The organism is Kitasatospora phosalacinea (assembly GCF_000717185.1).
Lineage (GTDB): Bacteria > Actinomycetota > Actinomycetes > Streptomycetales > Streptomycetaceae > Kitasatospora > Kitasatospora phosalacinea_A.
Window position 1 is genome coordinate 1 of sequence record NZ_JNYE01000010.1, and the last position, 56,433, is coordinate 56,433.

51 protein-coding genes and 2 pseudogenes (1 of these 53 only partly in view) are annotated in these 56,433 nt (G+C 75.4%); 33 read left to right on the plus strand and 20 right to left on the minus strand.

All coding sequences use genetic code 11. The features are described 5' to 3' along the window. A partial coding sequence (locus OO57_RS06060; protein ID WP_033251305.1) for a glycosyltransferase family 4 protein occupies positions 1-575 on the minus strand: 575 nt, incomplete at its 3' end. 241 nt (positions 576-816) lie between these two features. On the opposite strand from OO57_RS06060, the gene OO57_RS39155 reads away from it, so the two are divergent. After that, the gene (locus OO57_RS39155) at positions 817-1,893 is read left to right on the plus strand and encodes a glycosyltransferase (protein ID WP_081973486.1); all 1,077 of its coding nucleotides are present in this window, start codon (positions 817-819) and stop codon (positions 1,891-1,893) included. A gap of 31 nt (positions 1,894-1,924) precedes the next feature. Here the strand turns inward: OO57_RS39155 and cutA are convergent, their stop codons facing one another. Beyond that, entirely contained in the window at positions 1,925-2,251 is a 327-nt protein-coding gene (cutA, locus tag OO57_RS06070) for a divalent-cation tolerance protein CutA (RefSeq protein ID WP_033251247.1), read from the minus strand. Positions 2,252-2,454: 203 nt separating this feature from the next. On the opposite strand from cutA, the gene OO57_RS39160 reads away from it, so the two are divergent. The 4 genes from OO57_RS39160 to OO57_RS06090 all read left to right on the plus strand — a co-directional run bounded on the left by OO57_RS39160 (position 2,455) and on the right by OO57_RS06090 (position 6,854). Further along, a complete protein-coding gene (locus tag OO57_RS39160; RefSeq protein ID WP_051776693.1) occupies positions 2,455-3,261 on the plus strand; it encodes a thiol:disulfide interchange protein DsbA/DsbL in 807 nt (268 codons plus the stop codon). A gap of 302 nt (positions 3,262-3,563) precedes the next feature. Next, positions 3,564-4,463, plus strand: a complete 900-nt coding sequence (locus OO57_RS06080; RefSeq protein WP_033251248.1) for an ABC transporter permease — start codon at positions 3,564-3,566, stop codon at positions 4,461-4,463. Then, a complete protein-coding gene (locus OO57_RS06085) occupies positions 4,453-5,652 on the plus strand; it encodes a polysaccharide ABC transporter ATP-binding protein (protein WP_033251249.1) in 1,200 nt (399 codons plus the stop codon). Before OO57_RS06080 ends, OO57_RS06085 begins: the two co-directional genes overlap by 11 nt. A 2-nt stretch (positions 5,653-5,654) precedes the next feature. Beyond that, positions 5,655-6,854, plus strand: a complete 1,200-nt coding sequence (locus OO57_RS06090; protein ID WP_033251250.1) for a glycosyltransferase — start codon at positions 5,655-5,657, stop codon at positions 6,852-6,854. A gap of 9 nt (positions 6,855-6,863) precedes the next feature. On the opposite strand, the gene OO57_RS06095 is transcribed toward OO57_RS06090, so the two are convergent. The 4 genes from OO57_RS06095 to OO57_RS06110 form a co-directional block, all read right to left on the minus strand. Beyond that, a complete protein-coding gene (locus OO57_RS06095) occupies positions 6,864-10,547 on the minus strand; it encodes a hypothetical protein (protein ID WP_033251251.1) in 3,684 nt (1,227 codons plus the stop codon). Between the two features lie 72 nt (positions 10,548-10,619). Next, positions 10,620-11,336 (minus strand): SAM-dependent methyltransferase, encoded by a 717-nt coding sequence (locus OO57_RS06100; RefSeq protein WP_033251252.1) that lies wholly within the window; start codon positions 11,334-11,336, stop codon positions 10,620-10,622. 29 nt (positions 11,337-11,365) lie between these two features. Beyond that, positions 11,366-12,529, minus strand: coding sequence for a glycosyltransferase (locus OO57_RS06105; protein ID WP_051776695.1), 1,164 nt, complete (start codon positions 12,527-12,529; stop codon positions 11,366-11,368). A 77-nt stretch (positions 12,530-12,606) separates the two neighbouring features. After that, positions 12,607-13,368, minus strand: coding sequence for a glutamate racemase (locus OO57_RS06110; protein ID WP_033251309.1), 762 nt, complete (start codon positions 13,366-13,368; stop codon positions 12,607-12,609). A 148-nt stretch (positions 13,369-13,516) separates the two neighbouring features. Between OO57_RS06110 and OO57_RS06115 the strand changes: the two genes are divergently transcribed. Continuing rightward, positions 13,517-14,740, plus strand: a complete 1,224-nt coding sequence (locus OO57_RS06115) for an MFS transporter (protein ID WP_051776696.1) — start codon at positions 13,517-13,519, stop codon at positions 14,738-14,740. 77 nt (positions 14,741-14,817) lie between these two features. On the opposite strand, the gene OO57_RS06120 is transcribed toward OO57_RS06115, so the two are convergent. After that, positions 14,818-15,651, minus strand: a complete 834-nt coding sequence (locus OO57_RS06120; protein ID WP_234337236.1) for a polysaccharide deacetylase family protein — start codon at positions 15,649-15,651, stop codon at positions 14,818-14,820. Positions 15,652-16,222: 571 nt separating this feature from the next. Here OO57_RS06120 and OO57_RS06125 point away from each other — a divergent pair. From OO57_RS06125 to OO57_RS06150, 6 genes are all read left to right on the plus strand, one after another. Beyond that, positions 16,223-16,483 (plus strand): hypothetical protein, encoded by a 261-nt coding sequence (locus OO57_RS06125; protein ID WP_033251254.1) that lies wholly within the window; start codon positions 16,223-16,225, stop codon positions 16,481-16,483. Positions 16,484-16,704: 221 nt separating this feature from the next. Beyond that, positions 16,705-17,532 carry a polysaccharide deacetylase family protein gene (locus OO57_RS06130; protein ID WP_033251255.1) on the plus strand — a complete coding sequence of 276 codons (828 nt, stop codon included), beginning with the start codon at positions 16,705-16,707 and terminating at the stop codon, positions 17,530-17,532. Beyond that, a complete protein-coding gene (locus OO57_RS06135; RefSeq protein ID WP_051776698.1) occupies positions 17,525-18,721 on the plus strand; it encodes a glycosyltransferase in 1,197 nt (398 codons plus the stop codon). The genes OO57_RS06130 and OO57_RS06135 overlap by 8 nt, the downstream gene beginning before the upstream one ends. Positions 18,722-18,836: 115 nt before the next feature. Then, positions 18,837-19,511, plus strand: a complete 675-nt coding sequence (locus OO57_RS06140; RefSeq protein WP_033251256.1) for a sugar transferase — start codon at positions 18,837-18,839, stop codon at positions 19,509-19,511. Positions 19,512-19,693: 182 nt separating this feature from the next. Beyond that, positions 19,694-20,293 (plus strand): NeuD/PglB/VioB family sugar acetyltransferase, encoded by a 600-nt coding sequence (locus OO57_RS06145; RefSeq protein ID WP_033251257.1) that lies wholly within the window; start codon positions 19,694-19,696, stop codon positions 20,291-20,293. Between the two features lie 162 nt (positions 20,294-20,455). Continuing rightward, a complete protein-coding gene (locus OO57_RS06150; RefSeq protein ID WP_033251258.1) occupies positions 20,456-20,938 on the plus strand; it encodes an NUDIX hydrolase in 483 nt (160 codons plus the stop codon). A 39-nt stretch (positions 20,939-20,977) separates the two neighbouring features. On the opposite strand, the gene OO57_RS06155 is transcribed toward OO57_RS06150, so the two are convergent. Both OO57_RS06155 and OO57_RS06160 read right to left on the minus strand, forming a co-directional pair. Beyond that, positions 20,978-21,907, minus strand: coding sequence for an NAD-dependent epimerase/dehydratase family protein (locus OO57_RS06155; RefSeq protein WP_033251259.1), 930 nt, complete (start codon positions 21,905-21,907; stop codon positions 20,978-20,980). A gap of 161 nt (positions 21,908-22,068) precedes the next feature. Continuing rightward, positions 22,069-22,611 (minus strand): PTS-dependent dihydroxyacetone kinase phosphotransferase subunit DhaM, encoded by a 543-nt coding sequence (locus OO57_RS06160; RefSeq protein WP_081973487.1) that lies wholly within the window; start codon positions 22,609-22,611, stop codon positions 22,069-22,071. A gap of 221 nt (positions 22,612-22,832) precedes the next feature. Here OO57_RS06160 and OO57_RS06165 point away from each other — a divergent pair, with 221 nt between their 5' ends. From OO57_RS06165 to OO57_RS06175, 4 genes are all read left to right on the plus strand, one after another. After that, positions 22,833-23,105 (plus strand): DUF397 domain-containing protein, encoded by a 273-nt coding sequence (locus OO57_RS06165; protein ID WP_051776700.1) that lies wholly within the window; start codon positions 22,833-22,835, stop codon positions 23,103-23,105. A gap of 711 nt (positions 23,106-23,816) precedes the next feature. Further along, complete coding sequence (locus OO57_RS06170) at positions 23,817-24,311, plus strand: hypothetical protein (RefSeq protein ID WP_033251260.1); 495 nt, start codon at positions 23,817-23,819, stop codon at positions 24,309-24,311. A 4-nt stretch (positions 24,312-24,315) separates the two neighbouring features. Continuing rightward, positions 24,316-24,396 (plus strand): putative leader peptide, encoded by an 81-nt coding sequence (locus OO57_RS47335; protein ID WP_352230377.1) that lies wholly within the window; start codon positions 24,316-24,318, stop codon positions 24,394-24,396. Positions 24,397-24,452: 56 nt separating this feature from the next. Next, positions 24,453-25,613 carry an acyl-CoA dehydrogenase family protein gene (locus OO57_RS06175; protein ID WP_051776702.1) on the plus strand — a complete coding sequence of 387 codons (1,161 nt, stop codon included), beginning with the start codon at positions 24,453-24,455 and terminating at the stop codon, positions 25,611-25,613. A gap of 3 nt (positions 25,614-25,616) precedes the next feature. Here OO57_RS06175 and OO57_RS06180 read toward each other — a convergent pair whose 3' ends face one another. Next, on the minus strand, positions 25,617-26,777 hold the full coding sequence (locus OO57_RS06180) for an aminoglycoside phosphotransferase family protein (RefSeq protein WP_051776704.1): 1,161 nt from the start codon (positions 26,775-26,777) through the stop codon (positions 25,617-25,619). A 445-nt stretch (positions 26,778-27,222) separates the two neighbouring features. On the opposite strand from OO57_RS06180, the gene OO57_RS06185 reads away from it, so the two are divergent. From OO57_RS06185 to OO57_RS44580, 5 genes and pseudogenes are all read left to right on the plus strand, one after another. Continuing rightward, a complete protein-coding gene (locus tag OO57_RS06185; RefSeq protein WP_033251261.1) occupies positions 27,223-28,707 on the plus strand; it encodes a hypothetical protein in 1,485 nt (494 codons plus the stop codon). A 305-nt stretch (positions 28,708-29,012) separates the two neighbouring features. After that, positions 29,013-30,440 (plus strand): hypothetical protein, encoded by a 1,428-nt coding sequence (locus OO57_RS06190; protein ID WP_033251262.1) that lies wholly within the window; start codon positions 29,013-29,015, stop codon positions 30,438-30,440. Between the two features lie 11 nt (positions 30,441-30,451). Beyond that, entirely contained in the window at positions 30,452-31,195 is a 744-nt protein-coding gene (locus OO57_RS06195; RefSeq protein WP_033251316.1) for a DUF1775 domain-containing protein, read from the plus strand. Between the two features lie 73 nt (positions 31,196-31,268). Then, positions 31,269-31,472, plus strand: a pseudogene (locus OO57_RS47340) (DUF1877 family protein); the annotation flags it as partial. A gap of 46 nt (positions 31,473-31,518) precedes the next feature. Further along, on the plus strand, positions 31,519-31,710 hold the full coding sequence (locus OO57_RS44580) for a hypothetical protein (RefSeq protein WP_033251264.1): 192 nt from the start codon (positions 31,519-31,521) through the stop codon (positions 31,708-31,710). 6 nt (positions 31,711-31,716) lie between these two features. Here OO57_RS44580 and OO57_RS44585 read toward each other — a convergent pair whose 3' ends face one another. Beyond that, on the minus strand, positions 31,717-33,069 hold the full coding sequence (locus tag OO57_RS44585; protein WP_033251265.1) for an MFS transporter: 1,353 nt from the start codon (positions 33,067-33,069) through the stop codon (positions 31,717-31,719). A gap of 83 nt (positions 33,070-33,152) precedes the next feature. On the opposite strand from OO57_RS44585, the gene OO57_RS06215 reads away from it, so the two are divergent. Further along, entirely contained in the window at positions 33,153-34,145 is a 993-nt protein-coding gene (locus OO57_RS06215) for an ArsR/SmtB family transcription factor (RefSeq protein WP_033251266.1), read from the plus strand. A 54-nt stretch (positions 34,146-34,199) separates the two neighbouring features. Here OO57_RS06215 and OO57_RS06220 read toward each other — a convergent pair whose 3' ends face one another. The 3 genes from OO57_RS06220 to OO57_RS06230 form a co-directional block, all read right to left on the minus strand. After that, positions 34,200-34,649, minus strand: coding sequence for a VOC family protein (locus tag OO57_RS06220; protein WP_033251267.1), 450 nt, complete (start codon positions 34,647-34,649; stop codon positions 34,200-34,202). A 138-nt stretch (positions 34,650-34,787) separates the two neighbouring features. Then, entirely contained in the window at positions 34,788-35,630 is an 843-nt protein-coding gene (locus OO57_RS06225) for an undecaprenyl-diphosphate phosphatase (RefSeq protein WP_033251317.1), read from the minus strand. A 178-nt stretch (positions 35,631-35,808) separates the two neighbouring features. Next, complete coding sequence (locus tag OO57_RS06230; RefSeq protein ID WP_033251268.1) at positions 35,809-36,393, minus strand: GNAT family N-acetyltransferase; 585 nt, start codon at positions 36,391-36,393, stop codon at positions 35,809-35,811. Between the two features lie 139 nt (positions 36,394-36,532). Here OO57_RS06230 and OO57_RS06235 point away from each other — a divergent pair, with 139 nt between their 5' ends. Further along, positions 36,533-37,426 (plus strand): EamA family transporter, encoded by an 894-nt coding sequence (locus OO57_RS06235; RefSeq protein WP_033251269.1) that lies wholly within the window; start codon positions 36,533-36,535, stop codon positions 37,424-37,426. Positions 37,427-37,453: 27 nt separating this feature from the next. Beyond that, positions 37,454-38,134, plus strand: coding sequence for a B3/4 domain-containing protein (locus OO57_RS06240; RefSeq protein ID WP_033251270.1), 681 nt, complete (start codon positions 37,454-37,456; stop codon positions 38,132-38,134). A gap of 259 nt (positions 38,135-38,393) precedes the next feature. Here OO57_RS06240 and OO57_RS06245 read toward each other — a convergent pair whose 3' ends face one another. The 3 genes and pseudogenes from OO57_RS06245 to OO57_RS47160 form a co-directional block, all read right to left on the minus strand. Next, positions 38,394-39,422, minus strand: coding sequence for a hypothetical protein (locus tag OO57_RS06245; protein ID WP_033251271.1), 1,029 nt, complete (start codon positions 39,420-39,422; stop codon positions 38,394-38,396). A 281-nt stretch (positions 39,423-39,703) separates the two neighbouring features. Continuing rightward, complete coding sequence (locus OO57_RS45185) at positions 39,704-40,468, minus strand: LamB/YcsF family protein (RefSeq protein WP_033251318.1); 765 nt, start codon at positions 40,466-40,468, stop codon at positions 39,704-39,706. Between the two features lie 456 nt (positions 40,469-40,924). Next, positions 40,925-41,269 (minus strand): annotated as a pseudogene (locus OO57_RS47160) (MarR family transcriptional regulator); the annotation flags it as partial. 38 nt (positions 41,270-41,307) lie between these two features. Between OO57_RS47160 and OO57_RS06255 the strand changes: the two are divergent. The 5 genes from OO57_RS06255 (at position 41,308) to OO57_RS06270 (ending at position 45,095) form a co-directional block, all read left to right on the plus strand. Further along, on the plus strand, positions 41,308-42,774 hold the full coding sequence (locus OO57_RS06255) for an MFS transporter (protein WP_081973489.1): 1,467 nt from the start codon (positions 41,308-41,310) through the stop codon (positions 42,772-42,774). A 152-nt stretch (positions 42,775-42,926) separates the two neighbouring features. Further along, positions 42,927-43,991, plus strand: coding sequence for a DUF2804 domain-containing protein (locus tag OO57_RS06260; RefSeq protein ID WP_033251272.1), 1,065 nt, complete (start codon positions 42,927-42,929; stop codon positions 43,989-43,991). Then, on the plus strand, positions 43,988-44,428 hold the full coding sequence (locus tag OO57_RS06265) for a hypothetical protein (RefSeq protein ID WP_033251273.1): 441 nt from the start codon (positions 43,988-43,990) through the stop codon (positions 44,426-44,428). Before OO57_RS06260 ends, OO57_RS06265 begins: the two co-directional genes overlap by 4 nt. Continuing rightward, a complete protein-coding gene (locus tag OO57_RS43595) occupies positions 44,425-44,580 on the plus strand; it encodes a hypothetical protein (protein ID WP_158715030.1) in 156 nt (51 codons plus the stop codon). Before OO57_RS06265 ends, OO57_RS43595 begins: the two co-directional genes overlap by 4 nt. Before the next feature lie 38 nt (positions 44,581-44,618). Continuing rightward, a complete protein-coding gene (locus tag OO57_RS06270; protein ID WP_033251274.1) occupies positions 44,619-45,095 on the plus strand; it encodes an SUKH-4 family immunity protein in 477 nt (158 codons plus the stop codon). A 5-nt stretch (positions 45,096-45,100) separates the two neighbouring features. On the opposite strand, the gene OO57_RS06275 is transcribed toward OO57_RS06270, so the two are convergent. Further along, positions 45,101-45,700 (minus strand): hypothetical protein, encoded by a 600-nt coding sequence (locus OO57_RS06275; protein WP_033251275.1) that lies wholly within the window; start codon positions 45,698-45,700, stop codon positions 45,101-45,103. 155 nt (positions 45,701-45,855) lie between these two features. On the opposite strand from OO57_RS06275, the gene OO57_RS06280 reads away from it, so the two are divergent. Genes OO57_RS06280 through OO57_RS06290 form a run of 4 tightly spaced genes read left to right on the plus strand, consistent with a single transcriptional unit; the run spans position 45,856 to position 53,007 of the window. Beyond that, positions 45,856-47,406, plus strand: a complete 1,551-nt coding sequence (locus OO57_RS06280; RefSeq protein ID WP_033251276.1) for a membrane protein — start codon at positions 45,856-45,858, stop codon at positions 47,404-47,406. Further along, positions 47,403-47,540: a hypothetical protein gene (locus OO57_RS43600; RefSeq protein WP_158715031.1), complete on the plus strand. Its 138-nt coding sequence runs from the start codon at positions 47,403-47,405 to the stop codon at positions 47,538-47,540. The genes OO57_RS06280 and OO57_RS43600 overlap by 4 nt, the downstream gene beginning before the upstream one ends. Continuing rightward, a complete protein-coding gene (locus OO57_RS06285; RefSeq protein ID WP_033251277.1) occupies positions 47,537-48,424 on the plus strand; it encodes a hypothetical protein in 888 nt (295 codons plus the stop codon). Before OO57_RS43600 ends, OO57_RS06285 begins: the two co-directional genes overlap by 4 nt. A gap of 35 nt (positions 48,425-48,459) precedes the next feature. Then, complete coding sequence (locus OO57_RS06290; protein WP_033251278.1) at positions 48,460-53,007, plus strand: hypothetical protein; 4,548 nt, start codon at positions 48,460-48,462, stop codon at positions 53,005-53,007. A 102-nt stretch (positions 53,008-53,109) separates the two neighbouring features. On the opposite strand, the gene OO57_RS06295 is transcribed toward OO57_RS06290, so the two are convergent. Next, positions 53,110-55,962 (minus strand): SGNH hydrolase domain-containing protein, encoded by a 2,853-nt coding sequence (locus OO57_RS06295; RefSeq protein WP_033251279.1) that lies wholly within the window; start codon positions 55,960-55,962, stop codon positions 53,110-53,112. Positions 55,963-55,977: 15 nt separating this feature from the next. After that, on the minus strand, positions 55,978-56,433 hold the final stretch of the coding sequence (locus tag OO57_RS06300; RefSeq protein WP_033251280.1) for a glycosyltransferase family 2 protein. It continues 1,227 nt past the right edge of the window; the window shows 456 of its 1,683 coding nt (coding positions 1,228-1,683); the start codon falls outside the window, past its right edge — the gene reads right to left on this strand; its stop codon occupies positions 55,978-55,980.

The following is a 56,433-nucleotide window of genomic DNA, read 5'->3' on the forward strand; positions in this document are numbered from 1 at the left end:
GCCCGGGCCCGCCGCTCCGCCCCCACCCGCCCCAGCGCCAGCGGGTCCCGCCCCCGCGGCACCACGTCGATCCGCCCCCGCGCCACCCGCAACCGCGCCGCCATCGCCCCCGCCACGTGCTCCGTCAGCGCGTGGAACCGCCGCACTCCCTGCGCCGTCACCGCGTCCACCGCCTGCGCCGCCCGCACCTTCCACGGGCTCAACCCCCGCGCGTGCACGTGCTCCGGCCCGTACGCCGAGTTCACCAGGCTCGACACCACCGGCACCCGCGCCGCGAACGCCGCCGACCGGCCCAGCACGTCCGACTCGTACAGCGTCGTGTGCACCAGGTCCGGCCGCAGCCGCCGGAACTCCGCCCGCAGCGCCGACACCCGCGCCCGCCGCGACCCCCGCAGCACCGGGTGCACCCCCGCACCCGCCGCCCGCAACTCCTCCTGGAAACCGCCCGGCGACTCCTTCAGGAACGCCACGTGCAACTCCACGCCCGCCCGCACCAGCAGCGGAGCCATCGCCACCAGCCCCTGCTCCGCGCCGCCCACCCGGCTCACACTGTCGATCACGTACACCACGCGCACCGCGCCCACCCCCTCGCCCGGGCCACCCCCTGACCGCGCATCAGCATCCCAGCCGGACCCGCCCCCCGTCCGCCGAAAGCGAAATCAGGGGCCCGGCGAGACGCGCAACCAGGGGCCCGGGGAACGGCGGGCACGGGTCTGCTGCGGGTGCACCGCCGGTGCGCGCATCGGCTCCGGGTCCCGTTCCCCGGCCGTCCGGTTCCGCCCCCCGCCCCGCCCCGGCCCCGCTACGCTCGGCGCCATGGCCGACCCGCGGGTGCTCCACGTCATCACCGACCCCAGGGCCCGCGGCGCCCAGCGCCTCGCCCGCGACCTGCACCGGGAGCTGCTGCGCCGCGGACAGCCCTCCGAACTCGCCGCCCTGCACCCGCACCCCGACGCCGCCCCCGACGCGCCCGTCCCCGTCCTCGGCCCCTCCCGGCACCACCCCGCGACCCTGCGCGCGCTGCGCCGCGCCGCGGCCCGCGCCGACGTGGTCGTCGCGCACGGCTCCTCCACCCTGATGGCCTGCGCGCTGGGCCTGTTCGCCGCCCGCACGCCCTTCGTGTACGTCAACATCGGCGACCCCCGGCACTGGACCGCCGACCCGCTGCGCCGACTGCGGGTGGGCGCCCTCCTGCACCGGGCCGCCGCCGTCGCCGCGATCTCCCCGCACGCCGCGGACGTCCTGCGCACCCGCTTCCGGCTGCCCGCCCGCCGCCTGCACACCCTCCCCAACGCCCGCCCCGCCGACCGCTTCCCGCCCGCCGCGGACCGCGCCGCGAAGACCGCCGCCCGCGCCGAGCTCGGCCTGCCCGCCGACGCCCCGCTGATCGCCTGGGTCGGGGCGCTCAGCCCCGAGAAGCGCCCCGACCTGGCCCTGGCCGCGCACGCCCTGCTCCCGGAGTCCGCGGGCGTCCACCTCGCGCTGGCCGGCGAGGGCCCGCTGCGCCCCGCCCTCGCCCCCGGCCCGCGCACCCACCTGCTGGGTCCGCTGGCCGACCCGGCCCCGCTCTACCGGGCCGCCGACCTGCTGCTGCTCACCAGCGACTCGGAGGGCGTCCCCGGCGTCCTGATCGAGGCCGCCCTGGCCGGCCTCCCCGCCGTCGCCACCGACGTCGGCTGGGTCTCGGACGTGGTCCGCCCCGGCGAGGGCGGCCTGCTCGTCCCGCCCGGCGACCCGGCCGCCCTCGCCACGGCCCTGCGCACCCTGCTCGCCGCCGACCGCACCCCGTACGCGGCCGCGGCCCGCTCCCACGCCCTCGCCCACTTCGACCTCGCCGCCGTCACCACCGCCTGGCAGCGCCTGCTGCGCGCGGTCGCCCGCCCGAGGCCCTAACGGTCCGCGGTCCGCGCTCGGCGGGCCGTGCTCAGCGGTCCGCGGTCTCGGCCGCGACCCAGTCCAGGTAGGCGGCCGAGCCGGCGGCCACCGGCACCCCGACCACCTCCGGGGTGTCGTACGAGTGCTGCGCGACCAGGAACGCGGTCAGGCGCTCCGCCAGCGCGGCCCGGGTCTTGAGGTCGACGCGCCACTCGGCGCCGTCCCGCACCTCGCCGTCCCACCAGTACACCGACCGCACCGGGTACACCTGCGCGCAGGCCGCCAGCCGCTCGCGCACCGCCGCCGCGGCCAGCTCGCGGGCCCGGGCCTCGTCGTCGTGCGTGGTGGTCACCACCAGGAACTCGCCGTTCGTCATGGCCGCCACCGTAGTCGGCCCACCGGTGGCCGGACGCCGACGGACCGGCGAACACCCTTTGCGTACAACGGAACAGACGGGACGTCGAACGCCCGACGCACGTTCGACCCGCGCCGCCGCCGCACTGCTCCGATCCGGCGAATTCCGCCGACCGCGGCCCGCCCGCCTGGAACGCCGCGCACCGCGCCTGCCAGGCTGCCCGGGTGAATCCGCTGCTCAGAACCACTGTCCTGCTCGTCGTGGCCGGAGGCCTGCTGACCACCCCGGCCGTCGCCGAGGCCGCACCCGGCCTCCCCAAGCTGCCGCTCGGCCCGAACGGCCAGCACCTGCCGACCCCCGGCCACCCGCTCACCGCCCTCCAGCCGTCCGGGCCCACCCAGCAGCACGCGCCGCTGCCCGCCACCCGCCCGCTGGAGCCCGCCGCACCGTCCTCCGCCGCACCGGCCTCCTCCGCACCGTCCGTGTCCGGGCCGTCCGTGTCCGGGCCGAAGGTCCAACGGGCCCACGAGGCCGTCGAGTTCTTCTGGTACGACTGCTCGCACTCCGCCCTGCTGGAGCAGCCGCTCACCCGCTGGGCCGCCAAGCACCAGGCGGACGTGACGCTGCGCCGCGTCCCGGCGATCTGGACCGGCAGCCCCGACGAGGCCGAACAGCGGGCCCACGCACGGCTGTTCTACGCCCTGGAGCAGCTCGGCGAGGTCGACCGGCTGCAGGCCGCGGTGTTCCGGGCCGTCCGCGAGCAGCACGCGGGCCTGACCACCGAGCAGACGGCCGCCGACTGGGTGGCCGGGCAGGGCGTCGACGCCGCGAAGTTCCGTGCCGCGTACCGCTCCGCGGAGGTGGACCGGGCGGTGGAGGAGGCGCCGAAGCTGTTCGCGCAGAACCAGGTCACCGAACTGCCCACCGTGGTCGTGGACGGCAGCGGCCGCACCTCGCCCACCCGGGCCGGCGGTGTGGACGGCATGCCCGCCGCCCTCGACCAGTTGGTCGCCGACCAGCCCACCCCCTGATCCCCTCCCCGCCGAACTCCCTGGCCGGAAAGGGCGGTTCGGTCCGGAACCGTCCCGTACCGGGCTGAGCTGCCGCAATCTTCACCGAACCCGCCCCCGGCCCGCACACTCTGTGTCATTGTGGTCCGCGGGTCGGCCGGGCAGCACCGGCGGCCCGGCCCCGACGGCAGCGGTGCGCCCGGTTCCCCCGGCCCGCCCGCACCCGGGGCCGGGGGGAGGCCGTCCGGGCTCGGAACCGGCGGCGGCAGACAGACGGCACAGGCACCAGGGGCGACCACCGCCTCCGGGGAGGGCGGGAGTCCGTGGGGGGACAGCGCGCGCAGGTCATCGACGAGCAGCAGGACCGGGCCGCCCCGCCGGGTGCCCCGGTCCCGGCCGGGCCGCCGCCCGAACTGGTCTTCAAACGACGGCTGCGCCCCCTCCAGGTCGCCCACGAGCTGTGGGCTGCACGGGAGTTGGTGCGCGCCCTGGCCGAGCGCGACCTGCGCGCCCGGTACAAGCAGGCGGTGCTCGGCTTCGCCTGGGCGGTGCTGACCCCGCTGGCGCTGTGCGCGATCTTCACCCTGGTGTTCCACCGCGCGGTCAAGATCGAGACCGGCGCGGCCCCGTACACGCTGTTCGCCTACGTGGGCCTGATCGTCTGGCAGTTCTTCTCCAACACGATGAACCAGGGCGCGCTCAGCCTGGCCAACAACCTGAGCCTGCTGAACAAGGTGTACTGCCCGCGCGAGGTGTTCCCGCTCGCCACCATGCTGGTCGCCACCGTCGACATGGTGATCGGCATCGGCGTGCTGGGCCTGATGTTCCTGGTGTTCTGGACGGCCCCCGCCGCGACCTTCCTGTGGGCGCTGCCGCTGCTGGCCATCCAGTTCGCCTTCACCTACGGCATCGCGCTGATCCTCTCGGTCGCCGTGGTCTACCTGCGCGACGTCCGCCACCTGCTGCCGATCATCACGCAGATGGGCGTCTTCGCCACCCCCGTCGCCTACCCGCTGGCCAAGATCCCGCAGCGCCTGCAGGAGATCTACGTCGGCATCAACCCGCTCGGCGCCGTCATCGAGGGCTACCGCAAGGCGCTGCTGTACGGCGACGCCCCCGACGCCCGGATGACGCTGATCGCCGCGGCCAGTTCGCTGGTCTTCCTGGTCGGCGGGTACCTGGTCTTCAAGAAGCTGGAAACGGGGATCGCCGATGTCGCGTGACTACCCTCTCGGCACCATCCGCACCGAGCAGGTCTGGAAACGCTTCCGCGCCGACCAGCAGCGGATGCTGCTGCGCGACCGGGTCGACCAGATGGCCCGCCGCCTGCGCGGCGACCGCGGCGAGGACTGGCGCTGGGCCCTGCGCGACATCAACCTGCACATCGAACCGGGCGAGTCGGTCGGCCTGATCGGCTCCAACGGCTCCGGCAAGTCGACGCTGCTGAAGATGCTCACCCGGGTCATGTACCCGTACGCGGGCGTCATCGACGTGCGCGGCCGGATCGGCGCCCTGATCGAGATCCGGGCCGGCATCCACCCCGACCTGACCGGCCGGGAGAACATCTACCTGTTCGGCGCGCTGCTCGGCCTCAAGCGCCGCGAGGTCGCCGGACGCTTCGACGACATCGTCGAGTTCGCCCGCCTCGGCGGCGCGATCGACCGGCAGGTCAAGTTCTACTCCTCCGGCATGCAGATGCGCCTGGGCTTCGCCGTCGCCGCCTACCTGGAGCCGCACGTCCTGCTGGTCGACGAGGTCCTCGCGGTCGGCGACGCCGTCTTCCAGCAGCGCTGCCTGGACCGGATGCGCGAGGTCGCCGAACAGGGCACCACCATCGTCTTCGTCTCGCACGACCTGCCCGCCGTGCAGTCCATCTGCCGCCGCGGCGTCTGGCTCGAACAGGGCACCGTCCGGGTCGACGCCGGGATCAAGGACGCCCTGGCGGGCTACCGCGACTCCATCGAGGCCCAGTCCGAGGCGAGCGCCCGGGTCGGCGAACCCCTGCAACTGCTCAAGTACGAGGTCCGCGGCGAGGACGGCGACGCCACCACCCTGCACACCGACGAGCCCGTCACCGTCGAACTCACCCTCGGCGGCGACTACCGCGGCGACGCCACCCTGCACCTGGGCGTCAGCGAGGGCACCTCCAGCCCGATCTTCCAGATCAGCCACGAGATCCGGATGACCGGCGGCGACCACCGCGTCGCCTGCGTCATCCCGCGGCTCCCCCTTCCCCGCGGCCGCTACACCCTGTGGACGGGCGTCTACTCGATCGGCAGGACCGACGGCGGGACGCTGATGAGCTGGCACTCCGCCGGGCAGTTCGACGTCTTCGGCCCGATGCTCGACACCCCGCCGCGCGCCGTCGTGATGGCCGCCCCCGTCTTCGTCCCGCACCAGTGGGAGGACTGAGCATGCGTTCCGTCCGGGTCCTGGTCCACCTCAACAACCTCGCCCTCGGCGGCGCCCAGCTCAACGCCGTCGACATCGCCCGCACCCTGCGCGACCGCGGCCACCAGCCGGTGCTCTTCGCCCAGGGCGTCGACGGACCCGCCCCGCTGGTCGACCTCGCCGCCGAGCACGGCCTCGACCTCGTCGTCGCGGGCGACCCCGGCACCCCGCACGCCGTCGTCCGCGCCCGGCTCTCCAGGCTCGCCGCCGAGCACGGCTCCCAGGTCGTCCACGCCTGGGAGGTCCGCGCCGCCCGCAACGCCTACTTCGGCCCCGGCCGCCAGGGCCGGATCCCGATCGTCACCACCTTCTACGGCATCCGGATGCTCCGCGGCATGCCCCGCTACCAGCCCCTGGTCCTCGGCCTCGGCGCCCTCGTGCCCGACGGCCGGGCCTTCGGCCACCGCGACGTGCGCCTGATCGAACCCCCCGTCGACACCGACTCCGACGCCCCCGGCGCGGTCTCCGGCGCCGCCTTCCGCGCCGAGGTCGGCGCCTCGGACGGCCGGCTCCTGCTCTGCATCGTCACCCGCCTGGTCTCCGGCCTGGAGAAGGACGCGGGCGTCTCCCGCACCATCGCCGCCCTCCGCCTCCTCGACGACCCGGACCTCGTCCTCGCCGTCGTCGGCGGCGGCCCCAGCGAACAGCACCTGCGCGCCGAGGCCGCCGCCGTCAACGAGGAGCTCGGCCGCGAAGCGATCGTCCTCACCGGCCAGCGCCCCGACCCCCGCCCCGCCTACCAGGCCGCCGACATCGTCCTCGGCATGGGCGGATCGGCGCTGCGCGGCCTCGCCTTCGCCAAACCCGTCATCGTCCACGGCGCGAGCGGCTACACCGCCGTCCACGAACCCGGCCCCCTGGTCGAACCCCACGCCTCCCGCTGCATGTACGGCCACGGCGACCACCCCGCCGACGCCAAGGCCCTCGCCGCCCAGATCCGCACCCTCGCCGACGCCCCCGACCGCCGCGCGGAGCTGGGCAGTTGGGGCCGCGACTGGGTCGTCGGCCGCTTCTCCCTCGGCCACGTCTCCACCGCCTTCGAGGAGATCTACCGCGAACTCCTCCGCCAGCCCCCCGGCCGCACCGCCTGGCTCCGCGACCTCGAACAGATGACCCGCTACGAGTTCGTGAAGCCCACCGCCCGCCGCCTGCTCGGCCGCTGACCCGCTCCGTCACCCCTCCGCGAGCGGAACGAACGGGATCGCCTCACGGATCAGGGCCACCGGGTCGGGCGCGTCGTGACCGAGGACGCGCAGCCACTCGGCGACCCGGGGGAGCGGGGCCTTCAGCTCCACAGCAGCCATGAGTGGCACGTGCGGGGAGTGGCGGACGGTATGGGCTGCCATCCCCCAGAGGCGGCTGGCCGTGTGCTGGGGCAGGTCGAACGGGAGCTCGACGCAGGACGTGGGGAGGCCTTGGGCGTTGAGACGCGCCGCGAGATCGGCCGGACCGATCCCCAAGTCACGTGCCGCCGAGAGCAGAGCAGCGAACGGAACGCTGTCCGTGACGAGTTCGTTGCTCATGCCCAGGTCGCGGAAGAGATGCATCAACGCACCGTCGGCAGTGCTGCCCTCCGGAAAGGTGCTCGACTCGGCGCTGCGCCGGGCGATCCACTGCGCGATCGCCAGGAACAACGGGCTGCTCATGTCCAGAGTGTGCCGGATCGGGAGACGGCCGCCCTCCGGTGGGAAGAAGCGGCTGACCAGGGGCAGGAATTCGGTGACCGGAAGGTCCCCCAGGGGCGGGCAGCTGTAGCCAAGGTCCTCGAACGTACGGACCGTCTCGGCGAGGGACCGCCCGCTGAGGACGGCGGATCTCAGGAGGTGGTTGGGTGTGACGGACTGGTCGACCCACGGTGCCGCGTTGTCGAAATCCCTGCTCAGCAGAACTGCCGTGGGGCTCGTAATGTGGTCGGGGATTCCGGCCGGGTCGATCGACAGTCCCAGATCGACGAGTTGCCGTGCCATCTCGACCATGGAGTGCCCGGCCGCTCTGCTCATCGCAGCGAGGTAGCCCAGGGGCACCGGTGCACCGGGCTCCAAGGTGCCGTTGCTTCCCCGGTCGAAGATGTACCCGTCGACGCTCAGGGCCGGAATCCGCTGGTAGGCGGCGGCGATCGCGGTGACCTCGTCGGTCACCGTGAGATCGAGTGCGCGCATCAGTTGCACACCGTCGGAGACGGCACCGCGCATGGCCCGCAACTCGGAGACCGACACAGGAAGCGAATCCCACCAGTCGCGGATCCTCAGCTCCCTGAGCCGTTGGGCGACCACGGAGAGCGGTTTGGGTAGGAGCGGCTGCATCTTGAAGACGTAGGTGAGCGCGCTGCCCCGGTTCACCACGTGTCCGGGCGCCGGGGCCGTGGAATTGTCGAGAAGATGATCCAGAACGAGCTGGTCGGAGGGAAGGGCGGGGAGTAGGCAGCCGATTCGGTCCAGCTCGGGGACGGCGTCGGTCAGGGCGGCCGACCAAGGATTGGGACGGTGGGCCAGGAGGCGCCACAGCAGCCACGGCCAAGGCAGACTGTTCATCTCGGTCGGCAGCGGTGGGAAGCGCTGGGAGTGGTCGGATCGTGGAACGAATTTGCGATCAGTGCCGTAGAAACCGCCGCGGCTGACGAGTTCCAGGAAAGAACTGGGCGGAGCGGTGCTCACCACCTGACGCACCGTGGAAGTGAGGAGATCGGCGAGCCACGGGTCCTCGTCGGATACTGCGCTCAACCAACTGTCGGTCAGGAGCCCGTGGTCGTCCTCCACCAGGGCGCGGGCCGCCGGGCGCAGCAACGCGTGCAAGGTTTCCGATACGTCGTCGAGGATCGTCGTCCGGTCGACCGACAGGTTCTTCGGAGAGTACGGGCCGGTGAGGTTCACGACGACACCGGACACGTCGATGGTCGGCTGAGCCTCGGTGTCGCTTCGGGAAGCGACGGAGGAGATGTACAGGCCGTCGACGAGCAGATCACCGCCGCGTTCGCACCAGATGACCTGGGCGCCGGGAGGAGCACCTTCCCAGGGCACCAGCTTTCCCGCGGCAGAGACCCCGCCTCTTCGGTCCACGTGATCCGCCCGCTGGCGCAGCTGCCGGGGCTCCCAGCGTACGACGTGCTCGCCGTGCGTGGCCACCGTCTCGAACTCGGCGATGCCCAGGAGTCGTTCGAGCACGTTCACCGCCGACCAGTCCTCCGGCAGCACCTCCTGGTCGAGGTACAGCCGGATCGTGGTGCCCGGCACGGTCCGTGCGGCACCCGTCGGCTTGATCGGGAACAGGTGGCCCGGGCCGTAGATGGACGCTTCCAGTTCCGGGCCGCACCTGTTCTCGGGGTCCATCCGGCACGTGGTGACCGTCATCCGCTCGCCGAGCATGAAGTAGCTGAGGACACCGATGCCGAAACGGCTGTTGGGGTACAGCTCGACCGGCGGGGGGGCGGGCCGCCCCTTCTCCCGTTCCTGCCTCAACTCCTGCTGCTCGGCGAAGCGTTCGCCCGCCTTGGAGAAGACGCCGCGCAGTTCGGCCTCGCCCATGCCGACGCCGTTGTCCCGGCACTGCAGGTACGGCCGGCCCTGTGCGTCGATTCCCTGTTCGAAAGTGATCTCCCCCCGGTACCCGGAGTCCTCGACGCCGAGGCGGTCGCGCGCCAGGAAGTCGGCGCGGGCCCTGCGGTAGCGGCAGGCGTCCAGCGCGTTCTGGTACAGCTCGCGCACCGCCAGGTCCCGGTCGCGGTAGAGCTGGACGCCCATCAGCAGGGCCTGCATCCGCCGCTCGTCCAGGCGGAACCGGGCCGTCTCCTTGAACGCGCCGGGGACGGGCGCGACGTTCGCGGCGGACAGCCGCAGCGGCAGGCCGGTCACCTCCGGGTCGAGCGTGCGCTGGACGGCGTGCAGCAATTCGTCGGCGTGGTCGATGTACTCGCGCAGGGCCTCGACCACCGCCTGGTGGTGGCACTCGGCCTTCAATACGGGCAGTTCGCGGGAGCCGCCCCAGGACGAGGCCCGCAGGGTGGCGTGGAGCTGGGACAGGACGACGGGGTCCTCGATGCCGAGGTGGTCGGCGACGATCTCCGGGAGCGCGGTGTTCTCGAGGGCGAGGGCGTGGGCGAGCGCGGTCAGCAGGGTCAGCCGCTTCGGCCGGACGTACTGCTCCTCGTCGCAGTCGATCCGCTCCCGGTCCCGGAGCTCCTGCAGGAACTCCGGGTTCGCCACCCCGATGCCGCGCCGCAGCCCGTCCAGTGCGGGGAGGACCACCGCGGGCAGGAGCGCCGCCCGCACCTCGGGGCCGGTCACGGCCGCGCGCAGCCCGGTGACGGCCGCGGGGTCGGCGAGGCCCGCCTGGCGCGCGAGGTGGCGGTGCCACAGCCAGCCGGCCAGGTCGGGGTCGGTGCGGGCGCGGTCGGCGAGTCGCCGGTGGTCCTCGCCGTAGCCGTCGGTCGGCCGTTCGCCGCAGGCGAGTTGCATGGTGCGCAGCCGGTACAGCATCGGCAGCAACACCAGCACGGCGGCCTCCGCCGGGTACAGCAGCCCGTCGGCCGAGGTGCCGGGCAGTCGGCCGACGGCGCGCACGAAGCGTCGCACCACGTCCGGGTCCTGCCAGGGGTCGTCGGCCAGCGGCGGAGCCAACCGGTCGCGCACGCGGGCGAGTTCCTCCGCCGCGCGAACGGTCTGCCACTTCCACGCCTCGGTGTCGCCCCCGGGACGCAGCTGGGACCAGACGGCGGACTTGAAGACCAATTCGGCCCACTCCTCCGTGGGCGGACCCGGCTCCACGGGGGCGGCGTGGACGTGCACAGTACCGATGCGCGCTGCCTGGACGAGGTTGTTCACCGCGCTGCCGCTGACCGTGTTGCTGTTCTGCTGCTCCACCCGCGCCTGGCTCCCCTCCGGACTGGGACGACGAGCGTACCGGCCCGCGAGGGGACATGACGAACAGTCAGCCTATGCGCTCCGGCGCAGCACCAGGGTCACGAAGCCGAGCGCCTCCCGCTGCCCGCCCAGCCACTGCTCGCGGTCGTCGGCCGCCGCCCGGAGGGCCCGGTCGCGGTCGGGGCCGGGCGGTCGGTCGAGGGCCCAGTCGGTGAGGGAGCCGGTGCGGGCCCAGGCGTAGGCGTCGAGTTCGGTGCGGCTGGAGGTGTGTCCGGCGACGGGCAGCCAGCCGGCGTCCCGGATCGCGGCGACCGTCCCGGCCAGGTCGCGGGCGGCGGGCGCGGGTTCGCGTTCCCGGTAGGGCTCGCCGAGCAGCACCGCGCCGCCCGGGGCGAGCAGCGGGCCGATCGCGGCGAGGGCCGGGGCGGGACCGCCGAAGGTGCGGGTCGCGCCGATGCACAGGACGGCGTCGAAGGGCTCGGCGGTGGTGAACTCCCGTGCGTCGCGGTGGTGCAGGCCGAGCCGCCGGTCGACGCCGAGCTGCTGCGCGGTGCGCAGGGCGGTGCGCAGCGCCCCCGGGTCGGTGTCCACGCCGACCGCCCGCAGGGCGGGGTGCGCGGCCAACGCCCGTACCAGCCAAGGGCCTTCGCCGCAGCCGAGGTCGAGCAGCCGCCCGTCCTCGCGGCCGCGCAGCAGCCGCGCCAGCAGGTGGTGCACCGCCCCGTCGGAGAGGGGTGCGGCGATCGGGTGGTCGTGGTGCGCGATCCGCGAGACCTCGTGACGCTCCATCGTGGGATCCTGCCCGCCCCGGCCGGGGGCTACTCGGCGCGCTGCGGCTGCGGGTAGGTGCGCCCCTTCCAGGCGGCGCCGCGGCCGCGCCAGTGCTGGACGGCGGAGTCGACGGTCATCAGCAGGTACAGCAGCGCGGTGAACGGCAGCAGCGGCGCGGCGGCCGCGGGCTGCCCGTAGTAGCGGAGCATCGGCAGGTACGTCCCGGCCATGACGGCCCACCCGGCCAGTCCCGCCCCGGCGGTCCACCACGCCCCGGCCGCGGCCCCGGCCAGCGCGGCCACCGGCGGCACCAGGTAGACCAGCGCGAGGCCCGCCACCGTCCCGGCCAGCAGCAGCGGCGAGTAACGGAGTTGGGCGTACGCGCTGCGCGAGACCATCCGCCACAGCGGGCCCAGGCCGGGGTACGGGCGGACGGAGTCGACCAGGTCCGCGAGGCCGAGCCACGTCCGGCCGCCGGTGCGCTTGACCGCGCGGGCCAGCGACACGTCGTCGATGACGGCGCCGCGGATCGCCGCGACCCCGCCCGCCCGCTCCAGCGCGGAGCGCCGCACCAGCGAGCAGCCGCCGGCCGCGGCGGCCGTCCGGGAACGGGGGCGGTTGGAGCGGCGGAAGGGGTACAGCTGGGCGAAGAAGTACACGAACGCGGGGACGACCAGCCGCTCCCAGCGGGTGGCGACCCGCAGCCGGGCCATCTGCGAGACCAGGTCGAGGCCGCCTCCCTCGCCCGCCGCGACCAGGGCCCGCAGCGAGCCCGGACGGTGCGCGATGTCGGCGTCGGTCAGCAGCAGCCACTCGGCCTCCGGGGCCTGCTCGACGCCGTGCCGCAGCGCCCACAGCTTGCCGGTCCAGCCCTCGGGCAGCGGCGGGGGAGTGGTGACCGCCAGCTCCAGCCCGCCGGTGCGCCGCGCCAGCTCCCGGGCGAGCCCGCCGGTGCCGTCGGTGCTGTGGTCGTCGACCAGCACCACCCGGGCCCGCCCCGGGTACTCCTGGGCGAGCAGGCTCGGCAGCGACACCGGCAGCACCCCCGCCTCGTCCCGCGCCGGGACCAGCACCACCACCGACGGCCAGGACACGGGCTCGCCGCCCCCGCGCGGCAACCGCTGATCGGTCCGCCAGAACCCCCCGTGGCACAGCGCCAACCACACCCACACCAGCAACGACACCACCGAGACCCACCACAGGACCGTCACCCGGGCAGTCTGCCCGATCCGCCCCGACCCACCCCCGAGGCACGACGGGAGCCCGCGGCGGTTCGGAGTTCCGCGGGTCAGACCCGGGCGGGGGCCGTCAGCAGTGCGCCCTGCGGGTACGCGAGCGCTTCGGGCCGGAGGGCGGACGGGCGTCCGGAGTGCAGGACGGTGAGGGTGCCGTTGCCGGGGCGGGTCTCGGGGCCGAGGCGGCGGAGGGTCTGGGCGGCGATCGCGTCCGCGGAGCCGTGCAGCCGGGCGGGGCCGGTGAGGGCGGCGGCGATCCGGTCGTCGATCAGTTCGTAGTGGGTGCAGCCCAGGACCACGTCGGTGGTCGCGGCGGGGGTGCGGGCGGCGGCGGAGGCGACGGCGGCGGCGATCGCGTCCTCGTCGGCCCGTTCCACGGCTTCGGCCAGTCCGGGGCAGGCCACTTCGTGGACCTCCGCGCCGCCGCCGAACTCGCTGATCAGCCCCTGCTGGTACGCGCTGCCGGTGGTCCGCGAGGTCGCCCAGATCGCCACCACCCCGCCGGCCGCGGCGGCGGGCTTGATCGCGGGCACCGTCCCGATCACGGGCAGTCCGGGTTCGAACTCGGTCCGCAGCCGGGCCAGCGCGTGCACCGTGGCGGTGTTGCACGCCACCACCAGCGCCTCCGGCCGGTGCTCGGCCGCGGCCCGGGCGCACGCGAGGGCGTGCGCGGTGATGTCCTCGGGCGTCCGCGGGCCCCAGGGCATGCCGTCGGGGTCGCAGGAGACGACCAGGTCCGCGTCGGGCCGGGCCCGGCGGATCGCGGCGGCGGCGGCGAGCAGTCCGATTCCGGAGTCCACGAGGGCGATCTTCACGAGCACCGACTCTACCCCGTGCCCTCCGGGCGGGATCCGGGCGGGAGCTGTCGCCGGGGCCCCGGCCTGCTCCGTTTGACTGACAGTACGACCGCCGTACGGGCGCGTTCCCGGACCCCCGCGGCGCGCCCGCCCAGGGTTGGGTCTCATGGGACAGCTGACAGCATCGAACGAGCAGGTGCCGACCGACGACAAGGTGTCGGGGACGGCCTACACCAACCTGGTGGTCGCCACCGTCGGCTTCGCGCTGACCTTCTGGGCCTGGAACCTGATCGCCCCGCTGGCGGGCGAGTTCGACAAGACACTGCACATGTCGTCCTTCGCCCAGTCCTTCCTGGTCGCGGTGCCGGTGATCGTCGGCTCGCTGGGCCGCGTCCCGGTCGGTGCGCTGACCGACCGCTTCGGGGCGAAGCTGATGTTCCCGCTGATGTCGGCGCTGACCATCGTCCCGGTGCTGCTGCTGATCCCGGCCCGCAGCTCGTACGGGGCGCTGCTGGCGGTCGGGTTCTTCCTCGGGCTCGGCGGCACCACCTTCGCGATCGGCGTGCCGCTGGTGAACTCCTGGTTCCCGCCGAGCAAGCGCGGCCTGGGCATCGGCGTGTTCGGGATGGGCATGGGCGGCGTCGCGCTGTCCGGGTACTTCACGCCGCGGCTGTGGAAGCACGGCCACGACCTGCCGTTCTGGGTGATGGCGATCGCCCTGGCCGTGTACACCGTGGTCTCCTTCTTCCTGCTGCGCGACCGCCCCGACCGGGTGATCCCCACCGCCTCGCTGGCCTCCCGGCTGGGCCGGGCCGGGAAGCTGCGGGTGACGTGGGAGCTGTCGGCGCTGTACGCGATCGGGTTCGGCGGCATCGTCGCGTTCGGCGTCTACCTGCCGACGTACCTGAAGACCTGGTACGAGCTGTCGGCGACCGACGCGGGCACCAAGGCCGCCGGGTTCGCGCTGGTCACGGTCATCTTCCGGCCGTTCGGCGGCTGGCTGTCGGACCGCGTCCACCCGGCCGTGGTGACCTGCTGGGCGCTGGCGGTCACCGCGCTGTTCGCGATCGTCCAGGCGTTCGACCCGGACCTCAGCCCGATCGGCACGATCGCCTTCCTGGTGATGGCGGCCGGTCTCGGCACCACCAGCGGATCGGTGTTCGCGCTGGTCGCCCAGGTCACGCCGGTCGCCCAGGTCGGGTCGGTGACCGGCATCGTCGGCGCGATCGGCGGCCTGGGCGGGTTCGTCCCGCCGCTGGTGATGGGCGCGATCTACAGCGCCAAGGGCAGCTACTCGATCGGGTTCATGCTGCTCTCCGACCTGGCCCTGGCCGGTGCCGTCTACGCGATCGGCCGGATGCGCTCCATCCGCCCCACCGCCACCACCTGACCGCGCCGTCCCCGTACGGCACGGGCCCGCATCCCCGGAACACGGGGGTGCGGGCCCTTTGCCGTTCCGGAGCGGCGCTACGCCTGCGCGCCGAGCAGCCGCTGCACCGCCGGTTCCAGGCCGGACAGGATGGTGTCGAAGCGGCGCGTCGAGGTGGTCGAGTCGACCTGCAGGCGGCTGATCCGCAGCGGGTGCGCGGGCAGCCGCGGGCCCAGCCGGTGGTCGGAGAGGAAGCCGAGCCGGTAGCCGAGGCGGCGCAGCACCGCGTCCGCCCGCTCGTCGAAGCCGCCGTCCGGGTAGGCGAACGCGGACGGGGCCTCGCCCAGCCAGCGGGTCAGCGCCCGGTGCGCGCCGCTGATCTCCGCGTGCACGGTCGCCTCGTCGCAGCGCCGCAGCGACGGGTGCCCCAGGGTGTGGTTGCCGACCGCGACGTCCGCGTCCCGCAGCGTGCACAGGTCCTCGGGGCGCAGCTGCTCCTGGGCCGGGGGGCGGCGGTGCGCGGAGACCCGCAGCTCGGCCAGGCTGCGCCGGCGGTCCGGGTCGGGCATGGCCTTGAGCAGGGCCAGCACCCGGCCGGGGTCGGCGCCGCCGGGCAGCATCCGGGCCCGGCCGCCGTGCCGGGCCAGGAACGCGGCCTCGTGCCACCAGAACGGCTTCTCGGTGCCGACCAGCTCGGCGATCACGAACGCGGCCGCCGGGATCCGCCGGGCCACCAGCTCCGGCAGGGCGTGCCGCAGCACGGTGCGGTCCGGGTCGTCGAAGGTCACCAGCACCGAGCGCGGCGGCAGCGGCCGCCCCTCGGCCAGCGCACGCTCCACGTCCTGCACCGACACCGGGGTGGCCAGCCGCCGCAGCCGGTCCAGCTGGGCGCCGAACGAGGCCGGGTCGGTGATCCCGTGGTACGCCAGCACGGCCAGGCACTGCGCGGCGCGCGCCCGGAACAGCGGCTGGGCGGGGCTGAAGCGCAGCCAGCTGCCCCGGTCCCGCTCCCGGGACCGGCGCGGGGCGGCCGCGGTGGACGACGGGCTGGGGCGGGGCGCAGACGGCAGCGGCGGTGGTGGCGTACGACACGGTTCCCCCCTCGGTCGCCGGCAAGCGGCGTGGCGGTACCGTCGGCAGGCGGAGCCCGGCCTCCGACCCCGGGCGCGGCGGCTCCGCACCCGAGTGATCTAGCCCGCGGCGGACACTCCCGATTCCGCTCGTCGGACGGCTCCTGGATCGCTCAATGTAGTGGAGACCCACGACGTCCCGGGATGGTTGTACGCCGGACGGCGAGATTTCGCGGACGGTCCGGAAACGGTCCGAAAGGGACGCGGAAGGCGCCCGGAAGCCCTTGCACGCGGACCGCCGCGGGACGGCCGCGGGACGGCCGCGGGACGGTCGCGCACGCCTCCGCGGGACGGCCGCGGGACGGCCGGGCCGGGCCGCGCAAGGGCCGGAGGACTGTGGCCCGCTTCCCCGCACCGGGTTACCGTGGAAGGCATGGCAGACACCCGAAGTGACCGCGCCGCTACCCGCTGGTCCGCGCTGTTCGGCGGCTGCGCGCTGCGCCGCCACCAGCCGCTGCTGGCCCTGGTCGGCCTGCTCTGCGTCGGGATGGGCATCGCGGTGGCGGTGCTGGTCCCGGAGACCGACGGTCCGGCCTGGGTGATGGCGGTGGCGGGCTGCCTGGCCGCCGGGGTGCTGCTGCTGGTCCGGATCGGCCTCGGCCTGCTCCGCCCGGGCGGCGGCGCCACCCCCTGAAGCGGCGGGCGGACCGCCCGGACGACCCCCCGCCGACCGGAAAACGTCCACCAATGGGACAGGACCGGTCGGACCGGCTGATTTTCGGCCTACCTACGCACTTCTTTCACGTTTCAGGGGCACCAGCCCCACACTTCCCCCTACTGTGATGCGCATCGCCCGCGGCAGCCGCGGGCCGGGGGAGTCACAGGTCCGGTGCGGGGGCACCGCGAGGGGGATCCATGGCGAGCACCGCCGCCCAGGCCGGGGGCATCCGGTCGAAGGTCAAGCAGCAGCTGGCCCGCGCGGCAGGACGGGTACCGGGCGAGGGCGCCACCGTCCTCATCTACCACCGGGTCGGCGGCGGCACCGCCGACGAGCTCGACCTCGCCACCGCCGACTTCACCGCCCAGGCCGACCTGCTCGCCGAGCTCCCGCCCGGCCGGGTCGTCCCGCTGGACACCGCCGCCGACCGCCTCGGCGCGGGCCTGCGCACCCCCAGCACCGTCCTCACCTTCGACGACGGCTTCGCCGACACCTACGAGACGGCCTGGCCGCTGCTGAAGGAACGCGGCCTGCCGTTCACCGTCTACCTGGCCAGCGGCCTGGTCGGCGGCCCGATGCGCTGGGAGGGCTCCACCGCCAAGGGCGCCCCCGCCACCGGCCTCAGCTGGGAGCAGCTGCGCGAGATGACCGCCTCCGGGCTGTGCACCGTCGCCAACCACACCCGCAGCCACGCCCGCCCCGAACTGCTCACCACCGCCGAGCTCGACGCCTGCGGCGACGACGTCGAGGAGCACCTCGGCACCCGCCCCAAGCACTTCGCCTACACCTGGGGCCGCCCCGTCCCGCACATGGACGCCGCGCTGCGCGCCCGCTTCCGCACCTCCGCCACCGGCCAGGTCGGCCGGAACCTGCCCGGCTACGACCCGGTCCGCTTCCACCGCGTCCCCGTCCGGCGCACCGACCCGATCGACTTCTTCCGGGCCAAGCTGTACGGCCGCCTCCTCCCGGAGCGCGCCTACGCCCGGATCGTCGCCACCGCGAAGGCGGTGGGCGCCGGTGCCTGAACAGCAGCCCGCCCTGCCCCTGCGGCTGCGCGGCGAGGGCGGCCGCCCGCTGCGGGTCGCCCACCTCACCACCGTCGACATGTCGCTGCACCTGCTGCTCGCCACCGAACTGACCGTCGACGTCGAGCACGGCCTGCGCACCCACGGCATCAGCGCCCCCGGCCCCTACCTGGAACGGATCGAGCAGATCGGCGTCCGGCACCGGCCGCTGCCCTCGCTCACCCGCGCCTGGCAGCCGCGCGCCGACCTCGCCGCCGCCCGCGAACTGCTCGCGGCGCTGCGCGAGATCCAGCCCGACGTGCTGCACACCCACAACCCGAAGACCGGCGTGATGGGACGCGTCCTGGGCCGGCTCGCCCGCGTCCCCGTGGTCGTCAACACCTGCCACGGCCTGTGGGCGCAGGCCCACGACCCGCTCGCCAAACGGCTCGCCGTGCTCGGCGCCGAGGCGGTCGCCGCCCGCTTCTCGCACGCCGAGCTCTACCAGAACGCCGAGGACCGCGCCACGCTCGCCAAGTGGGGCGTCCCCGCCGGGCGTTCGCGCGTCGTCGGCAACGGCGTCGACCTCGACCGCTTCCCCGCCCCCGGCCCGGCCCGGGACGCCCTGCGCGCCCGGCTGCGCACCGAACTCGGCCTCGCCGAAGACGAGTTGCTGGTCGGCGGAGTCGGCCGCCGGGTCGCCGAGAAGGGCATCCGCGAGTACGCCGAGGCCGCCCGCGCGCTGGCCGGCAAGGCCCGTTTCGTGTGGATCGGCCCCGACGACCCCGACAAGCCCGACGCCCTGCGCGCCGCCGAGGCGGGCCTCGAGTTCCTCGGTCCGCGCGACGACATGCCCGCCGTGTACGCCGCCCTCGACGTCTTCGTCCTCCCCTCCTACCGGGAGGGCTTCTCCCGCTCCGGCATGGAGGCCGCCGCCAGCGGCCTGCCCCTGCTGCTCAGCGACATCCGCGGCTGCCGCGAGATCGGCACCCACGACCAGCACCTGCTGCTCGCCCCGGCGGCCGACGCCGCCGCCCTGACCACCGCGCTCGACCGGCTCCTCACCGACCCCGAGCTGCGGATACGCCTGGGCGCGGCGGCCCGCCGCCGCGCCCTCGACCAGTTCGACCAGCGCGCGGTCGCCCGGGTCTCGCTGGAGACCTACGCCGCCGTCGCCCGCCGCCGCGGGCTGCGCTGGACCACCGACTGAGCACCGACCGAGCACCTGCCGAGTACTGCACCGCCGCGAGCCGAGCAGCTGAGGCGCGCCCACAACACCACAACCGCCCACAACACCACAACGCACCAACCCAGTTGGGGGAGAAATGAAGCGAGGGGGGGACCTCGCGGTCACCGCGCTGGCCGGGATCATCGCCGTCCCGCTCGGCCTGCTGATCGCCCTCCTGATCCGTGCCACCATGGGCGGACCGGTGATCTTCCGACAGACCCGCTCCGGCCGGCACGGCCAGGAGTTCCGCATCCTCAAGTTCCGCACCATGCGCGACAAGCGCCACGAGGACGAGCCCGACGCCCCGCGCATCACCCGCCTCGGCGCGCTGCTGCGCAAGACCAGCCTGGACGAACTCCCGCAGCTGTGGAACGTCGTCCGCGGCGACATGGGCGTCATCGGCCCCCGTCCAACCCTGCCCGAGCAGGTCGCCCACTACTCCGACCGCCAGCGCGGCCGCCTCGCCCTGCGCCCCGGCCTCACCGGCTGGGCCCAGGTCCGCGGCCGCAACTCCATCACCTGGCCCGAACGCATCGAACTCGACCTCTGGTACATCGAGCACCAGAGCCTCGCCCTCGACCTGCGCATCCTCGCCCTCACCGCGAAGATGCTGCTCCGCCCCACCGGCATCACCGCCGCCGGCGGCGTCAACCCCGGCTTCCCGGTCCCGACCCACGCCGAGGCGCCCGCCCCGGCCACCGCCCGGATCGTGCTGCCCCGACAGGCCACCGCCACCGCCCCCCGGCTCGCCCGGGAGGAGCTGCGCGGCTGAACCAGGCGTAACGATTCGCCGCGATTCCTCGCGATTCCTCGCGGTTCCTCGCGATCCGGCCGGGCAGCAGCGGGCGACCGCAGCCGCCCGGCCGAGTACGTTGCCGGTGGACGGACCACCGGGACGCTCATGAAGGCCCACCGAAGGCCCACTGAAGGCCCACGAAGGACGGAGAACGGCGCATGGTGTGGATCGCGGGCGCGGGCGGGGTCGGCCGGGAGGCGCTGGACGTGGCGCTCGCCGCGGGCGTGGCGGTCTCCGGCTTCCTGGACGACCGGCTGGCCGGGGGAGAGGTGCGCGGCCTGCCCGTCCGCAAGCCCATCGAACTACCGGACGGCGCACCGTACTTGATCGGCATCGCGGACCCGGCGGTACGGGCCCGGCTGGCCGGACTGCTGGACGCGGCGGGCGGACACCCCGTCACCCTGGTCCACCCCCGGGCGATCGTCGCCCCCGAGACCGAACTCGCCCCCGGCTGCCTGGTGATGGGCGGCGCGCACGTCTCCAGCAGCGTCCGGCTCGGCCCGCACAGCCAGGTGCACTACAACGCCACCGTCGGCCACGACACCCGGCTCGGCGCCCGCGTCACCGTCTACCCCGGCGCGAACGTCTCCGGCGCCGTCCACCTCGACGACGACAGCACGGTCGGCTCCGGCGCCGTCGTCCTCCAGGGCCGCACCATCGGCCGCGCCGCCTTCGTGGGTGCCGCCGCCACCGTCACCCACGACGTCCCCCCGGCCACCACCGTCATCGGCACCCCCGCCCGCCCGATCCCCCGCTGACCCACCCCCCTCCACCCGGAGGACATCAACCACCCGCCCCGCTCGATGGGCACGCCGCCCGGCCGCGCGCGCAGCTCTGTCACCACCCCGCCCGGAGGGCGCCCCCGCCCGCCCCGCCCGATCGCACGTCGCCCGGCCGCGCGCAGCGCATAGGCTCGGGGCATGGGAATTCCTGCGTTTCTGGCGGAGCTGCGCGAGGTGGTCGGCCATCGGCAGTTGTGGTTGTCCGGGGTGTCGGCTGTGGTGGTGGACGAGGAGGGGCGGGTGCTGCTGGGGCGGCGGGTCGACACCGGGGGGTGGGCGTTGATCGGCGGCATCATCGACCCGGGTGAGCAGCCCGCGGACACCGTGGTGCGGGAGTGCCTGGAGGAGACCGGTGTGGCGGTGCTGCCCGAGCGGCTGGTCTCGGTGGGGGTCACCCCGGTGATCGAGTACCCGAACGGTGACCGCAGCCAGTACCTCGACCTGGTCTTCCGGTGCCGCCCGCTGTCCGGCGAGGCCCGGGTCAACGACGACGAGTCGCTGGAGGTCGGCTGGTTCCACCCGGACGCGCTGCCCGAGTTGGGCGACCGCGCGCGGGAGCACGTCGCCCGGGCGCTGGCCGGGGAGGAGACGGCGCACTTCGAGTTGTCGGAGCTCCGGTAGGGAACGGGGGCGCGCCCGGCGCGCGCCCCCGCCGCGGGGTCAGAGCGTGCGGAACCACTCCGCGGTGCGCCGCAGGCCCTGCTCCAGCGGGACGGGCACGACCTCCGGGAACAGCTCGCGCAGCCTCGCGTTGTCGGCCTGCGAATCCCGGACGTCCCCCGGCCGCGGGTCGACGTGCTCGGCGGTGACCGGTCGGCCCAGCACCCCGCCCAGCAGGTCGATCAGTTCCAGCAGCGAGGTGCGCGTCCCGAAGGCGAGGTTCACCGGCTCCGCGGAGACGACCCGCCGCAGCACCGCCTCGGTGAGCACCTGGGCGACCGTGCCGACGTAGGTGAAGTCGCGGCTCTGCCGCCCGTCCCCGTGCACCGTCACCGGCCGCCCGGCCAGCGCCGCGTCCAGGAAGGCGGGGACCACGGCCGCGTACGCGTGCCCGGCGGCCTGCAGCGGGCCGAAGACGTTGAAGAAGCGCAGCGGCAGCACGCCCAGGCCGTAGCAGTGGTGGTACGCGCCGAGGTAGGACTCGGTGGCGAGCTTGGAGACCGCGTACGGGCTCATCGGCACCGTGCGCATCGTCTCGCGCTTGGGCAGTTCCCGGTTGGCGCCGTACACCGAGGACGAGGACGCCGCCGCGACGTACAGGCCGCCCGCGCGGCGGGCCGCCTCCAGGACCTCCAGGGTGCCGGTGGCGTTGACCCGGTGGCTGGCCAGCGGGGCGGCGATCGAGCGGGGCACGGACGGCAGCGCCGCCAGGTGCACCACCGCGTCGGCGCCGGTGAACGCGGCGTCCAGCAGGGCCGGGTCGAGGATGCTGCCCTCGAAGAAGGCGACGTCCACCCCCGCCAGGTTGGCCTTGCTGCCGGTGGACAGGTCGTCCACCACCCGGACCTCCGACACCTCCGGACGGGACGTCAGCTCCCTGGCCAGATTGGCCCCGATGAACCCCGCACCGCCGGTGACCACCACACGCATCGACGCGCACCACCCCTCGCTCGGGCCCGGGGACTCCCCCCACCGGGCCGGTGCGGCCGACTCTAGCGGCGGACCGGGGACCGGCGTACGCGAAACCCGCACAGTCGCGACCAAACCAACCCATCGGACACATCTCGGCCGACGGACGGGGGAGCCGCCGGTCAGTGCTTCGGCCGACGCGCGGTCTCCTCCGCCGCGTCCAGCACCGCCGCCAGGTCGCCGCCCGCGGTCGCGGTCGCCACCGCGGCCACCGCGCCCTCCACGAACGGGGCGTCCGCGAAGCGGGTCGGGAAGGGCAGGCCGTGCTCGTCCGCGGCGGCCAGCACGGTCAGCACCGTGCGCACCGGCCCGTCCAGGTCGCACAGCACCGCGACGCCGTGGCCCTGGTCGACCCGGCGGGCCGCCGCGGCCACCAGCACCGCGCTGGTGCCCGGACCGTCCGCGAGCGAGCCGCCCGCCGCCGCGACCGGAGCCGGATCGTCCGCCTCCACCACCGCCAGCGCCAGCGCCCGCACCGCGTCCGCCAGTTCCTGGCTGTGCGACACCAGCACCAGCCCCACCCGCCCGTGCCCGGCCGGCCGGGAGGGCCGCGGCACCGACGGCGCGGGCGCGGTCACCGTGCCCCGCGCGGCCCCCACCGGCGGGGCCGAGGGCGCGGTGGTGATCGGGATGACGTCGGCGCGGCTGCCGTCCCGCTGGTCCATCGGCTGCTCCCGGGTGCGTGGCCTGACTGCTCGTCACCCCATCCTCGCCCCCGCCGGGCCCCGGAGCGGCGCCATTAGCACAGGTGTCGCCGCCGGAGGGCCGGATCGGCCCAGCCGTGCCGTCCGGCGGGCGTGCCGGGGCGATCCGCCGGAACGGGCGGGCGCGGGTGGCTAGGGTGGTGCTCGACCAGAGGAGCGGTTCCCAGCGGGAGGGTGAGCGGATGACGCCGGCAGAGGCGGCCCGGGCGGCGGACGAGCGGCGCAAGATCGAACTGGACGTGAGCGGGGCCGAGTGGCAGTACGCGCCCGGCGAGGAGGAGGGCGTGCAGATCGCCTTCGTCGACGGGTACATCGCGATGCGCAACGGCGCGGAGCCCGACGGCCCGGCGCTGGTCTTCACCCCGGCCGAGTGGCGGGCCTTCGTCCTGGGCGCGCGGGACGGCGAGTTCGACCTGGAGAGCCAGGAGAACCAGGAGCAGCGGGGGAACCGGTAGGCCGGTGGACCCCGGGCCCGCGCGCAGGTGACGAGTGGGCATACGCCGAGGTTACAAAAGAGTTCTGATGGGCCGAATCTTGTTGACTGTTCGACAAGGCTGCCAGCACAGTAAGAGCAGGCAGACGCCGTGCCTACCGCCCCCACGCGGTATAGGCACGGCGCCCGCTTGTGCTGCCCGTCAACGGCGCCGCTGACGGGCTTTCCCGACCCCGGCCGCACAGGATGCGGCAGCCGTCGCAACGGGAGTGGCCTCCCCGGGAAGAGCGACTCCTCGGGTGGGCCGGAGCCCGGATTCCGCACGCCCCCACGCGGCGGTGATCCGGGCAAGGTTCGCGGACGCGACGGCACGGGGCCCCGCGAACCTGGCTCTGGGTGTTATGTGGATGTGGATCTTGCGCACCGATCCCGATGGCGCGTCGACCGCCCGGAGCCGCCGGAATCACCCGCAGGCTCCAGGAACCGTCTAAGGACCATTGAATCAGCAAATGGTGCTTGGAGTTCACACGACCGCGTGCGCAGTGAGGGAATGCGCGCAAGGCACGCTGCGACAAGCCGCCCCCTGTGGATCTCGCCCCGGAGCGGCCGTCGTGCTGAACCGAACGTAGCCCGGACGGTTGCTCAGAGTCAACATTGGTCCCTGAGCGTAGATCTCGGCCTGATCGCGGACCCGCGCACCGGCCCCCGCCCACCGGGCACGTACGATGGGCCCATGTCATTTCTCCGCCGACGCTCCGGACAGCCCGCGGGCCCGGACTTCGACGTACTGGCCATGGATCCGGGCGACTGGCCCGGCGACTTCGGTGCCATGATCCTGGCCGGTCAGGACGGTTCCTGCCAAGGCATTTTCCTGCAGTACGACCTGCTCGGCGGCCGCGGCCCGGCCATGCTGATCGGCAACGTCCCGCAGGAGTCGCCCGCCCGCGAGAGCGAGGACGGCGTGCCGCTGGAGGCCCGCCAGCTGCTCGCCTCGCTGGAGAACGAGGAGGACGTCGAGTTCGTCTCGGCCGAGGACTTCCCGGTCATGCTCGGCGACGACCTGCTGATCGTCCGCAAGGTCAAGGTCACCGAGGAGCGGCTCTACTGCTCCCAGTTCGGCCGCAGCGACGGCGTCCAGGTCACCATCGCCTCCTGGGACCGGCCGATTTCGGACGATCTCTACCAGCTCCTCAAGCCGCTTCCGGCGGAGATGTTCCAGCAGGGCTAGTGGGATGCCCCGGCCGCCGCTGCTGACCCGACGCCTGCACGTGGACCTCCGGCGCACCGCCGGCGCGGCCTGTCCGGCTCCCTGACACACCCAAGTCACGGACGCCCGACACCCACGCCGCCCGGCCCGGAGGCCACCGCCATGACCCGCACCGCAGCGCAGCCGACCGTCCCCGCCACCGCCACCGCGCCGTCCGCGGACCCCGCCGACGGCGCCGTCGAGCGCGCGCTCGCCCGGCTGCCCCGGGTGGTCGACCTGCTCGCGGCCCGCGCCGCCGAGCACGACCGCGACGGCACCTTCCCCTACCAGGGCGTCGAGGCCGTCCACGAGGCCGGACTGCTCACCCTCACCGTCGGCCGCCGCCACGGCGGACCGGGCGCCGGGCTCGCCGACACCGTCCGGGTGCTGGCCCGGCTCGGCCGCGGCGACGCCTCCGTCGCCCTGCTCACCGCGCACACCCTGCTGCACCACGCCGAACAGGCCCGCACCGCGCCCTGGCCCGCCGCGCTCTACCGGCGGCTGCTCACCGAGTCCCGCCGCGGCCCCGCCCTGGTCGGCACCCTGCGCGCCCCGGCCGGACGGCCCCCCGCCGTCACCGCCCACTGGCACGGCAACGCCTGGCGGCTCAGCGGCCGCGCCCCGCACTGCCCCGGCGCCGAAGCGCTCGCCTGGCTGGTCGTCGAGGCCCGCACCGCCGCAGAGCCCGTCGCCGCGGGCCGGCCCCGCACCGGGCTGTTCCTGGTCCGCGCCGACAGCCCCGGCCTGGAGATCGACCCCGCCGCCGACCAGCTCGGCCTGCGCGCCGCCGCCGGACACGACGTCCTGCTGGAGGACGCCCGGATCGGCACCGACGCCGCCCGGCTGCCCCGCGACGCCGCCGGGACCCCCGACCCGGTCGCCGCGGCCTGGCACCAACTCGCGCTCAGCGCCGTCCTGCTGGGCACCGCCCGGGCCGCCCTCGACTGGTCCGCCGGACGCCTCCGCACCGCCGCCGCCACCTACCGCCGCCCGCTCGGCGAGCTCGACGCCGCACTCACCGGCGCCGAGGAGCTCGTCCACGGCCTCGCCGCCCGCACCGACGCCGACCCGGCCGCCGCCACCCGGGCCCCCGCCGTCCAACTGCTCGCCGCCCGCACCGCGGGCGACACCGTGCAGCGGGCCCTCACCCTCACCGGCAGCACCGGCCTCGACCGGCGCCACCCGCTGGAGCGCCACCTGCGCGACACCCTCAGCCTGCGCACCCAGCTCCCCGCCGAGGACGCCGTGCTGGACGCCCTCGGCGGAGCCCTGCTGGGCGGCTGAGGCTCAGCGGGTGCCCACCGCCGCGCGGACCGCGCGGCGGGCCAGCGCCGCGTCGTCGTACAGCCGGCGGATCATGATCCGCTGCTCCTCGCCCGCCCCCGGGACGTCGTGCAGCCGCAGCTCCCGCATCAGCACCAGCACCAGGTTCACCAGGAACGCGTCCCGGGCCAGCGTGCCGCCGGACTGGGCGAGTTGGCTGATCTGGCGGCGGGCCGCGGTGTCGCCCGACAGCACGCTCCACAGCACCGCCAGGTCGTAGCCCGGCAGGTACCAGCCCGCCTGCTCCCAGTCCAGCAGGACCGGGCCGGACGGGGCCAGCAGCACGTTGCCCAGCAGCGCGTCGCCGTGGTTGAGCTGCCACGGCACCGAGGACAGGCCGTGCAGCAGGCCGCGCAGGTCGCCCGCGTCCCGGTCGGTCAGCAGGCCCAGCGAGTGGAACCGGGCGATCTCGGTCTGGTAGTCCATCGGCTTGCCGAACACGTCCGTCGGCGGGCGCCACAGGTTCAGCGTGCGCACCGCGCCCAGCACCGCGCGCACCTCGCCCGGCGTCGGCGCGTTCGCCGGGTGCCGCTCGCGGGCCGCCGGACGGCCCGGCACCCGCTCCAGCACCAGCACGCAGCGGTCGTGGTCCGCCGCCACCAGCCGCGGCAGCCGCACCGGCGGACGGTGCCGCACGAACGCCCGGTACACCGCCACCTCGTGGTGGAAGCGCTCGATCAGCTGCTCCGCCCGCTCCCCGCGCAGCGCCGCCGGCGCCAGGCACTTCGCCACCACCGGGGCCCGGCCGATGGTGCCCGCGATCAGGATGTGCCGACTGCCCTCGCGCAGCACCTGGCGCGGCAGGAACGCCGGACATATCCGCGCGACGTTGGCGAGCACCGCCCGCACCGCCGGGGTCTGCAGCGCGGCCGGGTCCACCCGGTCCACGAACGCCTCCGGGGCCCGGCCCGCGCCGGGACGGCCGAGCCGGCCGGCCTGGTCGACCAGCGGTCGGGTCACCAGGGTGGTGCGCCCGCGCGGGTCGCGCAGCTCGGCGCCGCGCGGTGCGGGCCGGCCCGCACCGGCGGTCGGGGGGCGCAGGGGGGAGCGTGACTGGCGTACGGTCGCGGCGTCCACCCCGGTCGGGGACGACGAACGGGTACCGGTGCTGGCTGTGGAGTACATGGGCTGGTGAGGGTCCTTCCTTGACCGGCGGCACAGCGGAAAGCAGGTGGTGCTGGGAGACGCGCGGGCCCGGATCCGTCCGGGGTCGGGCCGCCGGGCGGGGCGGGGGCGCCGGGCACGGCCGGTGGAGCGCCGGAACCGCCCGCACCCTGGGGAGTGCGACCGCTCCGACGACCACCGCGCCCTGCCCGGCGCCCCCGCGCCACCCGGTCGCGCCACCCCCCGGAACGCTGCTCCCGGACGGCCGCCTGACGTACCGTCGGAGTGGAGTCCGAGCCGGTCGGGGGCCGTTCCGGTGCGAAGCCGGGGTGGCGCATACCTACCTGACACCCGAACGGCACTGGCACACCACGTAGCGCACCCTGGCGAACCATGGCGAATGGTCGCCTGGCATGTGACAGAGCCACTAGGGTCGGGGACCAGCCGAGGATCCTGGGGGCTTCAGTTGAGCAAGGGGCCGAACACCAGACTGGCCGACCACTTCGCCCTGACCGGATGGTCCAAGGGCGAGCTGGCCCGGCTGGTCAACCGGCGGGGTGCCGCGCTGGGCGAGCAGCAGCTGTCCACCGACACCTCCCGGGTCCGGCGCTGGATCGAGCAGGGCGAGATCCCGCGCGACCCGGTGCCGAGGGTGCTGGCCGCCGTGTTCACGGAGCGGCTCGGCCGTGTCGTCACCACCGAGGACCTAGGTCTCGAACGACACCGGCCCACCAGGTCCGGCAGCAGCGCAGCACCGCCGAAGGAGCCCTGGGCACCGGATCGGACGGCCGCGGTCCTCACCGAGTTCACGGGAATGGACCTCATGCTGAACAGACGCGGACTGGTCGGCGCCTCCGCCGCCCTCGCGGCGGGCGCGGTCATCGCCGACAACCTGCACGACTGGCTGACCGGCGGTGCCGTCGCCGAGGCGGCCGCCCGCCCCGGCCCCCGCCAGCTCCCCGCCCAGGGCGGGCCCCGCCCCGTCCTGGACGTCTACGAACCCGGACCGGTCGGCAACGAGGAGGTCGCCGCCCTCGAACGCGCCGTCGAGGTGTTCCGGGCCTGGGACGCCTCGCGCGGCGGCGGGCTCCAGCGCAAGGCCGTGGTCGGCCAGCTCAACGAGGTCGGCGGCCTGCTCACCCACGGCCACCCGCCCGCGCTGGAGCGCCGGCTGTGGACGGTCGCCGCCAACCTCGCCGTGCTGGCCGGCTGGATGTCCCACGACGTCGGCCTCGAACCCACCGCCCAGCGCTACTTCGTGATCGCCGCGCAGGCCGCCCGGGAGGCCGACGACCGCCCCCGGGCCGGGGAGGCGATCTCCCGCGCCGCCCGCCAGATGCTCCACCTCGGCCGGGCCGACGACGCCCTCGAACTCATGCAGCTCGCCCACGCCAGCGCCGGGCCCGAGGACGGCACCCAGCCGCGCACCCGGGCCATGCTGCACACCGTCGAAGCCTGGGCGCAGGCCTCGCTCGGCCGCTCCGAGGCCACCCGCCGGGTGCTCGGCGAGGCCGAGGAGCTCTTCGTCCAGGACACCGCCGAACCCGCCCCCAGCTGGATGCAGCTGTTCAACGAGGCCGAACTGCACGGCATGCAGGCCCTGGTCTACCGCACCCTCGCCGAGCACGACCCCGGCGCCGTCCCGCTCGCCCTCCGGCACGCCCAGACCGCGATCCGGCTGCGCCAGGCCACCGGCCGGGAGCGCTCCGCGCTGCTCGACCGGATCAACCTGGCCTCCATCCACTGGATCTCCGGCGAACCCGACGAGGCCCAGGTGCAGGCCAAGCTCGCCCTCGCCTCGATCAACCACACCTCCTCCAAGCGCACCTGGGACCGGCTGCGCGAGATGTACCGCCTCTCCACCCGCTACCAGGGTCTGCCCGCGGTCGCCGAGCTCCGGGAGCAGATCCACGCGGCCCTCCCCGCACCGCGCGGCCCCCGGACGGTCTGACGGCCCCGGACGGCCCCGGACGGCCCCGGACGGTCTGACGCCCCGTCGGCCCGCGGTGCTTTCCGCGCCGCGGGCCGATCCGATTCGCGCCCGAACGAACGTCCCATTGCGGAAGGGGCCGATCCGGTACGGACGGACCCGGTTCGGTACGGTTCAGCTGCGGGAATCCGTTGCCCTGTGTGCAGATCGGCCACCCAGGCGGTAACCTTCGGTGATTCCGGCGCCCGGGCGCCTGAGCTGTGCCAACCGACCCCGGCGACGGAAATCCCGTTGCCACGACGACCGCCGCAACGGATGCTGACCTCATGTTCGAGCCAGTGATAGCGCCCAGCGCCAGCCTCCTCGGCCTCCTCCAGAGAGGTCGCGGAGACGGGCAGCTGCATGCGTTGGCCGCCGACCGCGACGAGGCGATCGCCGCCGTCGAGACCTGCGTCACCAACGACCCACGCGCCGACTGGCAGGTCGAGAACCGCTCCCTGTACTACGCCCGCCTCTACATGGAGCTCGAAGCCCCCCTCACCGGCATCGAGCTCCACCTGCACTCGCCCGAGGACAGCCTCGACACCGACGAGGCCCGCACCGGCCTCGCCCTCGCCGTCCTGGGCCACCTCGCCGGCTACGGCCGCCGCGACGCCCTCGACCTGCTGCGCGCCTACACCACCACCGGAACCAACTGGGCCTGGGCCCTCGACGAGCTCGCCCTGCGCGACACCGACGAGGCCCTGCTCGCCCTCGCCCCCGCCGTCCTCGGCCGCTTCCCGGCCGACCCGGAGGGCGAGGCCGACCTGCGCGAGACCATCCGCGCCGCGTACGAGCCGCGGGTCTGGCGGCTCTGGGCCGCGCACCACCCGCGGGTCGCCGCCGCCAGCGAGCAGTCACCGTTCGACCTGTGGCAACGGCAGCTGAACCGCCCCGGCGTCACCCCCGGCTGGTCCACCGCCGACGTGCTCGCCTGGGCCGACCAGGGCGACAGCGCCGCCCCCGACGCCCTCGCCCGCCGCGCCGCCGCGGCCGCCCGCTGCCTCACCGCCGTCGTCCGCCCCGAGGACGCGCCGCTGCTGCACGACGCCGCCGCGCACGGACCGGCCGGCGCCCGCTGCGCCGCGCTCCGGCACCTCGTCGAGCAGCGCGACCCGGCCGCCGCCGCCCTGATCGAGACCGCCGCCGCGGACCTGGACCACCGGGTGGTCCGCGCCTCGCTGGAGCTGCTCGGCCGGATGCGAGGTCCCGAGGCGCTCGCGCACGCCCGCCGCTGGGCCGACCCGGCGACCGGCGGCGCGGACAGCGCCCTCGCCCAGGCCGCCGTCCGCCTCCTCGCCGACGCGGGCGAACCCGGCGACGCCCCGCTGGTCGTCGCCGGACTGCACCAGTGGATCTCGCTGAACGGCGTCACCGGCGCCGCCCTCGGCAGCCTGGTCGACGGCGTCGGCCGCCTGCACGCCACCGCCGCCGTCCCCGCCCTGCGGCACGTCTACGGCGAGGCCGCCTCCTCCGAGCTGCGCGGCCGCGCCGCCCAGGCGCTCGCCGTCACCGACCCCAACTTCGGGGCCGGACCGGCCGTCGAGTGCCTGTGGGACTGCGAGGAGTCCACCCGCGAGCTCGCCGCCACCCACGTCACCACCACCGGCGACGTCCGCGTCCTCGAACGCCTGCGCCGGCTCGCCGCCGACCCGGCCGAGGAGGCCGAGGTGCACGCCGCCGTCCGCGGCCGCCTGACGGCGCGCGACCGGTAGGCTTGCCGGTCATGCAGCGATCACGAGCGCCCCGCCGGTCCCTGGTGCCCGCCGCCCTCGCGCTGGGCCTGGTGCTCGGCGCCGCCGGGGTCGCGGCCGCGCACGTCGAGGTCGACTCCCCGACCGCGCAGGCCCTCGCGGTCGACGCCCGGGTCGCCTTCTCCGCCGAGGGCGAGTCCTCCACGGCGGGCATCGCCGACGTCAAGGTCGTGCTGCCCGGCGGGCTCGCCCCCGGCGACGTCACCCTGGTCGCGGCCCCCGACGGCTGGGCGCTCACGCCCACCGCCGACGGCTACGCGGTGGCCGGGCCGGCCCTCGCGCCCGGCGCGGCCGCCGAGTGGACGGTCGAGGTCCGGCAGCTGCCCGACACCGACTCGCTGGTCTTCAAGACCCTGGTCGACTACTCCGACGGCCACACCGACCGCTGGATCGAGCTCCCGCAGAACGGCAGCAAGCCGGAGCACCCCGCCCCCACGCTCGCCCTGCGCCCGGCCGCCCCCGGCGCGACCCCGCTCCCGGCGGCCGACGCGTCCCCCTCTTCCTCCGCCTCTTCCTCCGCTCCGGCTTCCGCACCGGCGTCCGCGAGTGCGCCGACGAGCCCGTCCGCCGTGCCGTCCGTGGCGGCCGTGGCCCCGAAGGACGACGCGGACGGCGCCGGCACCACCGCGGTCGTGCTCGGCAGCGTCGCGGGCGTCGCCGTCCTCGGCACGCTGGTCGCCCTGGTGCTGCGCCGCCGGAAGTCGCCCTCCGCCTGAGCCGTCGGCGGGGGCTGCCGGGATCCCCGCCCGTGAGCGTCATCGGCAGCTACCTGCGGCGGGCCCCGCCGAGATCGTCCGGGTCCGCGAAGAGCCCGGCCGGGCGCGTGAGTTCAGGACCGAGCAGGCCGCGGAGGAGCGCCTGCGCGACCCGGCCGAACTGCGCTTCCACGACACCGGCAAGGCCTGGGCGGGCCTGGCCCGCCTGCTCGCCCGGCACGGCCTGCCGACCGTGGTGGTCCACGGCGGCGAGCCCCTGCCCGGGGACGAGGACCGGGGCTGCGGCCCGCCCCTCCCGCTGGCCGGGCCTGGTCGCGGACGCGGTGCGGCAGCTCGCGGACCGCCCCTTCGACGCGCTGGCCGACGGGCTCGCCCCCGCCGAGGGCCACCCCACCGGGCTCCGGGCCCGGGGCCCGTCCGCCTTCGAACACCTCGCCGCCCACCACGCGGCCCTGCTGCGCCACCTCACCCGCACCGCCCGCCACCGGCACGGGCTGCTGCTCCGGTGCTCCTGACCGCGCTCAGGCCGGGGCCGCGGCGTGCGGGAGGCGGCGGACGGCGGGGGAGAGCAGCGGGAGCAGGACGAGGGCGGCCTGGGCCCTCGCGGCGGCGGTGGCCACGGCGGGGGCGCCGAAGCGGGCGGTGAGCGGGCCGCAGGCGAGCTGGCCGAGCGGGATCGCCAGGTAGGCGAGGACGTCGGCGTCGGCCGAGACCCGGGACAGGACCTCGTTCGGCAGGTGCTCCTGGAGCGAGGTGTCCCAGGCGGTGGCGGACAGCGCCAGGCCCAGGCCGGAGGCGAACGCCGCGGCCAGCAGCCAGGGGACGGGGGCGGGCCGGCCGAGGGCGAGCAGCGGCAGCGGGAGCAGCAGCCCGGCGAGCTGGCCGGTGGCGAGCAGGCGGCGGGGCGCCAGGCGGTAGGCGGCGGCGTCCGCGAGCAGCAGCCCGGCGCCGCGGGCGGCGAGCAGGGCGCCCCACAGCGCCGGCCCGGCCAGCGCCGGGCCCAGGACCTGCCAGGGGCCGACCAGCAGCAGGTTGGTGGCGCAGCAGGACCAGGTGGTCCACCAGATCCAGCGGGTGTGGCGGAGGACCGTCCAGCCCTCGCGCAGTTCGCGCCGGAGCGCGGTGGGCGCGGTGGGCGCGGCGGGCGTGGTGGGTGCGGCGGGCGTGGTGGGCGTGGTGGGTGCGGCGGGTGCGGCGGGCGTGGTGGGTGTGGTGGGCGTGGTGGGCGCGGCGGGCGTGGTGGGTGCGGTGGGCGTGGTGGGTGCGGCGGGTGCGGTGGGTGCGGCGGGTGCGGGACGGCGGGCCGGGAGGCGGGCGAGCAGGTGCGCGGCGGGCAGGTAGCTCGCCGCGTCGAGGGCGACCGCCCAGCCGGGCCCGGCTCCGGCGACCAGCAGTCCGGCCAGGGGCGGGCCGAGCAGTTTCCCGGCGTTGGCGGTGAGGCCCAGCAGGGCGTTCGCGGGCCGGAGCTGCCCGGGCGGGACGAGTTCGGGCAGGACGCCGCGCAGCGCGGGCGAGGTGAAGGCCGTGAGCGCGCCGTTGCAGAACTCCAGGGCGGCGAACGCCCCGAGCGCGTAGTGGCCGGTGAGCAGCAGGACGGCGGCCGCGCCCTGGCTGAGGCCCGCGCCGAGGTGGGTGGCCACCAGGACGGTGCGCCGGGGCAGCCGGTCGGCGACCGCGCCGCCGAGCAGCACCAGGCCCAGCAGCGGCACCGTCCGGACGGCGAGGACGGCACCCAGGTCGGCGGCCCGTCCGGCGGAGGCGTCCAGGACGGCGAAGGCCAGCGCGACCGGGGCCATCGCGCCGCCCAGCTGGGAGACCGCCCGGCCCAGGAGGAAGCGGCGGAAAGCGGAGTGGTGAAGGAGTGGTGGAAGCACCCGCAGAGTGTGGGAGCCCGCGCGCCGCGGCCTCTATCGTTTCGGGGTCCGCCGAAAGGCGGCCGGGGAGGGGAGGGGGCGCGGTGGTCGTGCTGCGGCTGGACTCGTCGGCGCTGTCGCGCTCGCGGTTCGCGCTGTCGCCGTTCGCGGAGACGCTGGCGGCGGTCGTCCAACTGGCCCGTCCGCACACCGAGCCGTGGGCCGCGGCCTGGTGGGAGCGACACCGTCCGGCGTTCCTGGCCCGGCTGGCGGCGGACGGGTACGCGCGGGGGCTGGTGGAGCTGGTCGCGGCGACCAAGTACCTGCCGGACCACCTGACGCTGCCGCCGGGCGGCGGCATGGGCACCACGCTGGAGTCCGAACTCGCCGCGGTGGCGCGGGTGCCGGACGAGGTGGCGGAGGCGGGGCTGCGCACCTCGCAGGCGCACGCCTGGGCGGGCCAGCGGCTGGACCGGCTCACCGGTCGCGGTCACGGCGCCCGCGCCGCCGCGCTGTTCCGCGAGGTCTGGGACGCGCACCTGGCCGCGGACTGGCCCGCCCGGCGGGCGGCCCTGCAGCGCGACGTCACCCACCGGGCCGGGCTGCTGGCCGCGCACGGCTGGCCGCGGGCCCTGCACCTGATGAACCGGAGCAGCGGGTGGGTCGGCGCGGACGCGATCCGGTTCAGCGACCGCCCCGGGCCGGACCGGCGGGTCGGGCCGGACGGGATGCTGTTCGTCCCGGTCACGGCGCAGCGCAGCTCCTGGCTGTGCGAGGCGCCGGGCCGCCCGTTCGCGATGGTGTACCCGGCGCGCGGGACGGGGGAGGACGGCAGCGGCGGCAGCCGGGCGGGGGACGGCCGGGCGCTGGCCCGGCTGCTCGGCAGCGGGCGGGCGCAGATCCTGCGGAACCTGGAGACCCCCGCCACCACCAGCGAACTCGCCCTGCTGCTGGCCCAGTCGGTGGGCACGGTCGGCGGGCACCTGGCGATCCTGCGCGACAGCGGCCTGGTCGGCCGGACCAGGGTGGGCCGCCGGGTGCTCTACCACCGCACGGAGCTGGGCGACCGGCTGGCGGCGGGCCCGGACGTCCGCTGAGGGACCGCCGCCGCGCGGTGCCCGGTGTGCGCCGCCCGCCGCCCGGTGCTCGGGTCAGGCGACGCAGAACTCGTTGCCCTCGGGGTCGCGCATCACCCACCAGTGGCCGATCGGGCCCTGGTTCTGCTCCTCGACCCGGGTGGCGCCGAGCTTCTCCAACCGGGCGACCACGGCGTCGAGTTCGCCGCCGGAGTGGACGTCGATGTGCAGCCGGTTCTTGCCCTGCTTGGCCTCGGGGACGTCCTGGAAGAGGATCCGGCGGCCCTTGCCGATGCCGCTCGCCGGGTCGTACGGGTCCTCGGGGTGGCGGACGGCCGAGTAGCCGCGGAACAGCTTGCGGCCCCCGCGTTCGTGGATCGCGGCGGCGGGGAGCCGACCGGCGGCGAGCAGGTCGTCGATCAGTGCGGTCGGGTCCTCGACCTCGTACTCGAGGGCGGCGGCCCAGAACTCGGCGAGTGCGGCGGAGTCCCGGCTGTCCACGACCAGTTTCCAAGTGAGCGTCATGCCAAGGGATTTAATCGCACGTCAGATCGAGCGGCAACGATCTTCGGCCACCCGGTGTGTCGCCCCGGACCGCCCCGTCCCGTGGGGCGGCGCGGGGGTGGTTCGGGGGTGGTCCGGGGCGGTGCGGGGCCGTGCGGGTCAGTGCGCGGCGCCCGCGTTCGGGTCGAGGGTGCCGGCGCTGACCAGCACGATGATGGTGATGCCGAGCAGGATCCGGTAGACCACGAACGGCGTGAAGCTGTTGTGCGAGATGTACTTCAGGAACCAGGCGATCGCCGCGTAGCCGACCGCGAAGGCGATCAGGGTGGCCAGGACGGTCGGCCCCCAGTCGGGCGCCGGGCCGTCGCCGATCTTGAGCAGCTCCAGGCCGCCGGAGGCCAGCACGGCGGGGATGGCGAGCAGGAAGGAGTAGCGGGCGGCCGCCTCCCGGCTGTAGCCGAGGAACAGGCCCGCACTGATCGTGCCGCCGGAGCGGGAGACGCCCGGGATCAGTGCCAGCGACTGGGCGCCGCCGTAGACCAGCGCGTGCTTGAAGCTCAGCGAGCTGATCGGCCGGGCGTTGCGGACGGCGCGGGAGCGGTCGGCGACCGCCAGGACGACGCCGAACACGATCAGCGTGGTGCCGATCAGGCGCAGGTCGCGCAGGGTGGTCTCGATGGTGTCCTGGAACAGCTTGCCGAGGATGCCGATCGGCAGCGTGCCGGCGATCACGTACCAGCCGAGCCTGGCGTTCTGGTCGCGCCGCCACTCGGCGCGGAACAGCGACAGCGTCCAGGCCTTGACGATCGCGCCGATGTCCTTGCGGAAGTAGAGCAGCACCGCGGACTCGGTGCCCAGCTGCGTCACCGCCGTGAACGCCGCGCCCGGGTCGTCCCAGCCGACCAGGGCCGAGAACACCCGCAGGTGGGCGCTGGAGGAGACCGGCAGGAACTCGGTCAGGCCCTGCACCAGGCCGAGCACGGCCGCGTGGAACCAGTCGATCACCGGACACCCGCCGCGGATATCTCTCGGGGGTTCAGCATGGCGGTTTCCTGTTCGCTCGTGGGGTGGTCCGGCGGCCGGGCGCTGTCCGGTGCGGGCAGATGATAGGGGGTCCGGATGTACTGAAGATCGCAAAGGTGCAATGCCTGACGAACCGGACCATCCGCACCGACGGGCGTCAGGGTGCGGCGGTCGCCCACTCGGCGCGGGTCAGCGCATGGACCACGTCGCCGTGCTCGCTGCCCGGGATCGGGTCCGGCCAGTCGAGGAAGAACGTCCGGACGCGGCGCAGGCCGACCCGTTCCAGGACGCGGCGGGAGGCCGCGTTCACCGTCATCGTGGTGGCCACCACCCGCTCGGCCCGCAGCTCCGCGAACGCGGCGCCGACCAGCGCGGCCGCCGCCCCGGTGGCGTACCCGCGGCCCCGGGCGGCGGGCAGCAGGCGGTAGCCCAGCTCCAGGCTCCCGGCCGCCAGCTCCGGGCCCGCCAGGCCGACCGAGGACGGCGGGCGCAGCGCCGCCCACCCCAGGAAGCGGCCCTCCGCCTCCAGCGCCCAGCAGCCCAGCCCGTCCGGCAGCTCCGCGTACTCGCGCAGCAGGCCGGGCAGCACCTCGTCCGCGACCCGGTCGGGCGGGACGGGGCGGCCGTCGTCGATGTACCGCATCACCTCCGGGTCGCCGCACAGGGCGGTGACGGCGGGCAGGTCGGCGGGGGAGAAGCGGCGCAGCGCGAGGCGGTCGGTGCGCAGGCGGAAGGCGGTCATCGGGCGAGCAGAACACCGCGGGGAGCGGGCGGCAAGCGGTTTCCGGGGCGGGAATGCGAGCGGCGATCATTCTGTTGGCCTGGTTCGTTCACTCTGTTGTACCGTTCGAGTGGTTCCGCCTCACCTCCCGGGAAGTGCCATGATCGCCCTGCTGCTCGCCCTCGGCAGTTCCCTCGCCTACGGCTGCGCCGACTTCCTCGGCGGCCTCGGCGCCCGCCGCGCGCACGTGCTGCGCACCGTGCTGGTCGCCGCGCCCGCCAGCCTGGCCGTCGAACTGCTGCTCTGGCCGCTGCTCGGCGCCCGCTTCGAGCCCGGGGCGGTCGGCTGGGGCGCGGCCTCCGGGGCGGCCTCGGCCGCGGCGTTCGCGCTGCTGTACCGGACGCTGGCGATCGGCCCGATGAACGTGCTCTCGCCGGTGACGGCGCTGGTCTCGGCGATGCTGCCGGTCGCCGTCGGCCTGCTGCAGGGCGAGCGGCTGGGGGCGGCCGGGCTGCTCGGGCTGCCGCTGGCGCTGTTCGCGGTGGTACTGGTGAGCGCGGGGCCGGGCGGCGGGCAGGACGACGGCGGCGACGGCGGTAACGGTGGTGGCGACGGCGGTGGCGGCGGTGGTCGGGCGCGGGCGAGTCGTCGCGCGCTACTGCTGGCGCTCGGCGCGGGCACCGCGATCGCCGTCCAACTGGTCTGCCTGCACCAGGCGCCGTCCGGCAGCGGCGTCGCCCCGCTGATCGTCGGCCGGGCCGTCACCTCCGCACTGACCCTGACCGCCGTCCTCCTGTGGCGCCGCCGACTCGGCCCCGAGCGCCCCGCGTACGGCCTGGCGGCCACCGCCGGGGCGCTCGACTCGCTGGCCGGGGTGCTGTTCCTGCTGGCCGCGCGCAGCGGCGACCTGGCCGTGGTCGCGGTGGTCACCGCGCTCTACCCGACCGGCACGGTGCTGCTGGCCCGCACCGTCCTCGCCGAGCGCGTCCACCGCGGCCAGCTGGCCGGCCTCGGCGCGGCCGCCCTCGCGGTCGGCCTGCTGGCCCTGGCCTGACACCCCCGCCCGAAAGGAACCCCTCCCGTGCCCGACCTGCACCTCCACCCCGCCGTCGCCGCGGCCTTCCCCGCCGCCCGGATCGCCGTCCTCACCGCCCGCGGCGTCCGCGGCACCACCGGTCCGTGGCCCGCCACCGAGGCCGCGCTCGCCCGCCTGGAGGCCGAACTCGCCGACGGCGACTGGCACCCCGCCGACGAGCACGACCCGCGGATCGCCGCCTGGCACGCCGCGTACCGCGCCTTCGGCACCAATCCGCGCCGCGTCCGCCCCAGCGCGGACGCGCTCGGCCGCCGCCTCGCCAAGCAGGGCGCGCTGCCCCGGATCAACCCCGCCGTCGACTCCTACAACGCGGTCTCCGTCCGGCACGCCCTGCCCGCCGGGGCGTTCGACCTGGCCGCGGTCGACGGCCCGATCGAGGTCCGCTTCGCCGACGGCGGCGAGGAGTTCACCCCGCTCGGCGAGCCCGGCACCGTCGAGCGCCCCAGGCCCGGCGAGGTGGTCTACGCGGACGCGGCGGGCGTCCTCACCCGCCACTGGAACCACCGCGACGCCCACCGCACCCGCGTCACCGAGCACGCCACCGACGTGCTGTTCGTCCTGGAGACCATGGGCGGTGACGGACCGGAACTCGACACCGCCGCCGAGGAGTTGAGCACCCTGCTGGCGCCGCACAGCGAGAGCGTGACGGTGCGGCGGCTGGGCTGAGACGTCACGCCGGGGCGGGCGCGGGGTGCCCGGCCGGCCAGGGTTCCACCGCGCGCCGCACGGCCGCGGCCGTCCAGGCGCGGACGGGTCCGTTGCCGAGCCGTTGGTGGCAACTCCCCTCGTGCTCCGGTGCGTTCAGCTTCACCGCGACAGCAGCGGTCAAGCCGGGTGGTGGGTCGGGCGGCGGGTCGGGGCGGCCCAGGGCGGCGGCCGGGTCGACCCCGGATCGCCTCCAGGGTCGTCAGGTGGGGCGGCAGGTTCACCGGCCCGCTGTTCCGGTCAACTCGGCTTCCCGCTCCGGGTGTTGGGTCATCCAGGTCTCCACTGCGCGCTGGACGGCCGTGGCGGTGCGGGCGTGGACCGGGTGGTTGGCGAGTACGTCGCGGATGCAGCCCTCGTAGTGGGGGTCGTCGAGCTTCACCGAGACGACGGCGGTCAGTTCGGGCGGCAGGTCGGGGCGGTGCAGGGCCGCGGCCAGGCCGTCCCGGAAGCCTTGCAGGTGGGTGCCCTCGCCGGTGCGGCGGCTGTTGGCGTAGCCGCGGACGCCGCCGTGGCCGGTCCAGGAGAGGGCGACGTCGAGGGTGCCGCCCATCTCCTCGTCGGTGGTGGTGAGGCCGAGGGTGTCGGCGGGGTCGCCGCCGAGGTGGGTGGTGAAGTCGCGCAGTCCGGCGGGGTGGTGGAAGCGTTCGGTGCGGGGCGGGGTGGTGCGTTCGTCGGTGAGGGTGATGTCCAGTTCGCGGTTGAGGAAGGCGAGTTCGTGCAGGCGCCCGGCGACGGTGTCGTGGTCGAACGACAGCGTCTCGAAGACCTCGGGGTCGGGGTGGAAGGTGATCACCGTGCCGGTGCGGTCGGTCGGACCGGTCTCGGTCGGCCCGGTCAGCAACTCGCCGCGGGCGTAGGCGTGGTGGACCGTCACGCCGTCGCGGTGCTCCACCGCGGTCAGTCGGACGGAGAGGGCGTTGACGACGAAGAGGCCGACGGCGAAGAAGGAGACGCTGATCCGGGAGCCGTGCGGACGCGGGGGCGTCCAGCAGGTGGTCAGGCGCTGCGGCAGCTCGTCCTCGGGACGGCCGTCGTGGGCGATCCGCGCGCCGCCGTCGGCGGTCAGGGTGACGTCGAGGCGGCTCGCCAGGCCCAGCAGTACGGCATCCGCGGCCGGGTCCAGCGCCTCGTACAGCAGGTGGTGCAGCCCGCGTTCGCCGGTCGAGCCGATGTACATCCCGGGCCGCTTCCGGACGGCCTCCAGTCCTTCCAGCACCTGGATGTGCGCAGCGCTGTACTCGGTCATCACGTGTCCCCTCCGGCGGTGGTCCGCAGTGCCGCCAACCCTAGGGGAAAAACGGGAAAACGCCAGGTCAGGGGCTATGTGGCGAGGGCATGTGCGGCCCGCGACGGGGGGTTTCGGCGGGGGGTGGCCGCCACGCACCGGGAGGTGGGGGCCAGGGGTGCGGCGGGGCGGCGGAGGGCCGGGGAGGGGCCTTTCCGGGCGGCGGGGGGAGCGGGAATTCCGGGAATTTTCCGGGGGACGGCGGCGGGGCGCGACGGGGAGGTGACGGGGCGTCGGGAGGCTCAGGTGAAGGCCTCGACGCGGACGCCCGCGGAGGCGAGCGCGCCCCGTACCCGCCAGGCGAGTTGCGCGGCGCCCGGGGTGTCGCCGTGGACGCAGAGGGAGCGGGCCCGGACGGTGATGGGCTCGCCGCCGACGGCGGTGACGGTGGCGTCGCGGGCGATGCCGACGGCGCGGGCGATCACGGCCTCGGGGTCGTGGACGACGGCGTCCGGCTCGCGGCGCGGGACGAGGGTGCCGGTCCAGGTGTAGGCGCGGTCGGCGAACGCCTCGGTGACGACGGGCAGTCCGACGCCCTCGGCGACCGCCAGCAGCCGGGAGCCGGGCAGGCCGAGCAGCGGCAGCGGGCCGTCGCAGACCGCACCGGCCCGCAGCACGCCCGAGACCACCGCCTCCGCCTGCTCGTTGTCGTGCACCACCCGGTTGTAGAGCGCGCCGTGCGGCTTGACGTAGGAGACCCGGGAGCCCGCCGCGCGGGCGAACACCTGGAGCGCGCCGATCTGGTAGGCGATCTCGTCGGCGAGCTCCTCCGGCGGGACGTCCATGGCGCGGCGGCCGAACCCGGCGAGGTCGCGGTAGGAGACCTGGGCGCCGATCCGCACCCCGCGCTCGGCGGCCAGCGAGCAGACCCGGCGCATCGTGGACGGGTCGCCCGCGTGGAAGCCGCAGGCGACGTTCGCGCTGGTGACCACGGAGAGCAGGGCCTCGTCGTCGGTCAGGCTCCAGCGTCCGAAGCCCTCGCCGAGGTCCGCATTGAGATCGATCACCGCGTCGGCCACTGTTCTCCTCGTCCGTCCTTCCGCGCGCGGGCCGATCCGGGCCCGGGGTCCGCTCCTGGGGGTGATCGTAGGGCCTGAACCGTTTCGGTCGGGGCGGTGGTCGCGGCCCGGGCGACAGGTTTTACCCGCCGGTCCGCGCGGGGGCGTCGGCACGTCCACCCGCTCGGCGCAACACCCGCAGGGGGGAGTGGCGGGCGACGGGTGTTGACGGGCGGTCGGGCCGGGAGCGGTGGCGGGCCAGCCGCGCGGCCAGGGGCGGCCCTGGAGCCGCTCGATGTCGCGGTTGAAGCGCTCCAGCACCTCGGCGAACTCGGCCAGGTCGTCGGACGTCCAGTCGCTGACCACCCTGGCCAGGCCCTGGATCGACCAGTCGCGGTCCTGGCGCAGGCGGCGCAGGCCCTCCTCGGTGATCCGCAGCTTGCGGGCCACGCCGCCGTCCGGGTCCGGGATGCGGTCGACCAGGCCGGCCCGCAGCATCGCGGCGGTCTGCCGGTTGACGGTGGAGGTGTCCAGCCCGAAGGCCTCGGCGAGCTGGCCGATGGTCAGCGGGCCCTCGGTCTCGATCCGGCTGAGCAGGGTGTACGCGCTGCGCTCCAGCGCGTCGGGGCCGCTGCCGGTGCGGGCGGTGGCCAGCACCTGGTGGCGGGCGAGCAGCATCATCTCGCGTTCGATCAGGGCGAGTTCCTCGTGGCGCTGCATGCTCCTCCGTCCCGTGCGGTCCCGTGGGTCACTTTTCGGCAGCATATCCCGCAGGTAGACCATATGTATGGTACACATTGTATGCATCATGCATCATGCATATGTAGCTAGAGAGATGGAAGTACCCCATGAGTCAGGCACGCACCGGCCCCGTCGTCGGAGTGCTCGCCGGCGCGGGCATCGTGGTCTCGCTGATGCAGACCCTGGTCGTCCCGCTGATCCCGGACCTGCCGAACCTGCTCCACACCTCGGCCGCCAACGCGTCCTGGGCGATCACCGCCACCCTGCTGGCCGGTGCCGTGGCCACCCCGGTGCTCGGCCGACTCGGCGACATGTACGGCAAGCGCCGGATCCTGCTCGCCAGCCTCACCATGCTCGTCATCGGCTCGCTGGTCTGCGGCTTCAGCGACTCGCTCGCCCCGATGGTGGTCGGCCGCGCCCTGCAGGGCGTCGGCGCGGGCGTCATCCCGCTCGGCATCAGCATCATGCGCGACGAACTGCCGCCGCAGAAGCTCGGCTCCTCCATGGCGCTGATGAGCTCCTCGCTCGGCATCGGCGGCGCGTTCGGCCTCCCGCTGTCCGCCGTCATCGCCCAGAACGCCAGCTGGCACGCGCTGTTCTGGATCTCCGCCGCGCTCGGCGCGGTGGTCGCCGCCGCCGTGTTCCTCCTCGTCCCCGAGTCCCCCGTCCGCTCCGGCGGCCGCTTCGACGTGGTCGGCACGGTCGGACTCACCATCGGCCTGGTCGCCCTGCTCCTCACCATCTCCAAGGGCAGCGACTGGGGCTGGGGCTCCGGCACCACCCTGGGCATGCTCGCCGCCGCCGTCGTGGTGCTCCCGGTCTGGGGCTGGTGGGAGCTGCGCACCGAGCAGCCGCTGGTCGACCTGCGCACCAGCGCCCGCCGCCAGGTGCTGATGACCAACCTCGCCTCCGTGGTCATCGGCTTCGCGATGTACGCGATGAGCCTGGTCTCCCCGCAGCTGCTGCAGATGCCCACCGCCACCGGCTACGGCCTCGGCCAGTCGATGGTCGCCGCGGGCCTGTGGATGGCCCCCGCGGGCGTGGTCATGATGCTGCTCTCGCCGATCTCCGCCAAGCTCTCCCGGGCCAAGGGCCCCAAGGTCTCGCTGCTGGTCGGCGCCGTCGTCATCACCGCGGGCTACCTCTCCGCGCTGCCCCTGATGGGCCACGCCTGGGGCGTGCTGGTCTTCTCCTGCCTGATCAGCGGCGGCATCGCGTTCGCCTACGCGGCCATGCCCGCCCTGATCATGGGCGCCGTCCCGGTCTCCGAGACCGCCGCCGCCAACGGCCTCAACACCCTGATGCGCTCCATCGGCACCTCCAGCTCCTCCGCCGTCATCGGCGTGGTGCTGGCCCACATGACCACCGACTTCCACGGCCACGCCCTGCCCTCGGAGGGCGGTTTCCGCACCGCCTTCATGATCGGCGCGGGTGCGGCCGTCGCCGCCGCCCTGGTCACCCTCGCCATCCCGGGCGTCCGCCGCGCGGTCACCGGCGGCGGCGTCGCGGGCCAGGCCGGTCCGAAGGACGGCGCGGTGCCGACCGCCGCGGCCGAGGGCGCGGCCGCGAAGTAGCGGCGAGCGCGCGTGCCGACGGCGGGCCGTTCGTCCCTGCGGGGAGGAACGGCCCGCCGTGCGTTCCGGTCCGTACCGGTGGGGAGTTCGTCCACGCGTGGACGAACTCCCCACCGTGGCTCCTGCGCAGGTCGCGGCAGTAGGGTGCGCGGATGGCGACCCATGAGCGAGAGATCACCGGCCCCGTCGAGCTGTGCCGACCCGACGGGCGGCTCAACCGCGACGCCGTCGGCTGGTCGCGCACCCCGCTGCACCGCGGCAACCTGCGCGGCTGGGGGCGCACCAAGCGCTGGGAGTACTGGTGCGTCACCACGCCCACCCACCTGCTCGCGCTCACCGTCAGCGACCTGGACTTCCTCACCCTCGACACCGTGTACTTCCTCGCCTGGGACGGGCACGGCGTCCTCGAGGACCACGAGCGCACCGCGCTCGCCCCCGGCCTGCCGGGCCGCCGCACCGCCTTCCCCGAGGGCGTCGCCGGCTCCGGCGGCCCGCACGGCGGTGACCTCGCCGTCGGCCCCGAGCGGCCCGGCCGCCGACAGGTCCGGATCTCGATCGGCCACGAGCCCGGCGGCACCCGGCTGCGCGCCCGCGCCCTGACCGCCGACCTGCGCCCGCTGGAGGTCGACCTGCTGGTCGCGCAGCCCGAGGGCCACGAGACCCTGTCGGTGGTCGTCCCCTGGGACGCCAAGCGCTTCCAGTACACCTCCAAGCACACCGCCCGCCCCGCCACCGGCACCGTCCGCCTCGGCGACCGCACGTACGACTTCGGGGGCGACTCCTGGGGCGTGCTCGACCACGGCCGGGGCCGCTGGCCGCGCTCGCTCGGCTGGAACTGGGGCGCCGCCTCCGGCCGCACCGACGGGCACACCGTCGGCCTCCAGTTCGGCGGGCAGTGGACGGTCGGCACCGGCAGCACCGAGAACGCGCTGTGCGTGGACGGCCGCCTCACCAAGATCGGCAGCGAGCTCGACTGGCACTACGACCCCGCCACCCCGCTCGCCCCCTGGCGGATCACCACCCCCGACAGCGACCTGGTCGACCTCGCCTTCGTCCCCTTCCACGACCGCCGCACCCGCACCGAGGCCGGGCTCCTCGCCAACCGCACCGACCAGTGCTTCGGCCACTACCGCGGCACGATCCGCACCGACGACGGCCTGCGCGTCGCGGTGGACGGGCTGCTGGGCTGGGCCGAGGACGTCCGGATGCGCTGGTGACGACCCCTCCCGCGTGCCCCGCGCACGGCCCCGGCCCCGACCTCGCCGCGCTGGTCGGCCGCCGGCTGACCGGCGTGGTCGCGTCCTGGTACTCCTACGAGGGCGAGCGCGCCGCCGACCCCGTGGTGGTCTGGCTGCGCGACGACCGCGGCGGCTGCACCTTCGTCGGCACCGGCAGCGACTGGTGCCTGATCGTCGCCGACGACCGCCCCCACCCCGACGTCGACCTCGGCGAGTGGGGCCGCCTCGACGTCCGCGACGCCCCGCACGACACCCCCTTCGCCCCGTACCTCGGCCACCCCGTCCTGGCCGCCCGCCAGGAGCACGCCCCGCACACCGGCCGCACCGCCCTCGAACTCGACTTCCCGGGCGGCACCGTCCGATGCGAGTCCTGGGACGGCGACCTGCGACTGACCGCGACCGGAGACCCGCGATGACCGAACTCCCGGACCACCGCGCCGACCCGGCCGACCGCGCCGAGCGTCTGCTCGCGACCGGCACCGACCGCCGCCGCCGGGCCCGCGCCGCCCTGCGCGGTCGGGGCCGGGAGGGCGTCGGGTGGGAGAACGCCGCGGAGCCGCCGTTCTGACTCCCGGGGCTGTCCGGCGGGAGGGGCGGCGTGCCCGCGTGGACGACACCGAGCTGGACGCCCTGACCGCCGCCTGCGCCGACGTGCTGCCCTACCCGGGGGAGTGGCAGCGGGCGCCGTACGAGGTGTGGGAGGTGGAGGGGGAGCGCCACCACCTGATCGCCGTCGACCCCGGGGTGAGCGCGATCGGGGTGCGGGTCGACGGCGGGGCGGTGCGGGTGCTGCCGGAGGAGGAGGGCGGGCCGCGGGTGCTGAACTCCGGGCCGCGGCAGCTGCTCGCCTTCCTGGAGCGGTACGGGGCGGCCGCGACGGAGGCCGAGCGGTACGGGGCGGCCGCGGCGGAGGCCGAGCGGTACGGGGCGGGCGAGGAGCCGGACGGGTCGTCGGCCGCGGCGGAGGAGCTGACGGACGCGCTGCTGGCCCGGTTCGCGGCGGTGGACCCGGCGGCGGTGGCGGACGAGAACGCGTACGGGTGCCTCGCCGCGGAGGAGCTGGGCCACGCCGTGGAGGCCTGAGCCCGTCAGGGGCAGGGCGTGGCGCGGGTGAAGTCGTGGTGGGCGGTGACGGCCTGCCGCCACTCCAGGGTGCGGATCAGGCGGTGGACGATCAGCAGCGGGACGATGCCGACGACGCCGAACGACATGTCGACGCACTGCCAGAACACGGGTATGCCGCGCAGCGGGCCGCAGACCAGGGCGAGCGGGATGACGCCGCCGCAGGCCAGCATGGCCCAGCGGACCACCCAGACGTTGCGGACCGGGTCGCGCAGCGGTCCCCAGAAGGCGGCGGCGATGACCAGGTGGGCGAAGGCGAGCCAGTCGGTGCCGTAGGCGAGGAAGGGGTGGGTGCCGTAGCCGTCGGCGACGCCCTCTCGGACGCGGTCGACCCAGGCGCCGAGGGAGGGGAGGGCGCCGTCCAGGCCGGTCGCGTCGACCAGGCGGGCCAGCAGGGAGGTCTCGGTCTGCAGGGGGAAGGCGGTCAGTCCGCTGAGGGCCAGGCAGACGATGAACAGGAGCAGCCAGCGCCGGATCCGGCGGCGGACGAGCGCGGTGTCGGCGGCGGGTGCGGAATCCGGTCCGGCGGTGGTGGAACCGGCCGGGACGGTGGCGATGTCGGACATGGGGAACCCCCCTCATGGCGCGGGTGCCGGGAGACGGCACGCGGTGTCGCGAGAAGGACTCTAGACCTGAATTTGAACACGTTCAACATGCGGGGACAGGGCTCCCATAAGGGGCTTTTCGGACCTGTCAGGGGAAAGCCCTAATCTTGTCCCCCGTGACCGCCATCGCAGACCAGCCCACCCGGCCCGCCCCCGGCCCGGCCGCCGACGAGGGGCTCGCCCGCCGGCTCAAGGCGCTGGCGTGCACCGCCCCGCTGCACGACCTGGACAGCCGCAAGGTCAACCTGGCCGGCGAGTACGCCTCGTACACCATGGCCGAGGTCGGCCTCGCCGCGATCGACCTGGTCACCCTCAACATGGACTTCGACACCGGCGCCGACCGGGACATAGTGCTGGGCCGCCTGCTCCCCCGGATCGCCGCCCAGAACCCGGGCCGCGCCGTCGCCGAGCACGAGCGGGTCGCCCGCTGGGTGCTGGAGTCGCTGATCAACGTCGGCAGCGTGGACCGCGGCTTCCGCGCCGTCTACGGCACCTTCGGCCCGGACGGCGCGTACACCCGCCGCGACTACGACTTCAAGCTGATCGAGGAGGTCCCCGGCCAGGACGGCGGGGTCTACCTGCGCACCACCGACGAGGCCGTCAACGTCCTGGTCGGCGCCCTCGACACCGACGTCACCAGCGCCCAGATCGCCGCCGAGGTCAAGCTGGAGGTGCTGATCCGGCGCGGCCGCCTCGCCGACGCCCAGCTCGCCGCCGAACAGGCCCGCTACCGCACCGTCCAGTACGCCGAGACGCTGCGCCGCGCCCTGGAGGCCACCCGGCGCAACGTCCGCGCGGTCGACTGGATGGAGACCGTCCCGGACCTGATCGACGAGGCGCTCGACCACATCGCCGACCGCTACCGGCACGAGAACGCGATCCTCACCAACATCCGCAGGGCCCGCGACGAGAGCGTCGACGGCGAGCACAAGCGCCGCGCCGCCGAACTCGTCGACATCGTCAAGGACTGCATCCGCCGCCACACCCAGCTGCAGACCCGCCTGCTGGAGGCCGGCCCGCTGTTCCGCGCCGAACAGGACCGCCAGGCCTTCGCCGCCCCCACCGCCCGCAGCGGCATCGACCTGTACGGCCAGCTGCTGGCCCCCGTCCTCACCCTCCCGCTCGGCGACGCCACCCGGCCCACCGACGCGTTCTTCGCCCGCGCCACCGGCCTGCGCACCCCCGTCGCCGTCCGGGTCGCCGACCTGGTCGACCTGCTGCTCACCCCGCCCGTCGAGCGCGAGCACCTCGGCGCCGAGCTCCCCGAACCCGACCTGGTCGCCACCCCCGACGACAGCCGCTTCTCCGAGGCCCAGCTCGAAGCCGCCCTCGACCTGCTCGACCTGCCCGCCGACGCCCCCCGCCGCCTCTCCGGCCTGCTCGCCGACGCCCGCCGCCGGGCCCGCGACCTCGACGACGAGGACGACCGGGACGGCGACGAACTCGCCTACCTGGTCGCCCTGCTGGCCGTGCACGCCGCCAGCCCGCCGGTCGGCACCGCCTACCGGCAGGGCGAGGAGCGGCTGCTGTTCGCCGTCGACGACGGCACCCGGCTGGACGACCCCGGCTTCGGCGGCGCCGACCTGATCGTCGGCAGCGCGCTGCTGGACGCGGCGGGCATGGCCGCCGACCGCAAGGACGCCAAGGGCACCGGGACGGCCGCGTGACCCGCACCGCCCGTACGACCCGTACCGCCCGCACCGCCCGTACGACCCGCACCACCTGCACCGCCCGCACCGTCCGTACGACCCGCACCGCCCGCACCGCCCGCACCACTCGCACCGAAGGAGCGCTCGGATGACCACCACCAGCGAGGCGTGGACACCGCCCGAGGGCGAACCGGCCGCCGCCTCCGCCGCGCCCGCGCCGATCAGCCCGGCGGACGTCGCCGAGGCCGCCCGGCTGGTCTCCTTCGGCCTGCAGGCCAAGCTGCTGCCCGCCCGGGACGCCGAGTACGGCGAACTGGTGCGCCGCTACCGGGAGGACCCGCCGTTCGGGCGGCTCGCCGACGCCGTCGCCACCGGCATGGGCCTGGTCGTGCTGGAGGTCTCCGCCCGGGCCGGGATGGCCGTCGCCGCCGCCGAGGACTCGGTGTTCGCCGTCCGGATGGGCGACTACTCGCGGCGCGCCGCCTCCGAGTCCGCCGACCGCTTCCTGCACGGCCTCGCGCACCTCGCCGTCGCCGCGCTCGCCTTCCCCCGCCCCGAGGACCTCGCCGACGACGGCTACCTCGGCCGGGTCACCGTCAACGGCGTGGACGCCTTCGTCCGGCAGGCCTGCCGCCGCCTGGAGGAGCGCGCCGAGGCCGAGGGCACCAACACCGACCCGGCCAGCGACGCCCCCGGCCTGGAGGCCGCCTGGCGGGTCTGGGCCCGCCGCTCCGCCACCGGCGCCACCAAGGACGCCCGCCGCCTGTCCGGCTCCACCACCGGCATCGTCTCCAAGGCGGTGTCCTTCCTGGTCGACTCCGGCTTCCTGCAGAAGACCTCCGACGACTCCGGCGGCACCTACCGCACCACCGCCCGCTACCAGCTCCAGGTCCGCGACCTGGCCGGGGGCGCCGCGATGGCCGAGCTCCTCGACCTGGGCGTCGTCCCGGTCAGCGACGGCACCCCCACCCTGGCCCCGCCCGACGAGAGCGACGACCTGGTGGCCGACGCCGGCCTGCCGTTCCACGCCCTCTGACCCGCCCCGCAACCGCTCCAGGAGAACCACCGCACATGTACGAGCTGAACCGGGTCCGCCTCTACTCGATCGGACCGGCGGGCGCCCGCTACGCCGACACGGTGCTCGACCTGCGCGGAGTCGGCGAGCCCGTCCCCGAGCCGCAGCCCCAGCAGATCGGCCTGTTCGGCGAGGAGCCCGAGGGCCCGCAGCGCCGCCCCGCGCCCGCGGGCGTGCTGTTCCTGGAGAACGGCGGCGGCAAGTCCGTGCTGCTCAAGCTGATCTTCTCGGTGATGCTGCCCGGCCACCGCAACACCCTGGGCGGCGCCTCCTCCGGCGTGCTGCGCAAGTTCCTGCTCGCCGACGACTGCGGCCACGTCGCCCTGGAGTGGCAGCACACCGTCACCGGCGAACTCATCGTGGTCGGCAAGGTCAGCGAGTGGCGCGGCCGCCAGGTCTCCTCCGACCCGCGGAAGTTCGCCGAACTCTGGTACTCCTTCCGCCCCGGCCCCGGCCTCACCCTGGACGGCCTGCCGGTCGCCGAGCGCCCCGCCCTCACCGGCGACCAGAAGGTCCGCGGCCGCCGCCGCACCATGAAGGGCTTCCGCGACGCCCTCACCGAGGCCGCCAAGGCCCAGCCCCACCTCGACGTCACCTTCGAGGAGATCCACGACCGCTGGATCGAGCACCTCGGCGCCCTCGGCCTCGACCCCGAACTCTTCCGCTACCAGCGCGAGATGAACGCCGACGAGGGCGAGGCGGCCGGCCTGTTCGCCGTCCGCAACGACGCCGACTTCACCGACCTGCTGCTGCGCGCCGTCACCGACACCCGCGACACCGACGGCCTCGCCGACCTCGTCCACGGCTTCGCCGCCAAACTCGGCCGCCGCGCCGAACTCACCGCCGAACGCGACTTCACCGCCGGCTCGGTCGACCTGCTGCAGCGCATCGTCGACGCCACCGCCGCCCGCGAGACCGTCCGCGAGGGCCACCGCGCCGCCGAGCGCCGCACCCGCAGGCTCGCCCTGTCGCTCGCCGCCCGCTCCGCCGTCGAACGCGACCGCGTCCACGACCTGGCCGTCGAGGTCGCCGCCGCCGCGGGCGCCGTCACCGCCGCCGAGACCGACCGCACCCGGCACTCCCTGATCGTCTCCGAACTCACCTACCGGCACGCCACCCTCGGTCTGGAGGCGGCCACCGCCGGAGCCGCCCGGCTGCGCCGCGAACTCACCGACGCCCGCGCCCAGTCCGCCGCCTGGCAGGCCGCCGAGGCCGTCCTGCGGCACCGCGCCGCCGCCGACCGGGCCGGACGCGTCGCCGCCGCCATCCGCGAGGCCGAACTCGACGCCGCCCCCGCCCTCGCCGCCCGCGACCGCGCCGCCGGAGCCCTCGCCCGCGCCCTCGAAGCCGCCGCCGCGAACGCCGAGGCCCGCGCCGACCAGGAGGAGCTGCGCGCCGGAGAGCTCCAGGAGGACGGCGCCACCGCCCAGTCCGAGGCCACCGCCGCCGCCACCGCCGCGCAGAAGGCCCGCTCCGAGGCCGAGCACCTGCGCCAGCGCCTCACCGAGGTCGAGCAGGAGACCGCCGCCGCCGTCGAAGCGGGCTGGATCGACGACTCCGGCGCCGAACCCGACCCGGCCCGCGCCGCCCTGCACGCCGCCGACGCCGAGCAGGCCGCCACCGAAGCCCTCGACCAGGCCCGCACCGCCGCCGAGCAGAGCGCCGCCCTGGCCCGCGAGAGCGCCGCCGCCGAGGCCCGCGCCGAACTCGCCGCCGCCCGCGCCGCCGACGCCCGCGCCGCCGCCGACCGCGCCCTCGCCGCCGAACAGCGCACCGCCGCCCAGCTCGCCGCCGAACCCCGGCTCGCCGAACTGCTCTCCCTGACGCCCTACCAGGACGGCGCCGAGGAGTCCGAGGGCTTCCTCACCCCGCGCCTCCTGGACGCCTCCGCCGAGGACCTGCGCGAACTGCTCGACCAGTCCGTGGCCACCGCCGAACGCACCCTGTTCGACCTGCGCACCGCCGCCGCCGACGACTCCCGCATCCTCGCCGCCCTCGGCGACGGCGGCCTGCTGCCGCCCGGCCCCGACGTCCTCGCCACCGTCGAGCACCTCGGCGAACAGGGCATCCCCGCCCTCCCCGGCTGGCGCTACCTCGCCCAGTCCGTCGACCCCGCCGACCACGACGCCATCCTCGCGGCCCGCCCCGAACTCGTCGACGGCGTCGTCGTCACCGACCCCGCCTCGCTGGAGCGGGCCCGCGAGGCGCTGTCCGCCGCGGCCCTGCTGCCGCGCTCCACCGTCGCCGTCGGCACCGCCGCCGCGCTGATCGCCCCCGTCCAGGGCGAGCCCGCGTACTTCCTGGTGCCGCCGAACCCGGCCATGCACAACGAGACCGCCGCCGACGACGAGCGCCGCGAACTGCGCACCCGCGCCACCGCCCGCGAGGAGCACATCCGCGAGCTCGCCGCCCGCCTCGGCGGCGACCGCGCCCTCGCCGCCCGGCTCGCCTCCTGGCACGCCAGCTGCCCGCCCGGCACCCTCGCCGAACTCGCCGAGAGCGCCGCCGCGGCCGCCCTGCACGCCGAGACCACCGCCGCCGAACTCGCCACCCTGCGCGCCGACCGCGCCGACGCCGACGCCGAGCACCAGGCCGCCGCCGCCCGCCACGAGGAGTGCCGGGACGCCGCCCAGCGCGCCCGCCGCCGCGCCGACGCCCTCGAAGGACTCGCCTTCCGGCTGCGCGAACGCGCCAACTGGACCCGCCGACTGCGCGAACTCGCCGACGACGCCGCCGAGTGCGAACGCCGCCAGGCCCAGTGCGCCGAACGCGCCCGCACCTGCGACGAGGACCGCCGCGCCGCCCAGCGCGCCGCCGACGACGCCCGCCGCACCGCCCGCACCCTGCGCGGCGAACGCGCCGAGATCGCCGCTGTCGGCACCGCCGCCGAGCCGGAGGGCCTCGCCCCCGCCTCGCTGCCCGCCCTCCGCGAGGCCTACCGGGCCGCCGCCCAGCTCTACGAGAAGGTGGGCGTCGGCGCCGACCTGCGCGCCGAACAGGCCCGCGCCGAGAGCGACGAGACCGCCGCCGCCGCCGAACTCGACCGGCTCAGCAACAAGGTCAAGGCCCGCGCCGAGGAACTCCTCGCCAGCCCCGACGGCGCCGACGGCCCCGCCCGGCAGGCCGCCGCCGCCCGCGCCGAGGAACTCGTCGCCCTCATCGAGGCCCGCTCCGGCGCCGCCTCCGAGGAGGTCGGCCGCCTGCGCGGCGACGCCGAACGCTCCGCGCCGGTCCACGGGGACGCGCACACCGAACTCCCCGAGGACCTGCTCCCCGCCGACCCCGAGCACGCCCAGGCCCTGCTGCGCACCGCCACCGCCCTGCTCGCCGAACGCCGCGAACGCGTCGACTTCGCCCGCACCGAGCACGACGACCTGCAGCGGACGCTGGACCAGGCGCAGGCCGCCGCCACCGACTTCGAGGAACTCGCCGGGCAGCTCCGCGACGCCCTGCGCGACAACGGCGAGGAGGCCGACGCCGACGCCGACGCCTACCTCGGCTCGCTCGCCGCCGCCCGCTCCGCCGTCACCGACACCCGGCGCGCCATGCGCACCGCCGCCACCGAGCTCACCGGCGCCGAACTCGCCGTCCGGGACGCCGCCGACGCCCTCGTCCGGCACGCCAACGCCGCCCGCTACGAGGCCGTCCGCACCCCCGCCCGCCAGCAGATCCGCGAACTGCCCGCCGCCGCGCTGCCCGACCACGCCGCCGCCTGGGCCGCCGCGTTCGCGCCCCGGCTGCGCGTCCTCACCGACGAACTCGCCCAGCTGGAGCGCAACCGCTCCTCCATCGTCGACCGGCTGCGCGGCCTGGTCGAGACCTCGCTCGGCACCCTGCGCGCCGCCCAGCGGCTCTCCCGCCTCCCCGAGGGCCTCGGCGAGTGGTCGGGCCAGGAGTTCCTGCGGATCCGCTTCGACGACCCCGACCACGCCGTCCTGGTCGAACGCCTCGGCGAGGTCATCGACGAGGCCACCCGCTCCGCCGTCAAGAAGAACTCCGACCTGCGCCGCGACGGCATGTCCCTGCTGCTGCGCGGCGTCGCCGCCGCGATCGGCCCCCGGGGCGTCTCGGTCGAGATCCTCAAGCCGGACGCGGTGCTGCGCGCCGAACGCGTCTCGGTCGGCCAGATGTCGGACGTCTTCTCCGGCGGCCAGCTGCTCACCGCCGCGATCGCGCTCTACTGCACGATGGCCGCGCTGCGCGCCAACGACCGCGGCCAGTCCCAGCTGCGGCACGCCGGGACGCTCTTCCTCGACAACCCGATCGGCCGCGCCAACGCGACCTACCTGCTGGAGCTGCAGCGCGCCGTCGCCGACGCGCTCGGCGTCCAACTCATCTACACCACCGGCCTGTTCGACACCACCGCGCTCGCCGAGTTCCCGCTCGTCATCCGGCTGCGCAACGACGCCGACCTGCGGGCGGGCCTGAAGTACATCTCGGTGGAGGAGCACCTGCGCCCCGGCCTCCCGGCCGCGCAGGACCCGGACGGGCCGACCGTCCACGGCGAGATCACCGCGACGCGGATGTTCCGCAAGCCGGAGTAGGCGCAACGCGAAGATCGCGGCACAGTGCAACCGGCTCACTGTGCCGCGATCCTGCGGGTGGTGCATGGTGGGCCGCGCAGTTCCCCGCGCCCCCGTCGGTCCTTACCCCTTTGCCGAAACCGTGACGGAGGCGACCTTCATCGGGTGGCCCGGTTCCGTCGCCGGGGTGGGCGAACTGCCGTAGGCGGCGGGGAGGTTGCCGCCGATGGCGACGTTCAGGATCAGGAAGACGCCGTGGTGGACGGCCTGGTCCCAGGCGGCCGGGCCGACCTGGTCGGCGGTGACCTGGAAGTACTCCTCGCCGTCGCGCAGCCAGCGGACCCGTTCGGGGCTGGTGGAGCGGTCGATCTCGACGGCGTAGGTGTGGAAGGTGCCCCAGCAGTCGGCGCACGGCCGCTCGCCGGAGCCGAGCCCGTTCGGCTCCTTGCAGGGCCCGCCGGGGGTGGTGCCGCAGTGCACGGTGCCGAACACGCCGCGCCCGCCGACGGATTCGAGCACGTCCAGCTCGCCGACGCCGGGCCAGCCGGTGTAGCCGTCGCGGAGCTTCCCGCCGAGCGCCCAGAACGCGGGCCAGTACCCGGCCGCGGCCTTGCCGTGGACGTCGGGGAGGGCCAACTCGGCCTCCAGCCGCAGGATTCCGCCCGCGGGGGCGGCGAGGTCGGCGCGCCTGGACTCGATCCGGCCGGAGGACCAGCGGCCCGCCGCGTCCCGGGTCGGGGTGATCTCCAGGGCGCCCTTGCCGTCCAGGTGGACGTTCTCGGCGGAGTCGGTCATGGTCTCGATCTCGCCGGTGCCCCACTGGGCGGCCGGGCAGCCCGGGTAGCAGGTGCCCAGGTCGTACTGCCAGGTGGCGGGGTCGGGCTTCGCGCCGGCCGTGCCGTCGAACTCGTCGTGCAGCAGCGTCGTCCAGCCGCCCTCGCTACCGAACACGCCCGCGTCGATCAGCAGTTGGTCGAGTCGCGGGGTGAGGACCACGGCCGCGGCGTTGGTCAGGTGGGAGTCGTCGCGGTACAGCAGGACGTGCTCCAGGACGGCCGGGCAGCTGCGGCCACTGGCCGGGCAGAGCACCGAGTTGACCTCGACGGTCCGCACGCCGGGGAACTTCCCGGCGGCGATCTCCTCGGCCAGCGGGTCGGCGTACAGGCCCTCGGCGCGCGGGAAGTCGCAGGCGGAGGTGGTGTCGGGGTGGCCGGAGACGCAGGCCGGGACGTCCCGGCCGGGGATCGGGGTGTCCTGCAGGTAGACGATCGGGACGCCCAACTCCCGCAGCGGGGACAGGGTCTGCTCCCAGCCGTGCAGCAGTGCGGCCCGGTCGGCGGTGTAGCGGTTGAGGGTGGACAGCACGATCAGCTTGGGCCTGGGGCCGTCCTTGAGCCGGGCCAGGGTGTTGGCCCGCCAGGTGTCGCACTCGTGGTAGGTGCGGCCCAACTGCGGGTTGGTGACCGTCAGTTCGGGCAGCGGGCAGCCCTGCTTGACCAACTCCTCGACGGACAGGTGGTGTTCGGCGGCGACGCCGAGCAGCGCGGAGAACCACTGTCCGGCGTGCGAGTCGCCGAGCAGCACGATCCGGTCGTCGCCGGTGCCGAAGCGGCACGGCGGGCTGGTGGTGTCGGCCGGGTCCACCTCGCAGGCGCCGTCCGGCGGGAAGTCCTGCCGGGCCTGGACGGGGTTGGGCACGGTCGGCGCGTGCGGGGGCGGCGCGGCGGCCAGCAGGCTGCTGCCGGTGCGGGCGCCCGGGGGCAGGCCGGACGGGTCCGGCGGAGTGGCCGGGCCCAGGTTGCGGATGGTGCCGGAGCCGACGACCAGGGCCAGCAGCACCGGGAAGACCACCGCGGTCAGGCCCAGCGACAGGCCGCGGCGCGGGATCTCGCCCAGCACCCGGCTGCGGCGCAGCGGCTGCTCCAGCCAGCGCAGCGCGGCGTACGCGGGCAGTGCGGCGGCGGCGGTCAGGGCGGCCTTGGCGCCCCAGGGCAGGGTGCCCCAGTGGGCCTCGGCGAGGACCAGCACCGGCCAGTGCCACAGGTACAGGTTGTAGGAGAGCCGGCCGATCGCGCGCGGCGCGCCGAGCGACAGCGCCCGGCCGACCAGGTGGGTGCCGCCGGAGCCGGCCAGCACGATCGCGGCGGTGGCGGCGGTCGGCAGCAGCGCGGCGTACCCGGGGTAGGGGGTGTGCTCGTCGAACAGCAGCAGCGCGGCGAGCACCCCGGCCAGGCCGCCGAGGCCCAGCAACTCCCTGGCGATCCTCGGTAGTTGGCATACCGGCAGCAGGGCGATGACGGCTCCGGCGGCGAACTGCCAGGCCCGGGTGGGCGTGGAGAGGTAGGCCCCGGCGCTCCAGTGCAGGGAGAGCCAGAAGGAGGCGGCGCCGAACAGCAGGGTCAGGCCGAGCAGGGTGCGGCGGCGCCAGGCCCAGCGGGCGGCGAGGGCCAGCAGCGGGGCCCACAGCAGGTAGAACTGCTCCTCGACGGCGAGCGACCAGAAGTGCAGCAGGGCGCTCGGGTCGCGTCCGGCGGCCAGGTAGTCGGTCTGTTCGGCGATGAAGCGCCAGTTGGCGACGGACAGCGCGGAGGCGAGGACGTCGCGCTCCAGGTCGGCGCGGCGCAGCGGCGCGGTGAGCAGGGCGCCGAGGACGGCGGTGACGGCCAGCACGACGGCGGCGGAGGGCAGCAGTCGGCGGGCCCGGCGGGAGTAGAACTCGGCGAGCCGGACGCGTCCGCTGTGCGCGGTCTCGGTGCGGAGCAGGCCGGTGATCAGGTAGCCGGAGATGACGAAGAAGACGTCGACGCCGACGAAGCCGCCCGCGAAGCCGGGAACGGCGGCGTGGAAGGCGAGCACGGCGAGGACGGCGACGGCCCGCAGGCCCTCGATGTCGGGTCGGAACTTCGGCCGCTCGGCCGGTGGCCGGTGCAGCACGACGGTGAGCGGGGCGGTGCTCGGGGCGGTACGGGTGGACACGGGAGCGTGGACCTTTCAGCCCAGCCAGGGCAGCATCGGGGCCGCCCAGCCGGAGGCGAGCAGGGCGACCAGGGCGAGCGTGCTGGTGACGGCGAGGGCCTCGGGCCAGCGCCGCGGACGCATCGCCGGGTGGGCCCCGGAGTCGGCGGATTCTGCGGAGTCGGCGGATTCGACGGCGCGCGGCCGGAGTTCGGCGTACAGGTCGCGGATCAGCGGCACGCCGAGGTGCAGCTGCACGGCCAGGTACAGGGCCAGGCCCCAGGTGGTGTTCCACCCGTGCAGGTAGGTCGCGGCGGCCACGCCGACGGCGGTGGCGAGCAGCGTCCCGGCCGTCCACAGCAGCGAGACCAGCAGCACCCTGCGGGCCATGCCGCCGGAGCGGCCGGGCTTGGCGACGCCGGTGGGCACCCAGGCGGCGCTGCGGCCGCGGGCGGTGTGCCAGTAGGCGGTGGCGGCGGCGAAGCTCATCAG

Coding starts and splice junctions, on each gene's coding strand:
- OO57_RS39155 (WP_081973486.1), top strand. CDS start 817: ATGGCCGACCCGCGGGTGCTCCACGTCATCACCGACCCCAGGGCCCGC.
- cutA (WP_033251247.1), bottom strand. CDS start 2,251: ATGACGAACGGCGAGTTCCTGGTGGTGACCACCACGCACGACGACGAG.
- OO57_RS06085 (WP_033251249.1), top strand. CDS start 4,453: ATGTCGCGTGACTACCCTCTCGGCACCATCCGCACCGAGCAGGTCTGG.
- OO57_RS06090 (WP_033251250.1), top strand. CDS start 5,655: ATGCGTTCCGTCCGGGTCCTGGTCCACCTCAACAACCTCGCCCTCGGC.
- OO57_RS06100 (WP_033251252.1), bottom strand. CDS start 11,336: ATGGAGCGTCACGAGGTCTCGCGGATCGCGCACCACGACCACCCGATC.
- OO57_RS06115 (WP_051776696.1), top strand. CDS start 13,517: ATGGGACAGCTGACAGCATCGAACGAGCAGGTGCCGACCGACGACAAG.
- OO57_RS06125 (WP_033251254.1), top strand. CDS start 16,223: ATGGCAGACACCCGAAGTGACCGCGCCGCTACCCGCTGGTCCGCGCTG.
- OO57_RS06130 (WP_033251255.1), top strand. CDS start 16,705: ATGGCGAGCACCGCCGCCCAGGCCGGGGGCATCCGGTCGAAGGTCAAG.
- OO57_RS06140 (WP_033251256.1), top strand. CDS start 18,837: ATGAAGCGAGGGGGGGACCTCGCGGTCACCGCGCTGGCCGGGATCATC.
- OO57_RS06145 (WP_033251257.1), top strand. CDS start 19,694: ATGGTGTGGATCGCGGGCGCGGGCGGGGTCGGCCGGGAGGCGCTGGAC.
- OO57_RS06150 (WP_033251258.1), top strand. CDS start 20,456: ATGGGAATTCCTGCGTTTCTGGCGGAGCTGCGCGAGGTGGTCGGCCAT.
- OO57_RS06155 (WP_033251259.1), bottom strand. CDS start 21,907: ATGCGTGTGGTGGTCACCGGCGGTGCGGGGTTCATCGGGGCCAATCTG.
- OO57_RS06160 (WP_081973487.1), bottom strand. CDS start 22,611: ATGGACCAGCGGGACGGCAGCCGCGCCGACGTCATCCCGATCACCACC.
- OO57_RS06165 (WP_051776700.1), top strand. CDS start 22,833: ATGACGCCGGCAGAGGCGGCCCGGGCGGCGGACGAGCGGCGCAAGATC.
- OO57_RS06170 (WP_033251260.1), top strand. CDS start 23,817: ATGTCATTTCTCCGCCGACGCTCCGGACAGCCCGCGGGCCCGGACTTC.
- OO57_RS47335 (WP_352230377.1), top strand. CDS start 24,316: ATGCCCCGGCCGCCGCTGCTGACCCGACGCCTGCACGTGGACCTCCGG.
- OO57_RS06175 (WP_051776702.1), top strand. CDS start 24,453: ATGACCCGCACCGCAGCGCAGCCGACCGTCCCCGCCACCGCCACCGCG.
- OO57_RS06180 (WP_051776704.1), bottom strand. CDS start 26,777: ATGTACTCCACAGCCAGCACCGGTACCCGTTCGTCGTCCCCGACCGGG.
- OO57_RS06190 (WP_033251262.1), top strand. CDS start 29,013: ATGTTCGAGCCAGTGATAGCGCCCAGCGCCAGCCTCCTCGGCCTCCTC.
- OO57_RS06195 (WP_033251316.1), top strand. CDS start 30,452: ATGCAGCGATCACGAGCGCCCCGCCGGTCCCTGGTGCCCGCCGCCCTC.
- OO57_RS06220 (WP_033251267.1), bottom strand. CDS start 34,649: ATGACGCTCACTTGGAAACTGGTCGTGGACAGCCGGGACTCCGCCGCA.
- OO57_RS06230 (WP_033251268.1), bottom strand. CDS start 36,393: ATGACCGCCTTCCGCCTGCGCACCGACCGCCTCGCGCTGCGCCGCTTC.
- OO57_RS06235 (WP_033251269.1), top strand. CDS start 36,533: ATGATCGCCCTGCTGCTCGCCCTCGGCAGTTCCCTCGCCTACGGCTGC.
- OO57_RS06245 (WP_033251271.1), bottom strand. CDS start 39,422: ATGACCGAGTACAGCGCTGCGCACATCCAGGTGCTGGAAGGACTGGAG.
- OO57_RS06255 (WP_081973489.1), top strand. CDS start 41,308: ATGAGTCAGGCACGCACCGGCCCCGTCGTCGGAGTGCTCGCCGGCGCG.
- OO57_RS06260 (WP_033251272.1), top strand. CDS start 42,927: ATGGCGACCCATGAGCGAGAGATCACCGGCCCCGTCGAGCTGTGCCGA.
- OO57_RS43595 (WP_158715030.1), top strand. CDS start 44,425: ATGACCGAACTCCCGGACCACCGCGCCGACCCGGCCGACCGCGCCGAG.
- OO57_RS06275 (WP_033251275.1), bottom strand. CDS start 45,700: ATGTCCGACATCGCCACCGTCCCGGCCGGTTCCACCACCGCCGGACCG.
- OO57_RS06285 (WP_033251277.1), top strand. CDS start 47,537: ATGACCACCACCAGCGAGGCGTGGACACCGCCCGAGGGCGAACCGGCC.
- OO57_RS06290 (WP_033251278.1), top strand. CDS start 48,460: ATGTACGAGCTGAACCGGGTCCGCCTCTACTCGATCGGACCGGCGGGC.